The sequence below is a fragment of the Sphaerisporangium sp. NPDC005289 genome, from assembly GCF_040607455.1.
Lineage (GTDB): Bacteria > Actinomycetota > Actinomycetes > Streptosporangiales > Streptosporangiaceae > Sphaerisporangium > Sphaerisporangium rhizosphaerae.
This window is the reverse complement of the sequence record NZ_JBEXGS010000028.1, coordinates 5948-63618: the sequence shown is the minus strand read 5'-3', so window position 1 is coordinate 63618 and position 57671 is coordinate 5948. Positions and strand designations below refer to the sequence as shown.

Sequence of the window (57671 nt, the reverse complement as noted above, 5' to 3'; positions counted from 1 at the left end):
GCGTGCGGCTGTTCGACCGGCACTCCGGCGGGGTGACCGCGACCGACGCCGGGAGGGAGGTCGTGGCAGAGGCGCGGCGCACGGTCGCCCAGGCCGGGCGGGTGACGGCCGCCGCCGAGCGGCACCGGCGCGGCGAGACCGGCGTGCTGCGGGTCGGCTTCGAGGCCAGCGGCGCGGGGCGGCTCACCACCCGCGCCAGGGCCGAGTTCGCCCGCCGCAACCCCGGCGTCCGGGTGGAGCCCAAGCGGTTCGACTGGGGCCAGGAGGCCGCCGCCCTGCGCGAGGGCCGGGTGGACGTGGCCTTCGTCTGGCTGCCCGCCGACCTCGCCGGCCTGCGCGCCGAGGTCGTGCACACCGAGGAACGGGTCGTCGGGCTGCCGTCCGGGCACCGGCTCGCCGGGCGGGACGGCGTGTCGGTCCTGGAGGTGAACGACGAGCCGCTCATGTGGACCGAACGGGCGCCGCGCGCCTGGGTGGACTGGTGGGCGGTCAACCCCCGGCCGGATGGGTCGGCCCCGCGCTGGGGGCCGACCAACGACAACGTGGAGGAGATGCTGGAGCAGGTGGCCGAGGGCGCCGCCATCTGCTTCGCCCCGGCCAGCATGGCCATCTACTACGCCAGGCCCGACCTGTCATGGGTGCCGCTCACCGACGTCGAGCCGCTGCGGGTGGCCCTGGCCTGGGCGGACGGCGCGGACGCGCCCCTCGTGCGGGGGTTCGCGCATGTCGTGCGCGAACTGACCTCCGGCGGCACGGCCCTGGTGTCCTGACCGCTGGCCGCCGGTGCCCCACGGCCTTGCGGCTGCTCGTGACGGCGGCGCCGTCGGCTGGTGCCTCACCCCGATCGGGGGGCCGGGTCACCCCATTGAGTCCGCGGGAAGAAGAATGGTCCGGGTGGGCCCGACGGTCTCCTGGTAGGCCTCCATGGCGTCCGACCGGTACAGGGCGTCGCCGAACAGGCCGTTCCTGAACGCCCCCCTTAGAGGCGTGGGTCTTGGGCGGGGGTTCGGTGGCTGGCCTTGCGATTTGGCCAGGCGATGTCGTCGACTGCCAGCCATGGTTCGCAGGCCACGGTCGCTGGCGTAACTCCGGTGAACGCCACGACGTCGCGATACAGGTGGGACTGGTCGGCGTAGCCGCCGTCGCCGCGACTCGGGCTGCCTCTACACCCGCGGCCAGGCGGTGGGCGGCGCGGTCGAAGCGGACCAGCGTCGCAGCGCGTTTGGGCGGCAGGCCGATCTGGGAGTGGAACCGGGACCACAGGCGTTTGCGGCTCCATCCGACCTCGGCCGCCAGACTGTCGATCCGGCCGCGGCTCACGAGGATCCGGTTCCAGGCCCAGGAAACCTCCGCATCTACCGGCGACCCCGCCTGACGCCGACGGGCGAGCAACGCGTCGGTCAACGCGAACCGCTCCCCCCACGACGAGGCGTCGCTGAGTTGCTCACGGATACGTGACGCCTGCCGGCCCCAGAGGTCGTCGAGAGCCGCTACGGCGCCGTCCAGGTCGGCCGGGGAGACGCCCAGAACCGCCAGTGCGATTACCGGGGAAAGGCGCACCTGCACGGCCTCGAAGTTCTCGCCCCGTACCCGAACCGCGCCGAATCCGAGTCCAGCGACGAGACTTCCCCGCTGCTGCCTTCCTGCGGCATCGTCCACGATGAGCGGCCCGGCGCCGAACTCCACAACCAGGGTCACGGCCGGGTGCGGGATCGCCCGGTGGCCAACGGTCGTTATGCCACGGTCACGGAACCCAGCCATGCTGATGCCGGCCAATTGGCTGGGCCGCGCCGGGCGTGTGACGTCCCACACAGCCGCATCGTCACGCTCGCCCACGGCAGATTGCATTACCTCATGCTACGCAGGCCGGCTGACTCGGAACATTTGTTCAAGCCACCAGCACCCAGGTACGGCGACAGTGAGCCCATGACTACTTCGCCGGCGTTTGACAACCAGCCAGACGACCCAGATCCGCAGTCCCCTGACCGGGAGCCACAGGTGAGGCGCCTCCGCCGCCGAAGGCGCCGCATCATCGCCTCAACAATTCTTCTCGTAGTCGCCGGGGTGCTCGTGGGAAACACGGCGATGGTGACCTGGCAGGACGCTGACGCCACCGGGAACTCGACCCTGCCTCTGGACGGCGGGAGCATCTACGTGAGCCAGGACGGTCCCCGCGACGCCCCGGCACTCGTCCTGATCCACGGGCTCGGCGCCTCGACCCGCTGGTGGGATCCGGTCGTTCCAATGTTGACCAGGTCCTATCGCGTCATCCGGATCGACCTGCTCGGGCACGGCCGATCCGCCAAACCAGCCGGCGGCGGCTACGCCATCCCACAGCAGGCACACCGGGTCGGGCAAGCGTTGGACCGGCTGAACGTCAAGCACGCCATACTGGTCGGCCATTCCACCGGCGGCTACGTCGCCACCGCCCTCGCCGAACAACGAGGCGACCTGGTAACCGCACTGGCGTTCATCGACACTGGACCCCGCATGGACGCCTTTGTCTCCGACGGGCCCGTCGGCAAGCTCATCGACGTCCCCATGGTGGGACAACTACTGTGGCGACTTCGAACCGACGGCATCATTCGCCGGGGACTGAGCACCGCGTTCGCGCCAGGATTCACGGCCCCGCAGCAACTGGTCGACGATACGCGCGGCATGACCTACCACGCGCTCACCGCCACGTCACATGCGTCCGACGACTATCTAACCCAGCGTCCGCTCCCGGACCGGCTCACACCCCTCGGCAAACCACTGCTAGTGATCTTCGGCGAGCAAGACCAGAGATGGCGATCCTCATCCGCCGCCTCGTACCGCGCCGTAGCGGGCGCCAGAGTGGAGTTGATCCCCGGCCTTGGACACTCTCCCATGCTTGAAGATCCACCGCGCACCGCCACACTTCTCCTCACCTTCACCAACTCCGTGTTCGGCGATCAGTAGCGCCGTGGCGGGACGTCTGCTTTGCCGGGTCTGGTAGGCAAGCCACAACGCCGGGCGGTTCCGAGGCGAACAACGAGGCCGCTCGGCGATTCTACGAACGCGCTGGCTTCACCAACTCACAACACCTACCGCTGCCGTGCCGGCAGCGTGAGAGCGGAAGGTCGGCGATTCGACCCCGCCCTTGACCACAACACCTGAGCAGCACAAACGCCCCGAGCGACTATCGTTCGGGGCTTTTTGATCTTCAATGACAGCAACGTCTCCGCTGCTTCACCCCAGGTTTCCCCGTCCTGGACGATCCCGCCCAAACGCAGGATCATGAGAACGTGAGCAGGACGGACAACACAATGCCGCTTCGCTTGCAGGAGCAGGATGGTCGCCGCTACAGGCACGATATGGGCGGCTCCTATTCGGGCATCGGTCAAGATGCCAACCTGGCGGAGCGCAAGGCCCGGCAGCGGGTACGCCTCGCATTGCTGCGCGGTGAGGAACCAGAGCCGACCAGGCATCGCCATTGCGAAAAGTGGCTCTATTAAATGAAGCGTCCCGGAGGTGACCTCCGGGACGCTTCATCCACGTACGTGCGATGTGAGCCGAGGGCATCGCCGAGCTTGCCGAGAGCAGCGCACGGACTGAAACCATGCGGGTCGACAGCCCTGACTCGCAGCACTCGCTGTCCTTGAGCGCGCAGCAGACGGGAGTCTCACGAGAGGCTTCCCAGCCATGCTTGCAGCACTGACACTCGGTACGGGTTCGGGTGATGAACAGTCTGACCTCCTGTGCATTGAGTTTGTTCGGTCGCCCCTTGCTCAGGTCGGGAACCAGATGCAGCCGGACGACGCTCTCGTAGCCCTGGTAGGTCTTGGGACGCCGCTCCTCACGGACGATGTACTTAAGCCAGTAGTTCAGGTAGTCGCCGACCCTCCAGTTCTCCGAGGAGACGGGGATGCCCTCGTCGGAGTTCTTGAGAAGCACGGTCAGCTTCTTCCGCTCACACGATCACAGGGAAGCGGCCCTGACATCGCCGGTCGCGTAGCCGTTTTGGTGGGCGATCTCGTCTTGAACGGCGAGCTCCATCATAAGTCCGATCGCGTCGCGGCGGGCGATCGACGGGATCAGGCCGGCCGCGCGCTGGGCGGGTGTGAGCTCGGCGTACCGGGTGGCCCACCACCCGCCGGGGGTGCCGTCCGGCCATATAATCCGCCGGATCTGCCACGCCGGGTAGGTCTGCCCGAGCACGGAGAGCTGCTGTGCCACCAGCTCGGCCACGCGCTCCAGGACGGTGGGCTCCTGGTCGGTCATGAGGCGGACGCCAGATCGGCGATGCTCTCCTGCTCGGCGATCGCCCGGGCGAGCGAGAGCTCGTCGTCGGCGTCGACCGTGCGCCACGCCCCGGCCTTCTCCGCAACTTCGTCGTAGGGCTGTTCTCGGGTCGCCCACCATCGGCCGGCGTCGGACCTCCACACCCGCCAGCCCGGCGCCTCGGTGCGCAATCCGGCGCGGAGCTCGGCAATAGTCGCCGCAGTGCGCTCGATGTCGCCGCGTACGGCCGCCCAAGATTCGCCTGCGCGGCGGAACTGCCAGTGCGGGAATTCCCGCTGTGCCTCCTCCAGGAGGCGGTTCATAACGATGTCGTCGTTGTCCAGGGGGAGCTGTCATGCGGGTGACGGTATGCTCACGCTCCGCGATCGGGCCGAACAGTAGAGCCCGAACTATGAGTTCGCCTTTCTACTGCATGATGCGGTGGCGCTTCGCCAGATAGCGCACCTCAGGTGCCCACGACGGTCGGGCCCGCCGAGCCAGGGCGCGCACCATCTCTCGCAGCAGGCGCTTGTAGTCGAGCTCTTCGGGACACTCCCGCTCGATGCGCAGCAAGTACACCAGGCTGGCGGCGTCCTCCCCGAGGTCCTCGCAGGCTCGCGCGATCTGGCTCAGGTGCGTGGTACGTCGTTCCACCGAGGGGATGCGGGTCAGGTCGATGTCGTCGGCGACCTGAAGCGCCGCTGCCGGGCGCCGCTTCTCGCACTCGATGGTGGCCATGTGAATGGCCACGTTGGTAGGGCCGTACGCCAGGCCGAAGTGGTTACCCTGCTCGTCGATCCGCCGCGCGATGGACAGAGCAGGCCCGCGCAGTAGGTCCCGCGCCCGCTGGTCGTCTCCTCCTCGGGTTACCGAGATCGCCGCCAGCAAGTGCAGGGCCCCGTAGATCGACAGGTGGCGGTCGTCGCCGTCGGCCAGCGCGGGCTCGAAGACCTCCATGCCCTGCCGCGCGACGTCGTAGGCGACTTCATGCATGTCGTCCGACAGCATGGACTGGCCGAGGTTCCAGTGTGCCCACGCGACCATGAGCGGGTCCTCGGTTTCCTCGGCGTAGCGCATCGCCCGGTCGGCTGCCAGGTGCGCCAGATCGACGCGGCCCAAATGCTTCAGCACTCCGCGAGCGAGGATGTACGCGTCCGCGGCGACGCGGCAAGCAGCCCGGCGAGCGTCGGGCCGGCCGTCGTTGTCCAAGACCAGCCGTTCGGCGTCGCTGATGAGCAGCGGCGCCTCACGCATGAGAATCGAGTATCTGTTGTGCGAGCTCATCCAGGCGTCGCGGGCCGCGCTGATGCGTTCGGCCACCTGCTCGACGTCGGGCGGCTCGGCATCCGGGGTCAGGGTCTTGTAGGTGAAGACGGCCCGCTCGATAGCACCTACCTGGGGACGGCCGGGATCGTGGTCGTCACGAGGGCTCTCCCCCAGCAGAACCGCGGTCCGCACTCCAAGGACCTTGGCTATCTCTCGCAGCAGCGGCAGAGATGGCGTCCGCTTGCCCTGCTCAAGCAGCTCGATGTGCCGGGTGGTGCAGCCCGCCTGCGTCGCCAGCCCGGTGGTGCTCATCCCAAGCCGCTCACGCTGATGCCGAATCATGTGCCCCGTGCCGGCGTCATTCATCAGCCCTGACCTTCCTGGAGCCTCGACAACCTCAGGCTAAGGCGGGCAGCCATGTTCATGCGAGGTTCTAGGTTCATGTCCTCGTCCGGCACCGGCCACCCCTCGCGACCGGCTCGGCTGAAGTCCCGACAGCCGACACGGCAGGCGATCAGCGGATCAGGACCAGGCAACAGGACGGCTCACGCCCGTGAGTCGACCGCGAGCCGTACAGCAAGATCTCCGGAAGCCACTCCTCGGTCGGAACCAGGCCCGTCTGGCAGGCGGCCCACTCGGATGGGTCACCTAGCTTGACGCCGGTGCCCCACGGCCTTGCGTCTGCTCGCGATGGCGGGGCCGCCGGTCGCCTCACACCCCGATCGGGGGGCCGGGTGACCCCATTGAGTCTGCGGGAGGAAGATCTGTATGGGTAGCGTGTCGGGAGTCGGCAGACGAGCCCGCAGGACGGGCCGAGCTTTCCTGGAGTAGTGATGACGGCCACCCTCGACGCACCGCCGCCCGTGCCTTTCGACGCGGTCTGCCCGCTGATGGGGGTGGAGGAGGAGTACCTGGTCGTCGACCCGGCGACGCGCGAGGTCAGCCCGTGGGGCGCGCGCATCGTCGAGCGCGCCGCCGTCACGATGGGAGACCGGGTCTGCACCGAGATCACCAAGTTCCAGGTGGAGGCGAAGACCGCCCCCTGCGCGGGCGTGGCCGAGCTGGAGGGCCAGCTGCGCCGCATGCGGGCGGCGGTGGCCGCGGCGGCCCGCGACGAGGGCCTCGCGCTGGTCGCCTCCGGCACCGCGGTGCTGGGCCAGGTCGTGCCGCCGCCGATCAACGACGACCCGCGCTACGGGGTCGGCGTGGCGACCTACCGGGCGCTGCACGACGAGCTGAGCATCTGCGCGGGCCACGTCCACGTGCACCTGCCCGACCGCGAGCGGGCCGTGCTGGTGGGCAACCACGTGCGCCCCTGGCTGCCGGTGCTGATCGCGCTGATGGCCAACTCGCCGTTCTGGGCCGGCCGCGACACCGGGTACGCGAGCTGGCGGACGCTGTCGTGGGGCAAGTGGCCGGTGGCCGGGCCGCCGCCGTACTTCGGCTCCCTGCGCGAGTTCGACGAGACCATCGCCGCGCTCACCGAGATGGGCGCGCTGGTCGACCCGGGGACGATCTTCTGGGACGTCCGGCCGTCGGCCCGGCTGCCGACCCTGGAGGTCAGGGTCACCGACGTCCCGGCGACCGCGGAGGAGTCGGCGCTGCTCGCGGCGCTCGTGCGGGCCCTGGTCGTGGTCTCGCTGGAGCGGGTCGAGCGGGGCGACCCGGGGCCGCCGCTGCCCGCCGAGCGGCTGCGCGTGGCGTACTGGCGGGCGGCCCGCGACGGGCTGGACGGGCACGGCGTCGATCCGGTCACCGGGCGGCTGCGCCCGGCGGCGGAGCTGCCCGGCGTCCTTCTGGAGCACCTGCGCCGCGCCCTGGAGGCCACCGGCGACCTGGACCTGGTCACCCGGCGGCTCGGACGGCTGGCCGCCACCGGCACGGGCGCCGCGCGCCAGCGCGCCGCCCATGCCCGCCGCGGCCGCTTCACCGACGTCGTCGACCATCTCATCGACCACCTGGTCCCGGCCGAGGACTCCGGTGAGGAGGGTCACAGGTAGCCGGTGAGGAACTCCTTGAGAGGGGCGACGTGCCGGACGGGGTCGCGCCACTGGGCCAGGAGGTCTTCCAGCAGGTGGCGTTCGGCCACCTGCTCGCCGTGCCGCCAGACGCGGACGACGGGGTGCAGGAAGGCGCTCTCGTGGGCCCGCTCGGGGGTGGGGTGCCGCTTGATGGCGAACACGTCGTCGTGGCGGTCGCGGCCCCAGCGCAGGGTGACGGTGAAGCACAGCGGGTGCTCGGCGAACCGCTCGGCGGCGTAGTCCTCGGGCAGATCCTGGTAGTGCGTGACGGTCCCTGCGTCCTGGTCGACGACGTAGGCGTCGCACAGGTACTCGAACTGGGTCCACAGCGCCGAGCTCCAGTTGACCCGGTCGAGCATGGTGGCGGTCAGCCGGCCGGGGTCGGGCGGCAGCGCCCGCCGGTCGAGCGGGACCGACTCGTACCGCTCGGCGAGCAGGGCGGCCATGGTGCGCAGGTTGTAGCGGAACCCGTCGATGAACGCCGAGGAGGCGCGCTTGAAGTCACGGGCCTGCATGAGCGTGCCGGCGAAGTACAGGCCGTCCACGTTGGCCGACTGGAAGTCGGGGCGGATGGCGGGCATGCGCCCGCTGGGCGTGAGCTCGGGACGGCAGGACTCGCCGAACAGGGAGGTGTCCATGGTGAACCCGGTGCAGCGGATCACCGCGTCGTACTCCAGCAGCGCCTGCTCGCCCTCGGCGAGGGTGTAGGTGATGGCGGCCTTGTAGGTGTCGCCCTCGCGCCAGATGCGGTCGACCGTGCACTCGAGGACGCCGTGCAGGGTCTTGAACCAGTAGCTGTCGAGCAGGGCGCCGTACTGGCCGCGCACGTTGCCCGGGTGCTTGGTGTTCCACGCCAGGGTGACCGGGCTGGGGCTGGCGAGGTGGATGATGGCGGCGTCGCCGAGCATCGAATGGGCGGTCTCGAACGCCGAGTTGCCCTTGCCGATGATGAGGACGCGCTTGTCGGTGAACTGCTCTCCCGACGTCGGAACGTTCTCGTAGCCCATGGCCAGCTCGATGCCCGGGATGTCGGGGATGTTCGGTCCGCCCCAGCCGGTGGCGACGATCAGGCACTCGGCGCGGACCACCTCGCCGCCGGCCAGGTGCGCCAGGAAGACCGAGCCGGTCTTCTCGACGCGCTCGACCGGCGTCCCATAGCGGACGTTCAGCGCGTGCTCACGCTGGAAGTCGGCCAGGTAGCGCACCAGATCGTCGGCGCACGGCAGGTACTCCTGCGAGTAGCGGGGGAAGGTCAGCTCGGAGGAGTCGCTGAGCAGGGAGTTCCAGTCCCAGCGCAGCAGGATCTCGGGGTCCTTCTCGGTGGTGTGCACCTTGTTCAGCGAGATGAGCCTGCGGTGGCGCGGGAATCGCCGGAAGAACCCGCCGGGGGCCTGCTCGCGCTCCAGGGTGAGGTAGTCGGCGCCGGCGCTCTTGAGGTAGTAGCTGAGCTGCAGCCCCGCCGGGCCGGCCCCGATGATCAGATAGCGGACGCGCCCATCCTGTCCTGTGGTCGCCACGGGCTCAGGCCGGGACGGTGGCGCAGGAGCAGTTCATCCGCGCCCGCTCGTCGGGACGGGGACGGCGGTGCAGCCACATGGCCACCACCATGGGCACGAAGACGACGGCGTTGTAGAACAGGTGCAGCTCCACGCGGGGCACCAGCAGCTGGATGATGCTGGTCGGCACCGGCCGGCCGAGCAAGTGGACGCCGGTCAGCGCCTGCAGCAGCAGGAGCAGGTGCTCGAAGTGGTGCCACACCTGGATGCCGAGCGAGATGGTCCACCAGGTGAGCGCCCGCCCGGTGAAGCCCTTGCGCAGCACGATCAGGCCCACCAGCATCAGCAGCGCGTAGCCGTAGTGCATCCACTCGGAGGTCACCAGCCACGGGAACGGCAGGCCGAGCACGCCGCGCGCCTCGGGCACCGGCCAGCCCATGACGTAGATCTGAATGGCCTGCGCCACGTGCTCGGCCCAGTGGGCGAGCACGATGAACAGGAACACGTTCAGGCCGAGCCGGTGGTGGTCGGTGTTCAGCGAGGTGATCAGGTCGTGCCGGTGCGGTAAGGCGCTGGAGTGGCTGGCCATGGTTCCTCCGCGGTCGTCGGGTCGGTCGCCGCCGGGCGCGGCCGTCGCGCTCCGTGCCCCGCGCGGCGGGGGGGCATGCGTGGGCGCCGGCCCGCCGGCGGGCCGGCGCGGCCGTCAGGAGCGGCGCTGCGCCTCGGCGAGCAGGGCCAGGTAGCCGTCGGCGACGATGCGCTCGGCCCGGGCCGCATAGGAGGCCGGGTCGTCGGGGGCGATCGTCGCCAGGCCGTCGACGTAGCGGTTGTACATGCAGAACGCCGCGGCGATCAGCACGGTGTCGTGGATCTCAAGATCGGTCGCCCCCTCGGCGCGGGCGGCGGCCACGTGCTCCTCGGTGACCTCGCGCCCGCCGCGCTGGACGGCGGCGGCGATGCCGAGCAGGGCCCGCAGCTTGCCGGAGACGGGAGCGGAGGACAGGTCGTCGCGCACCTCCTCGACCAGCTCCATGCCCTCGGGGAGCTGAGCGGCGGCGTAGTGGGCGTGCGAGTTGTAGCAGTAGCGGCACTGGTTGAGCGAGGAGACGTACGCGGCGATCAGCTCGCGCTCGCCCGGGGTGAGAGTGCTCTCGGCCCGCAGCAGCACCTCGACCAGCGCGTTGAGCGGGCCGGCGGTCTCGGGCCGGAACCGGAACAGGCCACGGATTCCGGGTTCGTCGGTGGTAAGGGTGATGTGGGGCATGGCAGTTTCCTCGCCGTCGTGCAGTTGAGGCCTTTCACGCAGCCCCACGTGCGCATTTCATCCGACAAACGCTCATGCTCGCCATTCGACCACCCGGCTGTCAATGGCTGTTTTCGGACATCCCTTAATCACGTGACGGTGCCCCTTAAATCCTGTTGTCCACACCGGTATGGCTATATGGTAAGTATGTCCTCACTCCCTTGTTTGCGGGTAAAGGCCCGGCGTAGCGTCACCACGTCGCCCCCAAACGATCCGCACCATCATGAGGAGGCCGTCCATGTCCGAACACCCCAACGTCAACCCGGTCCGCGAGATCTACGACGCCATCGCCAAGGGCGAACTGGATTACATCCGCGACAGTCTGCTCGCCGATGAGGTGTCCTTCCACGTACCCGGCCGCGGCCCGCTCGCCGGAACGTACAAGGGCAAGGAAGAGGTACTCGGCTACCTGGCGAAACTCGCGAATCACACCGGGAACTCACTGCGCTACGACCCCGACACCTTCCTGGCCGACGACGGTCACGTCGCCGCCCTGCTGCGCATCAGGGGCGACCGCGACGGCAAGGAACTGGACGAGCGCGGCGTCCACGCCTTCCATGTCACGGACGGCAAGATCACCGAACGGTGGAGCTTCCCCTACGACACTCACGTCATCGACGAGTTCTTCGCGTAGGCGTCCGGGGCGTCCGGGGCGTCCGGGGCGTCCGGGGCGCCCGGGGCGCCCGGATCCCCGGCCCGGCGCGATGCGGGCCGCCACCTTCTTCGCGGTGGCCCGCGGCGCGATGACCGCCCGGTCCGCCCGGCTCGTGCCGGCGCGGGCCGGGCGGTCGTGGTGCCGCCGTCAAGCCTGCGCCTGCGCCTGCGACTCGGCGAACACGGCGAGATAGCCGTTGGCCATCTTCGCCCGCGCCGCGTAGACCTCCGGATCGTCCGGCGCGAACGTGGCCAGGCCGTCGACGTAGCGGTTGTACATGCAGAAGGCCGCCGCGATGAGCACCGTGTCGTGGATCTCGACGTCGGTCGCGCCCGCGGCGCGCGCGTCGGCCACCTGCCGCCGGGTGACCTTCTTCCCGCTCTCCTGCACCGACGCGGCGATGGCCAGCAGCGCTCTGAGCTTCTCGGAGACCGGGGCGGTCGACAGGTCGGCGCACACGTGCTCCACCAGCATCATGCCGTCGGGGGAGCGCACGGCGGCGAAGGCGGCATGGGTGTAGAAGCAGAACCGGCACTGGTTGAGCGCCGAGACATAGGCCGCGATCAGTTCGCGTTCCCCGCGGGTCAGCGTGCTGTCACCGCACAGCAGCACCTCCGACAGGGCGTTCAACGGAAGCGCCGCGTCCGGGCGGTACCGGAACAGGCCGCGGATCCCCGGTTCGTCGGAGTTCAGCGCGATGTGCGGCTCCTCGGGGCTCGGCGCGCCCAGTGGCACCAGGGGAGGCCGGGCGGGCCATTCCAGCCCACAGGACAATCCGGCCGTCTGGGGCAGGGACTCAAGGTCGACGGACACGTTCGAGCGGACAGGTAGGGCCAATGCGTTCGACATTGCGGATCCTTTCGGCAGCCAACTGAGCTCGCACGTTCCACTGTGCGCTCGGCCCCGTCCCCGCAGACAGAGGTACGGAGGTCAGCAAGCTGCCGGGGGACTTCCGTTTCCTGCAGGCCGCCCCCCCTTGACGTCCCCGGCGCGAGCAGGTCAGCACGGCGGGAGATGCGCCGGGCGGGGGTGGGAGTGAGGCTGGGAGAGCGGGTCATCCGAGCCGGGAGGGCGGCGACTGTGACGCAGGGCTTCTACCTGAAGGTGGTACGCGGCAACCCGACGGCCGAGGAGCTGGCCGCGCTGATCACGGTGCTCAGCGCGCGCGCCGCCTCGCGGACCGGCGGGGACTCCGGCGCACACCCGTCGCAGGGCGGCGCCGCCGACGCCGGCCACGCGCCGGAGACCGTCTCGGCGTGGCTGGACGGATCGCGCACGGCGCGCAAGCCGTCGGCTCCGAGCGCCAGTGCCGCGGCCTGGCGGGTCAGCGGCTGGGCCGGCTGACCGCTTTCGACATACTCGCTCGCGAGCCCCCGCATTCGCGGGGGCTCGCTGCTTTTCCGGTGCCTCGCACCGCCTACCGGGTCGCCGGGACGGCCTGCCGGAGGATCTTCGCCCGCGCCCGTAAGGCAGGCCATTACAGATCATGACTTAGCTTCGCAATACGGGAGATGTCGCGAAACTCCTTCGCATATCACCATTAAATGGTCCAGCTGAAGGTGAGGAACCGTCATCGGCTGACGGCGAAGACGAGGAGCATTATGCCTACCCTGTTCGGTTCATTGCGCAGGCTCGTGCTGACGCCGTCGCTGGCCGACGTGACATTCGGCGTGCGCGGCTTTCCAGCCGTCCCGTCGGAGGCGACGCGACGGCTGGAGGCCATCCCGCGGGCGGTGATCTGCGGGTTCGAATGGGGGATCGACGCGCGCGACCAGTGGGAGGTCGAGCGCCGCCTCGAACTGGTCGACCAGGAGCACCGGGGGTTCGCCTACGAGGGCGCGACGATGGCGTTCACCGTGCTGGACGCCATGGCCGGCGGGCGCGGCCACCGCACCCGCGACCTGCTGCTCGGCCCCGGGCAGCCGCACATCTTCCTCACCTACATCGGCATCGGCTTCGCCATGGCCCGCCTGCCCCGGCCGCTGTGGAAGAAGGTCATGCCCGACCTCAGCGGCTCGGCGTACTACCCCACGATGAGCTGGCTGGCCGTCGACGGCTACGGGTTCGACCGCGCCTACTTCGAGACCCCCCGCTGGGTGGACCAGCAGCGGGTGCCCGCGCCGTACGCCTGGGAGGGCGACCCCGAGTACTTCCTGCGGGCCGTCGACCAGGGCATCGGCCGCGCCCTGTGGTTCATCCACGGCGGCAACGTCCCCGGCATCGCGTCCCGCGTCGAGGGCTTCGCGGCCCACCGGCGGGCCGACCTGTGGAGCGGCGTCGGACTGGCCGCGACCTTCGCCGGCGGCTCGACGCCCGAGGGACTGGCCGCGCTGCGCCACGCCGCGGGAGAGTACCGGCCCGAGCTGGCCCAGGGCGTGGTCTTCGCCGCCAAGGCGCGTGACTTCTCCGGCTTCGTGCCCGAGCACACCGAGGCGGCCACCTCGGTGCTGGCCGAGCTGTCGATGGAGGCCGCCGTCGCGCTGGCCGACGCCACAGCGGTGGAGGCGGGCCCCGGCGCCGTGCCGGCCTACGAGCTGTGGCGGCGCGCGGTGCGCGCGCACTTCGTCACCGCCGGCGAGCGCATCCCAGGCTGACCGCCGCCGTCGTCTCCTTTTCCGCCGGCGCCGGCCGGCGGAAAAGGTCATTCCCGCATGCGCGGGATCAGACCCCATAAGGGTGCGGAGGTCATTTCCGCATGCCCGGGAAACGGAAATGGTGCCACGTCGAGTGAGCACGTTTGAAGTGGACCCGAAGTAGCCCGATATGGCTACATTTAACCACAGATTATCCCGCGGAGCAGGGAAACCCCCGGGGGAGGGAGAGGGAATTGGCCAGCCTTCTGAGATCATTGAGGCGACGAATTATCACGCCGAACATCTCCGAGACGAAACTCGCGACGCGTGGTTTCCATGTGAAGAACGCCGAAGCCCGCGATCTGCTCGAAACGGTCGGCGAGATGTTCCTCACCGGCTACGCCTACGCGGCAGAGGCCCGTACGCCGGCCGAGGCGGAGGAGCGGCTGGAGCAGATCCCCCGGCGGTTCCGCGGCTTCGCCTACGAGGGCGCCGGCATGGCCTACGCCATCCTCGACGCCACGCCGCTGGCGACCAGCGGCAAGGTCGCCGCCAGCCTGGCCGGCCGGGGCGACGCCCAGGTCTACCTGATCTACGTCGGCGTCGGCTGGGCCATGGCGCGACTGCCCCGCGTGCTGTGGTCGAAGATCCACGCGCCCGACCCGCTGCTGCGGTGGCTGGCGCTGGACGGATACGGCTTCCACCAGGCCTACTTCCGCACCCAGCAGTACGTGCACGAGCAGTACCAGGACCCGCGCTTCCCGTGGCCGAAGGACGGCACGTCCGCGTACGCGAACCGCGTCATCGACCAGGGCATCGGCCGGGCGCTGTGGTTCGTCGGCGGAACCGACGTCGAGGTCGTCAGCTCGCTGATCGCCAAGTTCCCCGAGCAGCGGCGCGGCGACCTGTACGCCGGCGCCGGCCTGGCCGCGACCTACGCCTGCGGCGCCGAGGAGGACGAGCTGCGCAGGTTCGCCGAGCTGGCCGGCCCGTACCGTCCCCAGCTCGCGCAGGGCTCGGCGTTCGCCGCCGAGGCGCGGGTGCGGCCCGGCCTGGTGGTCCCCGCCACCGAGATCGCCACGCGCGTGTTCTGCGGCGTCCCGCCCGAGCAGGCGGCGCGCATCAGCAACGAGTCACGTCCCGACCAGCCGATTCAGGGTGATGTGCCGGCCTATGAGGTGTGGCGGCAGCGCATCGCCGACCAATTTGTCTCTCTTGGAGGTGTTAGCCGGTGACCGCGACCCTTGGCTGGCTGCGCAGGCAGCTACCGGGAATCGTCGCTCTCGTGCTGATCGTGAGCGTTTTCTCGATAGCCCGCCTGCCGTCCTACTCCGCGGCCGAGACCGCGACCATCGCGAGCAAGTTCTCGTTCAAGCCGTTGTCCATCGCGCTGCCCAGCGGTTACGCGCAGCAGACGATCCGCAAGGTGAACAAGGACTACACGCACATCGACGCCTGGATCTCCTCGGTCGGCGCGGCCATCGCCATGAACGACCTCGACGGCGACGGGCTGTCCAACGACCTGTGCCTGGTGGACACGCGCATCGACCAGGCCGTGGTGACGCCCACGCCCGGCGCGCGCGGCAACCGGTACGCGCCGTTCGCCCTGAACCCGGCCGGCCTGCCGATGAACGACACGATGGCGCCGATGGGCTGCGTCCCCGGTGACTACAACGAGGACGGCCGCATCGACCTGCTGGTCTACATGTGGGGCCGCACCCCGATCGTGTACCTGGCCAAGCCGGGCGCGACCAAGCTGGACGCCGCCGCCTACCAGGCCGTCGAGCTGGTGCCCGGCGCCAACTCCACCAACGGCAAGTACACCGGCCCGAAGTGGAACACCAACGCCGCCACCGTCGCCGACTTCGACGGCGACGGCCACGACGACATCTTCATCGGCAACTATTTCGCCGACAGCCCCGTCCTGGACCCGAACGCCAACGGCGGCGTGCACATGAACCACTCGATGTCCGACGGCCACAACGGCGGCGAGGACTACTTCTTCCGCTGGACCGGCTCCAGCACCGGCGCCACCCCCTCGGTCACCTACGAGTGCGTCGACAACGTGCTGTCGAAGGAGGCCTCCAAGGGCTGGGAGCTCGGCGCCGCGGCCACCGACCTGAACGGCGACCAGCTCCCCGAGCTGTACCTGGCCAACGACTTCGGCCCCGACCGGATGTTCTACAACCGGTCCACCCCCGGGCACATCAAGCTCTCGCCGGTCACCGGCGTCCGTTCGCCGATCATCCCCAAGTCCAAGACGGTCGGCAACGACTCCTTCAAGGGCATGGGCGTCGACTTCGGCGACCTGAACCACGACGGCCTGTACGACATGTTCGTCAGCAACATCACCACCTCGTGGGGCATCGAGGAGAGCAACTTCCAGTACATGAACACCGCCAAGGACCAGGCGGACCTGACCGCGAAGCTGAGCGAGGGCGTGGCGCCGTTCAAGGACGTGAGCGCGCCGTCGGGCACCGCGTGGTCCGGCTGGGGCTGGGACATCAAGATGGCGGACTTCAACAACAGCGGCGACCTGCAGATCGCGCAGGCCACCGGGTTCGTCAAGGGACAGACCGACCGCTGGCCGCAGCTCCAGGAGCTCGCCACCGCCAACGACCAGCTCCTGCAGAACCCCTTCTGGTGGCCCAACGCCCGCGCCGGCGACGACATCGGCGGGCACCAGACGCTGCACTTCTTCGTCAAGGGCCCCTCGGGCCGCTACGTCGACATGGCCAAGGAACTCGGCCTGGCGATCCCCACGCCGACCCGCGGCATCGCCACCGGTGACGCCGACGGCGACGGCCGCCTGGACTTCGCCGTGGCCCGCCAGTGGGACGAGCCGGTGTTCTACTCCAACCAGAGCCCCGACACCGGTGCCTACCTCGGCCTGAAGCTGTTCCGCGACACCCCCGCCTCCCCGGGCGCGCTCCCCGCGGCCGGCTCGCCGGTCACCGGCGCGCAGGTCTGCGTCAAGACCGCCGACGGGCGCACCTACGTCGCCCGCGTCGACGGCAGCAGCGGCCACTCCGGCCGGCGTTCCACCGACGTGCACATCGGCCTCGGCCAGAACGTCACCGGACCGCTGACGGTGAACGTCAAGTGGCGCGACCGCACCGGCCAGGTACACGCCCAGGACCTCCAGCTCGCCACGGGCTGGCACACGCTCGAGCTCGGCCAGCAGGCCAAGGAGAAGTGATCGACATGGCTGAGTCAAAGCCCAGCGCGGCCGAGTCCAAGCCCGCCGCGCCGCCGCGCCACGACCCCAAGGTCGTCACCGCGCTGCGCAACTTCGCGATCTCGATTTCGGTCTTCAACATCTTCGGCTACACCGTGCTGGGCTTCGAGCAGCCCTGGCTGTGGCCGTTCATCGCCCTGGCCACCGGGTACGCCACCGAGATCGGCCTTGAGATCATCGGCGCCAAGGTCGAGGGACGCCAGCCGCGCTTCAAGGGCGGCGGCTTCAAGGGCCTGATGACGTTCCTGTACCCGGCGCACATCACCAGCCTCGCGATGAACATGCTTACGTATGTCAACGACCAGATCTGGGTGCTGTTGTTCGGCATCGTCGTCGCGGTCGGCGCCAAGTGGGTGCTCCGGGCGCCGGTCAAGGGCCGGCTGCGGCACTACATGAACCCGTCGAACTTCGGCATCGCGGTCATCCTGCTGCTGTTCCCCTGGGCCAGCATCGCCCCGCCGTACCACTTCACCGAGCACACCGACACGTGGTTCGACTGGATCATCCCCTGCATCATCATCCTCGGCGGCACGATGCTGAACGGCAAGCTGACCAACAGGATGCCGTTGATCATGGGGTGGGTCGGCGTCTTCGCGCTCCAGTCGATCGTGCGCGGGCTGATCTTCGGCACCTCCATCCCCGCCGCGCTCGGCATGATGACCGGCGTCGCGTTCGTGCTGTTCAGCAACTACATGATCACCGACCCTGGCACCAGCCCCTCCAGGCCCGCCATGCAGGTGCTCTTCGGCGGCAGCGTCGCCGCGCTGTACGGACTGCTGACCGCGATCCACATCTCCTACGCCCTGTTCTTCGCCACGGCCGGCGTCTGCGCCATCCGCGGCGGGTTCTTCTGGGCGGCCCACTTCGTACACAAGGCGCGCGACGAGCGCGAGGCCCAGGCGGCGCTCAAGGCGGTGGCGGAGTTCCCCGTCGACCAGGTGCCCGCCCCGGACAAGAAGGTCGCCACGGTATGACCAGGATCGCGATCGTCGGCATGGCGTGCCGATACCCGGACGCCGCGTCGCCCAGAGACCTCTGGGAGAACGCCATCGCCGGTCGCCGTGCCTTCCGCAGACTGCCCGACGTGCGGATGCGGCTGGAGGACTACTGGAACGCCGACCCGGCGCATCCGGACACCTTCTACGCCCGCACGGCGGCGGTCATCGAGGGGTACGAGTTCGACCGCGTCGGCTACAAGATCGGCGGCAGCACGTACCGCTCGACCGATCTGACGCACTGGCTCGCCCTTGACACGGCGGGCCGGGCGCTGGCGGACGCGGGCTTCCCCGCGGCGGAGGGACTGCCGCGGGAGCGCACCGGCGTGGTCGTCGGCAACACCCTGACCGGCGAGTTCACCCGCGCCAACGTGATGCGGCTGCGCTGGCCGTACGTGAAGCGCACCGTCGCCGCCCAGCTCAAGGAGCAGGGCTGGGACGACGACCGGCTCGCCACCTTCCTCGCCGACCTGGAGGTCACCTACAAGGCGCCCTTCCCCGGCATCGACGAGGACACCCTGGCCGGCGGTCTGGCCAACACCATCGCCGGCCGCATCTGCAACTACTTCGACCTCAACGGCGGCGGCTACATCGTCGACGGCGCCTGCTCCTCCTCGCTGCTGTCGGTCACGACGGCCTGCAAGGCGCTGCAGGACGGTGACATCGACGTGGCCATCGCGGGCGGCGTCGACCTTTCCATCGACCCGTTCGAGATCGTCGGCTTCGCCAAGACCGGCGCCCTGGCCAAGAGCGAGTTCCGCCTGTACGACCGGCACTCCAACGGCTTCTGGCCGGGTGAGGGCTGCGGCATGATCGTGCTGATGCGCGAGGAGGAGGCCGTCAAGGCCCGCCGCCGCGTCTACGCCACGATCGCCGGGTACGGCATCTCCTCCGACGGCAAGGGCGGCATGACCCGGCCCGAGGTCAGCGGCTACAAGCTCGCGCTGAGGCGTGCCTACGAGCGGGCCGGGTTCGGCATCGAGACCGTCGAGCTGTTCGAGGGCCACGGCACCGGCACCGCGGTCGGCGACGCCACCGAGCTGCGGGCGCTCACCGAGGCCAGGGCCGAGGCCGACCCCTCGGCCACCCGCGCGGCGGTCACCTCCATCAAGGGGATGATCGGCCACGCCAAGGCCGCCGCCGGCGTCGCCGGGCTCATCAAGGCCGCCATGGCCGTGCACGAGCAGGTGCTGCCCCCGGCCATCGGCTGCGTCGAGCCGCACGAGGTGCTGACCGACGAGGGGGCGACGCTGCGCGCGCTGCGCAAGGCCGAGCCCTGGCCGGCCGGCGCCCCCGTGCGCGCGGGCATCACCGCCATGGGCTTCGGCGGCATCAACACCCACGTCGTGCTGGAGAAGACCGGTCCGAGGAAGCGCGCGCCGCTCTCGACGCGCACCCGCACCCTGGCCGCCTCGCTCCAGGACGCCGAACTGCTGCTCATCGACGCCGCCTCGCCCGAGGCGCTGCGCGAGCGGGTCGCCGAGCTGGCCGGCTTCGTCATCACGGTGTCCTACGCCCAGCTCGCCGACCTGGCCGCCACCCTCCAGCGCGACCTGCGCGACCTGCCCTACCGCGCCGCCGTGATCGCCTCCTCTCCCGAGGACGCCGAGCGGCGGCTGGGCACCGTGCTGGAAGCCCTGGACGCGGGCGAGACCCGCCTGTTCAGCCCCGAGGGCAAGGCCTTCTTCGGCCACGCCGACGGGCCGGGCCGGGTGGGCTTCCTGTTCCCCGGGCAGGGGTCGGGACGGGGCACCAGCGGCGGCGCGCTGCGCCGGCGCTTCCCCGACGTCGAGGAGATCTACCTCCAGGCGGCGCTGCCGACCAGCGGCGACATGGTCGCCACGGCCGTGGCCCAGCCGCGCATCGTCACCGGGTCGATGGCCGGGCTGCGCGCCCTGTCCACGATCGGCGTGGAGGCCGACGTCGCCGTCGGGCACAGCCTCGGCGAGATCTCGGCGCTGCACTGGGCCGGGGCGCTGGACGAGGAGGGCCTGCTGCGCGTCGCCGGCGTCCGCGGCAAGGCCATGACCGAGCACAGCGCCTCGGGCACCATGGCCAGCGTCCGCGCGACGCCGGACACGGTGACCGAGCTGGCCGGCGAGCTGCCGGTCGTCATCGCCGGGTACAACGGCCCGGAGCAGACCGTGATCGCCGGTCCGCTCGACGCCATCGAGGCGTTCGGCCGCAAGGCCGCCGACGCCGGGCTGAAGTGGACCAAGCTCGCGGTGTCCCACGCCTTCCACTCGCCGCTGGTCGCGCCGGCCGCCGAGGCATTGGACGCCTACCTGGCCGAGGAGGAGTTCGGCCCGGTCGCCCGTCCGGTGGTCTCCACGGTGACCGGGGAGACGCTCCAGCCCGACACCGACGTCCGCGCCCTGCTGCGCGACCAGATCACCGCCCCCGTCCTGTTCACCCAGGCCGTCGAGGCGGCGGCCAAGGACCTGGACCTGCTGGTCGAGGTCGGCCCCGGCCGGGTGCTCAGCGGCCTGGCCGCGTCGGTGACCGAGGTGCCGGCGCTCGCGCTGGACACCGACGACGAGTCGCTGACCGGCCTGCTCAGGGTCGCCGGCGCCGCGTACGTCGCCGGCGTGCCGATCGTGCACGACGAACTGTTCCACGGCCGGCTCGTCCGGCCGCTGGAGGTCGGCGCCGAGTTCACCTACTTCCAGAACCCGACCGAGCAGGCGCCGAAGGTGCAGATCAACGGCACCGTCCAGCAGCGCGTCGCCCAGCCGGTGGCGCCGGTCGCCTCCGAGACCGCCGGGCCGGTGGGCGAGGGCGGCGAGTCGAGCATCGACCTGCTGCGGCGCCTGGCCGCCGAGCGGGCCGAGCTGCCGCTGGAGATGGTCGGCGAGGACAGCAGGCCGCTGGACGAGCTGCACCTCAGCTCGGTCACCGTCATGCACATCATCGACCAGGCCACCCAGCGGCTCGGCGTGCCCGCCTCCAAGGCCCCGACCAACCTCGCCACCGCGAGCCTGCGCGAGCTTTCGGAGGCGCTGGACGCGCTGGTCGCCGGCGCCGACGGCGAGCAGCCCGCCCCCGCCTCGGCGGTGGCCGGCGCGGCGCCCTGGGCGCGGCCGTTCAGCGTCGACCTGGACGTCCTTCCCCTCCCGGCGCGCACCTCCCCGCAGGAGAACGGCCCCTGGCAGCTCTACACGGCCGGGGACGCACCCCTCGCCGGGGCGCTGCGCGAGGCGCTCGAACGCGGGAAGGTCGGCTCCGGCATCCTGGTGGTGCTGCCGCCCGGCTGCCAGGAGGAACACCTGGAGCAGGCGCTGCTCGGCGCCAAGTCGGCGGTCGCCGCCGCCCCGGGCACCCGGTTCGTCCTGGTCGAGCACGACCGCGGCGCCGCCGGGCTGGCCAAGACGCTGCAACTGGAGGCCCCGCACCTGCGCACCACCATCGCGCACGTGCCGGCGACCCCCGAGGCGGTCGGCTGGGTCGTGCAGGAGGTGGCGGCCACCACGCGCTTCTCCGAGGCGTTCTACGACGCCGAGGGCGTGCGGCGGGTGCCGACCCTGCGGGCCATGCCGGTGAGCCCGGCCCGCACCGAGCACCCGCTGGGCGAGGGCGACGTCCTGCTGGTCACCGGCGGAGGCAAGGGCATCACCGCCGAGTGCGCCCTGGCCGTCGCCTCCGACAGCGGGGCCAAGCTCGCCATCCTCGGCCGCTCGGACCCGGCCGCCGACGCCGAGCTCGGCGACAACCTGCGCAGGATGGCCGACTCCGGGGTCGCCGTCCACTACGCCAGGGCCGACGTCACCGACGCCGCCGCGGTGCGCGCCGGGATCGCCGAGCTGGAGGCCGCCCTCGGGCCGGTCACCGCCGTGCTGCACGGCGCCGGCCGCAACGAGCCCAGCGGGCTGACCACGCTGGACATGGCCGCCTTCCGGCGCACCTTCGCCCCCAAGATCGACGGCCTGCGCAACGTGCTGGACGCCGTCGAGCCGGGCCGGCTGCGCCTGCTGGTGACCTTCGGCAGCATCATCGGCCGCGCCGGGCTGCACGGCGAGGCGCACTACTCCACAGCCAACGACTGGATGGCCGGCCTCACCCGCGAGGTGGGGGAGGCGAACGAGGGCTGCCGCGCCATCTGCATGGAGTGGTCGGTCTGGTCGGAGGTCGGCATGGGCGAGAAGCTCTCGGTCGTCGAGGGCCTGTCCCGCCAGGGCATCGTCCCGATCGCCCCCGACCAGGGCGTGCGGATCATGCGGCGGCTCGTCGCCGACCCCGACGTCCCGCCGGTCGTGGTGATCAGCGGGCGCACCGAGGGCATCGACACCGTCCGCCGCGACCTGCCCGAGCTGCCGCTGCTGCGCTTCGTCGACAAGGCGCTCATCCGCTACCACGGCGTCGAGCTCGTCACCGAGGCCGAGATGAGCGCGGGCACCGACCTCTACCTGGCCGATCACCTCCTGGACGGCAACCTGCTGTTCCCGGCGGTGTTCGGCATGGAGGCCATGGCGCAGGTCGCCTCCGCCGCCACCGGCGAGCAGAGGGCTCCGGTCATCGAGGAGGCCGAGTTCCTGCGGCCGATCATCGTGCCGCCGGAGGGCAGCACCACCGTCCGCGTCGCCGCGACCGTCGTCGAGGACGACACGGTGCAGGTGGCCATCCGCAGCGCGGAGACCGGGTACGAGGTCGACCACTTCCGCGCCCGGCTGCGCTACACCGATCAGGCCGCCCCGGACGGGCCGCCGGCCCAGATCGGCGAGGGCCTGCCGGCCGTCCCGCTCGACCCGGCGACCGAGATGTACGGCGACACGCTGTTCCAGGGCGGCCGGTTCCACCGGCTGCGCCGCTACCACCGGGCCGCCGCCCGCCACGTCGACGCCGACGTGGCCGCCGTGGACGCGCGCGACTGGTTCGCCGGGTACCTGTCCGGCGAGCTGCTGCTCGGCGACCCCGGCATGCGCGACGCGCTCATGCACGGCAACCAGGTCTGCGTCCCCGAGGCCACCCTGCTGCCGGTGGGCATCGAGCGCATCTGGCCCGGCGGCGCGGCCCTGGCCGACGCGGGGCAACTGCGCTACTGCGCGACCGAGCGGTTCCACGAGGGCGACACCTACATCTACGACATCGCCGTGCGCACCGCGTCCGGTGAGGTCGTCGAACGGTGGGAGGGCCTGCGCCTGCAGGCGGTCCGCAAGAAGGACGGCCGTGGCCCGTGGGTCGCCCCGCTGCTCGGGTCCTACCTGGAGCGCACGGTGGAGGACCTGACCGGGACCCGCGCCGCGGTCGCCGTCGAGCCGTGGTCCGGCGCCGACGACGATCTGACGGCCGTGGCCGCGGGACGCGCCCTCGGGCGCGCCGCCGAGGTCCGCCAGGGCGCCGACGGGCGGCCCGAGATCGACGGCGGGCGCACGCTCTCGGCCGCCCACGGCGCCGGGGTCACCCTGGCCGTGGTGTCCGAGGGCCTGACCGGCGCCGCCGTCGAGCCGGTCGCCGAGCGGACCCCGCAGGAGTGGGCCGAACTGCTGGGCGCGCACGCGCCCCTCGCCGAGCGGCTCGCCGCCGCGACCGGCGAAGGGTACGACACGGCCGCGACGCGGGTGCTCGCCGCCGCGGGAGCACTGCGCGCCGCCGGCGTCCTGCCGAGCGCGCCGGTCACCCTCACCCCCGAGGTGCGGGGCGCCTGGGCGGTGCTCGCCTGCGGAGGCGGTCACGTCTCGACGCTCGTCACGACCCTCAGGGACGCCCCCGGCCCGGTCGTGTTCGCCGTCCTCACCGAGGGACGGTCGTAGGGCATGGGGGTTTCGGCGCGGAAGGGCCGCCCTCACCGGGCGGCCCGGTCCCACACGGAAGGGCGGTCCTAGCCCGATGGGCAAGTACTACGAATACCTGCACACGGTCGGCTTCGAAGAGACCAACATCGTGGGGAACGTCTACTACGTCAACTACCTGCGCTGGCAGGGACGCTGCCGGGAGATGTTCCTCAAGGAGCGGGCGCCGGAGGTGCTCGCCGACCTCCAGGACGACCTGAAGCTGTTCACGCTGAAGGTCGACTGCGAGTTCTTCGCCGAGATCACGGCCTTCAGCGAGCTGTCCATCAGGATGCGGCTGCAGGAGCTCGCCCAGACGCAGGTCGAGTTCAGCTTCGACTACGTCCGGCTCGACCCCGACGGATCCGAGGTGCTGATCGCCCGGGGCCGCCAGCGGATCGCCTGCATGCGCGGGCCCAACACCCGCACGGTCCCGTCCAGGGTCCCCGACGCCTTGGCACGGGCGCTCGAACCGTATGCCTCATAGGCGCGGCCCCCGACAGTCAGCCAGGAGGACAGCGTGAACGTCGAACAATCCACGCGGACCCGCCCGGTGGCGGACGCGAAGTCGCTGCGGCGCGCGTTCGGGACGTTCGCCACCGGCGTCACCGTGGTGACGACGGGCGGCGCCGTCCCGCACGCCATGACCGCCAACTCCTTCACCTCGGTCTCGCTCGACCCGCCTCTGCTGCTGGTCTGCGTCGACCGGGGCGCGATGATGCACCAGTGCCTCACCGACACCGGCCACTTCGGGGTGTCGGTGCTGGCCGCGCACCAGGAGCCCGAGGCGATGCACTTCGCCAACCGCTGGCGTCCCCTGGGCGCGGCCCAGTTCGAGAAGGTCGACTGGGTTCCCGGCGAGGAGACCGGCGCGCCGCTGCTCACCGGCACCCTCGCCAGCTTCGAGTGCGAGGTGTGGCGCACCTACGACGGCGGCGACCACACCATCTTCATCGGCAGGGTCATCACCCTGCTGCAGCCGACCGACCGGGACGGCCTGCTCTTCTTCAAGGGCAAGGTGCGCCAGATGAGCCCCGACTGGAGCGAGGTGCCGCAGTGACCCTTACCGGACCCAAGGCCGGACCGGCGCGCGAGGGCGGCGAGGCGTCCGGGCGGGCGCCGTCCGCCCGCCGGGTGCCTCCGGGCCCCCCGCTGTGGGCGGGGCCGGGGCTGTTCAAGAAGCTCGCCGGCGACCGGCTCGCGCTGATGAACCTGGCCGCCACCTACGGGGACGCGGCCAGGCTGCGCATCGGGCCGAAGACTCTGTACTTCTTCAACCATCCCGACCACGCCAAGCATGTGCTGGCCGACAACAGCGGCAACTACCACAAGGGCGTGGGACTGGTCCAGGCACGGCGCGCCATCGGCGACGGCCTGCTGACCAGCGAGGGCGAGCTGTGGCGCAAACAGCGCCGCATGATCCAGCCGGTGTTCCAGAACAAGCGGATCTCCCGGATGGACCAGGTCATCGCCGCGGAGGCGGCCGGGCTGGTGGAGCGACTGCGCTCGCACACCGGCGGCGATCCGGTCGACGTCGTGCAGGAGATGACCTGGCTCAGTCTCGGTGTGCTCGGGCGCACCCTGCTCGACGCCGACCTCGGCGCGTTCAGCTCGATCGGCCACTCCTTCGAGGCCGTCCAGGACCAGGCGATGTTCGAGCTCATCACGCTGAGCAAGGTGCCGATGTGGGTGCCGCTGCCCAAGCAGCTGCGCTTCCGCCGCGCCCGCGCCGAGCTGCAGCGCATCGTCGACCACCTGGTCGCCGACCGGCTGGCCCGCCCCGAGGGCCTCGGCGACGACGTCGTCTCCCGCCTGATCGGCTCCACCCGGCAGGAGGCCGACCCGCGCGTCGGCAGGCAGCGCATGCGCGACGAGCTGGTCACCCTGCTGCTCGCCGGGCACGAGACCACGGCCAGCACGCTGGCCTGGACCTTCCACCTCATCGACCGGCACCCCGAGGTCCGCGAGCGGTTGCGCGCCGAGGCGGTCGAGGTGCTCGGCGACCGGCTGCCGGTCTTCGAGGACCTGACCAGGCTGCGGTACACCGCGATGGTGGTCGAGGAGGTCATGCGGCTCTACCCGCCGGTGTGGATGCTGCCCCGGGAGGCGCAGGGCGACGACGAGGTCGGCGGCTACCACGTGCCGGCCGGGTCCGACGTGCTGATCAGCCCGTACACGCTGCACCGGCATCCGGCGTTCTGGGACCGGCCGGACCGGTTCGACCCCGAGCGGTTCGACCCGGACCGGCCGGTGAACCGGCCGCGGTACGCCTACATCCCCTTCGGCGCCGGTCCGCGGTTCTGCGTCGGCAACCACCTGGGGATGATGGAGGCCACGTTCGTCATCGCCATGGTCGCCCGCGACCTGCGGCTCACCCAGCTCCCCGGGCACGAGGTGGTCGCCGAGCCCATGCTGTCCCTGCGGGTGCGGGGCGGCCTGCCGATGACCGTCCACCCCGCCTGACGGAGGACGCACGAAAGGCGGGCGACCCCTTGGAGGGGGCGCCCGCCTTTCTCTGGCTCTCGGTCACCGGATCTCGGTGGATCAGTGGATCAGCTGGGGGACCTGCACCGGCAGCAGGTCGCGCAGGGCGAGCAGCACGGGCGGGTCCAGGGTGCGCATCGGGCGCAGCGACAGGTCGGCGACCTTGGTGTGGGTTCCGGGGCGGACGGTGATCGGGCCGTGGCGGCCGATGCAGACGGCGGTGTCCCCGCCGGGGGCGTGGTCCAGGGCGTCCTCGCGGCCCGGCGCGATGGCCTGGGCCATCACGTGCCACTCGCCCTGCGGGACGTCCTCCAGCACGTACGGGCCCGGCCGGCGCAGGACCGTGAAGCGGACGGGCCGGCCTTCGAGGATGCGGTCGGGGAACAGCCCGGCGAAGATCGGCTGGTCCTCCAGCGGGGAGAAGATGTCCCCTCTGATCGTCGTGGTCACCTGCTCGGTCACCGGCGGCTCCTCCAGGCCGTCGAACGGCGTGTCGTGCGCGGCGATCTTGAGCTGGCGGTACTTGGTCGGGGAGACCCCGACGCTGCTGGTGAACCGGGAGCTGAAGGTCCCCACACTGGAGTACCCCACCCGGTGGCTGATGTCGGTGACGGTCAACGAGGTGGAGGCCAGCAGTCGCTTTGCCTCCTGCAGCCGCACCGCGGACAGGAAACGGCCGGGCGACAATCCGGTGACCCGCTGGAAAACGCGGGAGAAGTGGAACTTGCTGAACATCGCCGTACGCGCCATGTCATTGATGGTCAGCGGCTCGCCGAGGTTTTCGTGCATGCTCCTGACGACACGAAGGACGGCTTGTTCGATTGCGCTATCCATTGCTCCTCCCGTGCATTGGAGGTGTTGCCGGAATAGACCCCGAATCGCCACGGGAGAACTCGTCCTCGAGAGTCTCCGTCATCTGCTCACACCTCACTGCAGTGAATGGACCCCACCCGGTCACCGTGTGAATTTCCGGGAAAGACGACGCTCGACGACGATGCATCGACGGCACTCGGCCATGTCATCAGAATTGGCGTCCGTAACCTTCTGCGACAACCCCTAAGCCCCCCCTGCCTGCAGATATCCACTTTTCGGGGCCCCTGCGGGGAGGAAATGTGAAAGCAACTCAGAAGATGCGACGGGGGCGGGAGTGCCTGAACGTTGAACTGGTCAGCCGTCGCCCGGGACCGACGAAGGGAACCCGTATGCCGTCGCCAACCCCCGAGGGGAAAGACGCCAGGACGATGACGCTCGAAGCGTTCGCGGACACGATCGTCCCCGGCGAGAAGCGCTCGCCGGACGACCGGGCCATCGCCGGAGCCGCCGAGGGCGGCGGAGCGGTGCAGGCCGGCGCCATCGAGCTGCTGGAGTGGGACGCGACCGGTCTGTCCGAGAGCCTGGACGGCTTCTCCTCCGCCCTCGACGCCCACGCCGGCGCCTACGCCGCCGAGCACGGCCTCACCCTGGACGAGTCCGTCCCGCCGTTCGTCGCGCTGCCCTTCGAGCACCGCACCGCCCTGGTACAGCAGCTGACGACACCCGGCCACCCCGAGAAGGCCCTGTGGGTCAGCCTGGCCCTGTTCAGCAACATGGCCTTCGACTCGGCGGCGCACATGCACACCGCCGACGCGCTCGCCCAGGGGCACCCCGGCCTGATCGCGCTGGGCATCGAGAAGCCCGGCCCCGACGGCCTGTGGCGGTTCGACGAGTACACCTACGGCCGGCCGCTGGCCCGCCTGCACCCGGCCACGACCCCCTCAGGGAGCCCCGCATGAGCAGCACCGAACGCACCGACGTCCTCGTGGTCGGCAGCGGCTTCGGCGGCGCGATCGCGGCCTACCACCTCGCCGCGGGCGGCGCCAAGGTCGTCGTGCTCGAACGGGGGCCGTGGCTCACCGGCAAGGACTTCGACCAGGACTTCAAGCTCGGCTCGTCCTACACCCGGGCCTTCGACTTCGTCGTCGGCGACGGCATGAGCATCCTCGGCGGCAACTGCGTGGGCGGCGGCAGCGTCGTGTACTTCGCCGCGATGCCCCGCGCGCCGCGCTTCGTGTTCGAGCGCCACGGCAGCATCGGCCGGCGCATGTGGCCCGCCGCCATCAGCCGCGACACCCTTGAGCCGTGGTACGACCGGGTGGCGGAGTCCATCCCGATCTACCAGCAGGGGTGGAACGACGTCTCCTACGCGGGCGGCCTGTGGGCGGCGGCGTGCGACCACGCCGGCCGCACGGCCAACCCGGTGCCGGTCGCCGTCGACCCGACCCAGTGCGTGAACTGCAACTGGATGATGGCCGGGTGCCGCTTCGACGCCAAGAAGTCGCTGCTGTTCACCTACCTGCCCGCCGCGCTGTCGCACGGCGCCGAGATCCGCCCGCTGCACGAGGTGCAGCACATCTCCCGCACCGACGACGGCGGCTACCGCGTGCACTACCAGGTCGTCGACGACGAGGACTACCGGCTCACCACGGGCGAGGGCACGATCGACGCCAAGATCATCGTCCTGGCGGCCGGGGCCGGCGCCACCCCCGTCATCCTCCAGCGCAGCGAGCCCCACCTCGGCGCGATGCCGCACGGGGTCGGCCGGTACTTCTCCGGCAACGGCGAGCGGCTCAACACCGCGATACTCAACGAGGACAAGGTGCGCGACGTCCTCGGCCTCGAGCGCGGCAACGGCCTGGCCTACGAGGCCAACCAGATCGGCAGAGGGCCGGTCGTCGCCAACTGGGACCGCCTGGACGGCTCGCTGCCCGAATTCGAGCGCTTCTCGCTGGAGCAGCTCTACTTCCCGCCGGGCCTTGGCACCATCCTCGCCCAGGTCCCCGGCGCCGAGGGCGTGAGCTGGTTCGGCGTGGACAAGAAGGAAGTGCTCAAGCGCTGGCGCTCCTGGCTGATCATCTTCCAGATGATCGAGGACAACAACGAGGGCGTCTTCGGCCCGCCGCCGGCCCGCGGCAACGCCGACCGGCTGTCGCAGCAGATGCTCGGCGTCGGCCGCCTGCGCTACGACCCGACCCCGCAGACGCTGCGCGCCTGGGCTCTGGCCGACGCCGAGTGCAAGGACATCCTCGAGCGCGACGGGCTGGCCGAGGTCGCCGCGTGGACCAACGACGTGGTCGGCGCCTACACCGTCCACCCGCTGTCGTCCTGCCGCATCGGCGACGACCCGGCGACCTCCGCGCTGGACGACCGCCACGAGGTGCGCGGACACCCCGGCATCTTCGTCACCGACGGCTCGGCCGTTCCCGGAGCGCTCACCGTCAACCCGGCGATGACCATCTCCGCCCTGGCCGAGCGCGCCATCCCCGGCATCGTCGCCGCCGCCCGCGAGCGCGGCGTCGAGGTCACCTACGGCGCCCCGGCACCCAACGGCGGCGTCGCCGCCCGCAAGGCCGCCGCCCCGCTCATCCCCGAACTGATGCGCAGGTGAACGGGCGGGTCCCGGCGGGCGGAGAGAGGGAGCGATGGGCAAGCTGCTGACCCGGGTGACGCTGCCCGGGGTGCTGGCGCAGATCCGGCACGTCACGCCGGTGCACCCGGACGCGGCCGAGGGCCTGACCGCCCGCGTGTACGCGCAGGCCGGGCGGGACTTCGGCATGCTGGCTCCGCCGATCGTCCTGCACTCGCCCGCCCCCGAGCCGCTCGCCGCCGCCTGGGGGATCCTGCGCGAGTCGCTCCTGGCCGCCGGGACCGTGGAACGGTCGGTCAAGGAGGCGGTCGCCACCGCGGTGTCGGCCGCCAACGCCTGCCCCTACTGCGTCGACGTGCACCGCGCCACCATGGACGGCCTGGTGGCGGGCGGGCCGGCGCGCGAGATCGCCGACGCCCGCGCCGAGGCGATCGCCGACCCGGCTCTGCGCCGGGTGGCCGCGTGGGCGCTCGCCGGCGGCACCCGCGCCGGGGCCGCCGGGCACGCCCCGCCCGAGCCGCCGGAGCGGACCCGCGAGCTGGCCGCGGTCGCGGTGACCTTCCAGTACCTCAACCGCATGGTCAACGTCTTCCTCGGCGAGTCCCTGCTGCCGCCGCAGGTGCCCCGCAGGGCGCGCGGCCCGTTGATGCGGATGTTCGGCCTGGTCATGCGCCCGGCCGCCCGCAGGGCCGCCGCGCCGGGCGCGTCGCTGGTGCTGCTGCCTCCCGCGCCGCTGCCCGCCGACCTGGCGTGGGCGGAGGGCACCGCGTTCATCGCCGGCGCGTTCGCGCGGGCCGCCGCCGCGATGGACCGGGCCGGCCGCCACTCGGTGCCCGAGCCGGTCCGCGAGCTGGTGACCGCGGAGCTTTCGGCCTGGGACGGCGAGCCGCCCGGGCCGAGCCGCGCCTGGGCGGGCGCCGCCGTGTCCGCCCTGCCGGCCGGCCTGCGCCCGGCCGGCCGGCTCGCGCTGCTGACCGCCAAGGCGTCCTACCAGATCGACCCCTCGGTCGTCGCCGACTTCCGCGCCGAGACGCCCGGCGACCGCGCCCTGGTCGAGCTGACGTCCTGGGCGAGCTTCGCCGCGGCCCGCCGCGTCGGCGCCTGGCTCCGCACCACGACGCCGTCCCCTTCGCCGTGACCGGCGACCGGGCGGCGCCGGCCGTCCGCACGGCCGTCACCGGCCACCTCACCCGGACCGGCGCACGGTGATCCGGCATGACCGACGACCACCCACCAGTGACCAGTGAGAGGAGAGACACGTGTCCGAACTGGATGCCGTGCTCGCAGACCTGACCGCGGAAGGTGAGCAACTCGACGACCTGGTCGCCGGCCTCACCCCCGACCAGTGGCGGCTGCCCACCCCCGCCGAAGGATGGACGGTGGCCGACCAGATCGCCCACCTGGCGTTCATCTTCCGCATCGCCGGCACCGCGGCCGCCGACCCCGAGAAGTTCAAGGCCATCGCCGCGGGCGCCGAGCACGACTTCAACGGCGCGGTGAACGCCGCGCTGGCCGACTACGCAGGCGACACCCCCGAGGTGCTGCTGGCCCGCTGGCGCGCCGAGCGCGCGTTCGTCGTCGACGCGCTCGCGGGCGTCCCCGCCGGCCAGGTGGTGCCGTGGCTGGTCAACCCGCTGCCGCCGATCATCCTGACCTGCGCGGGCATCATGGAGCAGTTCGCCCACGGACAGGACATCGCCGACGCCGTCGGGGCGACCCTGGAGCGCACCGACCGCATCAAGCACCTGGTGATCTTCGCGATCCTGACCAAGGACTTCGGCTACCAGGCGCGCGGGCTCACCCCGCCGCCGGTGGAGTTCCGCTGGGAGCTCACCGCCCCGTCCGGCGAGCTGTGGGCCTTCGGCCCCGAGGACGCCGAGCAGCGCATCACCGGCCCGGCCGTGGACTTCTGCCTGCTGGCCACCCGGCGCCGCCACCGCGACGACCTCGCCGTCACCGCCGTCGGCCCCGACGCCGACCACTGGCTGGACATCGCCCAGTGCTACCGCGGCCCCGCGGGCACCGGCCGCACCGCCGGCCAATTCGCCCCCGCCGCCGTGTAGCGCTCGCGGGACCACAGAAGACCTCACCGGGACGACGCCGGTGAGGTCTTTCCCATGCCCGTTTCTCCGAGCACCTGGCATTCCCCTCGCCTTCCCTCTCTTCGTGACGCGCATTCGGACGTCATGGGGGTCGTTGTGCGGGTCTTCCTTTTCCGCCGGGCGCGGGTGGCATTTCGGTGCGGAGGGCCAGTGGGACGGTGACAGGAAATGGATCGCGGTCGGCAACTTGCTGCCTTCCTTCTCCGCCTTCTCCGGCGCCCTGATGGCGCACAGTTGGTGATGCGGGACGGTTCTCCGGAAATCCCGCCCGGCCGATCATCCGAAGCGGCGAGAAGACGAACAGGGAAAAGGGGAGCGACGTCATGGTGATCACCACGATCGCGGGCGCCACGCCATCGCACGTCAAGGCGGCCGGCACACCGGGCTCGCCCGCGGTCCGCCGCGTCACGGTCATCGGCACCGGTGTGATCGGCACCTCGGTCGCGCTCGCCCTGCGCGGCGCCGGCGTGCAGGTGGCGCTGTCGGACCGGGACGCCGCCTCGCTGGCCCAGGCGGTGCGCATGGGCGCGGGCGTGCCGCTTCGGCCGGGCACCCCGCCCGCCGACGTCGTGGTCATCGCCACTCCGCCGTCCACCGTGGTCCCCGTCCTGCGCGACGCGCAGGCCCGTGGCCTCGGCGCCGCCTACACCGACGTGGCCAGCGCCAAGGGCCGCATCGCCGCCGAGGCGGAGCCCGCCGGCTGCGACCTGGCGAGCTTCGTCCCGGGACACCCGATGGCGGGCCGCGAACTGTCGGGCCCCGCCGCCGCCCGCGCGGAGCTGTTCGCCGGCCGCCCCTGGGCCCTGTGCCCGCACGCCGGCACCTCGCCGGAGGCGGTCGCGCTGGTGGCCCGCCTGGTCGAGATCTGCGGCGCGGAGGCCCAGGTGGTCGCCCCCGGCGCCCACGACCAAGTGGTGGCCGCCGTCTCGCACGCGCCGCACGTGGTCTCGGCCGCGCTCGCCGCCCACTTCGCCGCCGCGGACGACACGACGTTGTCGCTGGCCGGGGCGGGGCTCGGGGACACCACCCGCATCGCCGGCGGCGCCCCGTCCCTGTGGTGCGACATCCTGCTGCAGAACGCCGAGCCGGTCGCGGCCGTGCTGGAGGCGGTGGCGCTGGAGCTGGCCGCGGCGGCGGGCGCCCTGCGCGCCGGCGGCGCCACCGCGTCCGGCGTGCTGGCCGATCTGCTCGTCCGGGGCAACCTCGGGCGCGAACGCATCGTCGAGGCGGCTTCGTCGAGCCGCGCGCGGGCCGCGGCCTCCGCTCACGAGCCCGCCGCCCAGGCCGCCCCCGCGGTGCCCCTGCGGGCCGCCCGGGCCGCCGCCCCCGCGCCGTTGCGGGCCGCGTGAACGGCGCGTTTCCGATGACGTTTCCGATGACAGAGCATTTTGGAAGAAGTGCCGCCCGGTGAGCGAGGAGACAATGCTGGGGGAGAGCATGGGCGGATGGCCGTGGCCCGGCCACCGCCGGCGGAAAGGAGCGTGCCGACCAGCATGACAAGACGGCTTGACTTGGAGTTACCGAGGAGGTTTCGCCCTATGGCGTCCACCGGTGGCCAAGTTTGGAGTGAATCGCGTCGGCTGGTGTCGGTGTGTCCTTTCCTGACGCGCTCTGACCGGTTTGTTAGGCCGGCAGGGCGGTCCGGTGATTTCCTCGCTTTCTCTCTTCTCAGGCGGGGTGTGCGGGAATGCCGCTCGGTGTCCCGCCGCGTCCTCTGGTGGCGTTCCCTGGGCGCTCCGTTCGTCCGGGTCCCTCCCACCCCGCAGGCGCCGCCCGCGTGATCACCCGATCTCGGATCCCTGGGGAAGGGGGCGCCGCTGCTGGAAGTCCATGGCCGGTACGCCTCGTCCTCCGGGACGGTCCCGTCCCCCGGGAGCAGGAAGACCGGTCCGATAGCGAGCACAGCCCTGTAAAGCGCAGCACCCGGCTCAAGCGGCCACGCCGCTGGTGTGCGGCCGACGAAGAGAGGACAAGATAGTGACCGACGAAGTGCGGCTGAAGGCCGGACGACGGGAGTGGGTGGGCCTGGCGGTGCTGGCCCTGCCCGCCATCCTCGTCGCCCTGGACATTTTCGTGGTGCTCCTGGCGCTACCCGAGGTGAGCGCGAAGCTCGGCGCCAACAGCACCCAGCAGCTCTGGATCGTGGACATCTACGGGTTCATGGTCGCGGGCTTCCTCATCACCGCGGGCAACCTCGGCGACCGCATCGGCCGCCGCAAGCTGCTCCTCATCGGCGCGGCGGCGTTCGGCCTGGCCTCCATCGTGGCCGCCTACTCCACCAGCGCCATCACGCTCATCATCGCGCGGGCCGTGCTCGGCATCGCCGGCGCCACCCTCGGCCCGTCCACGCTCTCGCTGATCAGCAACATGTTCCGCGACGACAAGCAGCGCGCGACCGCGATCGGCGTGTGGGCCGGGTCCTTCTCCATCGGCGCGATCATCGGCCCGGTCGTCGGCGGCGTGCTGCTGGAGCACTTCTGGTGGGGCTCGGTCTTCCTGCTGGGCGTGCCGCCGATGGTGCTGCTGCTCATCGCCGGCCCGATCCTGCTGCCCGAGTACCGCAACCCCGACGCAGGCAAGATCGACTTCACCAGCGTGGCGCTGTCCCTCGCGGCGGTCCTGCCGGTCATCTACGGCATCAAGGAGCTCGCCCGCACCGGCTGGAACACCATCCCGCTCGTCGCCCTGGTGTTCGGCCTGGTCATGGCGGTGGTGTTCCTGCGCCGTCAGCGCGCGCTCAGCGACCCGCTGCTCGACCTGCGGCTGTTCACCAACAAGATGTTCAACACCGAGCTGGGCAGCATGCTGCTCTACAGCGCGCTCACCGGCACCACGATGCTGTTCATCGCCCAGTACTTCCAGACCGTGGCGGGCATGACGCCCCTGCAGGCCGGCCTCGGCCTGCTCCCCGGCCTGCTGCTCGGCATCGTCAGCGTCACCGTGGGCCCGCAGCTCGGCGGCCGCTTCAAGCCCGCCCACCTCATCGCGGGCGGCCTGGTCATCGTGGTGGCCGGCCTGACGATCCTCAGCTTCTCCACCTCGGCGGCCGGCATGATCATCGGCTACGCCGTCTGGTGCCTCGGCGGCGGCCCGCTGCTCACCCTGGGCATGGGGCTGGTCGTCGGGTCCGTCCCGCCGGAGAAGGCCGGTTCGGCGTCGTCGCTGGCGCAGATCTCCAACGAGTTCGGCTACGCGCTCGGCATCGCCACGGTCGGCACCATCGGCACCCTGGTGTACCGCACGCAGGTCGCCGACGCCATCCCCGCCGGCGTCCCCGCCGCCGCGGCCGGAGCGGCGCGCGAGAGCGTCTCCGGGGCCGCGGCCGCGGCCGGCGGCCTGCCGGGGCAGGTCGCCGATACGTTGCTCGCCCCCGCCCATGCGGCCTTCACCAGCGGCCTGCACGTGGTGGCGGCCATCAGCGCCCTGGTCGTCCTCGGCGTCGCCATCCTCAACGCCGTCGTGCTGAAGGACCTGCCCGCCTTCGGGCAGCCTCCGGCCGGTCAGGACGGCGGCGAGGCCGGCGGCCCGTCACAGGCGGCCGGCGAGGCCCAGCCCGGCGGAGCGTCCGACGGCGAGGCGCACGCGAGTGCGCAGGCGTCGCGCGACCAGGTCGCCGTGGCCGGACACGAGTCCTAGCGCTCGCGCCGGGAGCCTGGCGGAGCATCGCGAGGCTCCCGGCGACACCGGGACGCGCCACGCGCCCCACGGGCGCGCCACGCCGTCTCGATCCCGTCCTGCGATCTGCCGAACCGGTCGATCGCCGGACGCCGAAAGACTCGGACCGTACCATCGACCAATAAGTGATCACCATGCGGTGGTAGCCGGTTCGTTGTAGATGAAACGACAACGAGAGGAAGCCTGAGATGCCTCAGTTCGCAGTTCTGCTTTACGCGCCCACCCCCGCCGACTGGTCGGAGGCCCCGCAGGAGGAGCTGGAGGCGCACGGCGCCTACGCCGGCAAGATCGAGGAGCTCGGCGCGAGCATCGTCGCCGGGTACGCCCTCCAGCCCAGCACCACCGCCAAGGCCGTCCGCAGCGACGGCGTCACCGACGGCGCCTTCATCGACGCCAAGGAGGTGCTCGGCGGTTTCACCGTGATCGAGGCCCGTGACATCGACCACGCGGTCGAGATCGCCAAGCTCAGCCCCGGCACCTGGCGCGGCGGCATCGAGATCCGGCCCCTGTTCGGCTGACTTCACCACCCCGCCGCGCGCCACGCGCGGACGGACCCAGAGAACGCGAATCGCCGCGGCGCCCCCAAGGACGCCGCGGCGATTCGTCGTCCAGGTGCTGCCACCCTTCAGCCGCCTTGCGGTCGGCGAAGCGCACCACCCAGGGTTTGGGGCGGAGCACCTCGTCTCCTCGGCCGGTCATGGGGAAGGAACGGCCGGGCGGGTGGCCTCACCGCCGTCGCCGGGGAAGGGGCCTTGCAGATGGTGGGCGACTTCCGGATCACTCCAGGCGATCGCGGTGGATCGCCAGGAGGTGAGTGCGCGGCTGAAAGGAACGAGCTCGCCCGTGTCAGCTCCGGCGACCAGGTGTCCGAGCAGTTCTGCCACGCAGACATGCCGCTCGGTGTCGGGCAGCCAGGTCGTCCACGGCAGTTCCTCGGTGAGCACCTCTTCGGCGAGGTCGTTGTCACGGCGGGCGAGGATCGCAAGGGCGCGGGCCGCTCCGTCGCGCGACTGGAACGTCGAGCTGGCGCTCCAGGAACCTGGCGGACGCGGGCCGCGTGCGGTGGGCACGCAAGACTTGACGACGCCCTCCTCGAGTGGCTCGGGAAGGTCGAGCCGGTGGAGGAGGGCGTCGTCGTCGTGGGGGCGCGGGTGGCGCCGGCCACGCGGTGACAGGGCGCCGGTGTCCGCGAGGGGCGGTCAGGCGTCGGGCGAGGAGGAGGCGCCCGCGCCGGTGAGGGCGGGGGGCTCTGGAGTGGCGGCCGGCGCGGTCGCGGGGGCGGCGGCCGTGACGTGGCGGGAGCGGGAGCGGGAGGTGGCGAAGCGGCGCATGATCGGCGTCTCCACGAGGTGGAACATCGCCGCCGCGATCGCCAGCGAGATCACGAACAGCAGCGCGACGATGCCGAGCCCCACCGGCGTGCTGTAGCTCTTGCCGCCGGTCAGCCACATCGTGCCGAAGATCACCACGAGCAGGTGGCACATGTAGAAGGCGAAGGACACCTCGCCGGCCCACACCATGACCCGGCTGCGCAGCCAGCTCGGCCGGCGGTTGACATCCGAGATGGCCCCGTTGGCGATGAGGAGCGCGAGCGGGATCACCGTGGCCGCCGCCTGCGGGTAGGTCAGCGGCAGGTGCGGGCCGACGAAGTAGGCGAAGACGGTCAGCGCGACCGAGCCGCCGACGCCGAGCGGCACCCGCCGGCCGGTGATGACGATGCGGGCCATGACGATGCCCAGGACGAACTCCAGCAGCCGCACCGGCGGGAACTTGGAGGTGAACCAGAACTCCAGGTGCGCCGACTGCGTCCACGGCTGGTACATCCCGCCGGCGCCCGGCAGCAGGGTGGCGACGAGGGGAACCAGGAAGATGACCGCGACGATGCCGGCCGCCCACGCCCACAGCCGCTCGGGCCTGATGCGGACGATGTAGCGGATCAAGAACGGGAACAGGAAGTAGAACAGCGCCTCATTGGACAGCGACCAGGACACCGAGTTGTAGGCGGTCCAGATGTCCAGCGGCGCGAACCACGACTGCAGCAGGGTGACGTTGAGCACGGTGGCCAAGGGGCTGAACGTCATCTTCATCACCGTGCCGAACAAGATGGCCGCGGCGACGAAGGTCAGCAGGTGGTTCGGCCAGATCTTGAAGACGCGCCGCCGCCAGAACTTCGCGGTCGTGTCGCCGGGGCGCATCGACCAGGTGAGGACGAAACCGCTCAGCAGGAAGAAGAAGCTGACGCTCGCCCAGTTCCCCTCCCAGAAATACGACGCGAGGTTGCCGGGAACGGGCATCATGTGCCAGTCCTTGGCGGCGAAGATGGTCGTGCAGAGGACGTGGAAGGCGAAGGGGAACAGACAGGCCACGAACCGCATTCCGGTGAGCGAGGGAAGCTGCGGTTGAATGACCGGGGTGCGGGCCTCGCCCTGCTTCAACGTTGAATCAACCATGTGACGTGCCTTTCGACGTTCGGGCTCACTGGGACTCGATCGACCGGTAGCGCCGAGCGGCCTCACCACGGTCAGGCGGCCACCATCCACGAGCCGGTAGCAATAGCGTGGCGTCCTGCGGTCCCGCCCACATATTCCGTATTGCGCAGTTGCCCGCCCGCGCGCGGCGGAAAAGGGAGGCCGCAATCCAGAAGATGCGCCGTGTGAAGCCCGCGGAGAACGATGTGGCGGTGTGGGCCGCGTGCCCATCCCGCGGTGTCCCGGTGCCCCGGTCCATTGGCGACCGCCGGCCCGCGCGCGACGAAAGAAGGAGATGGCTGTGTCTCACCCCGACAGATGGGATCTGGTCTACAAACGCGACGATCTGACGGTGAGCGAGATCCGGGACGCGTCCTCTCCTGGCCTCGAGCCGGGCCAGGTCCGGCTCGCGCTGGAGAACTTCGGCCTGACGGCCAACAACGCCACCTACGCGCGTTTCGGTGAATCCGACATCCCCTTCTTCGACGCCTTCCCCGGCCCGGAGGGATACGGCCGCGTGCCCGTCTGGGGACACGCCAGGGTCGAGGAGTCCCGCCACCCGGAGATCGCCGTCGGCACCCGCTACTACGGCTACCTGCCGATGTCCACCCACCACGTGGTGGCCCCGCAGGTCACCCCGCGCGGCTTCGCCGACCTGACGCCGCAGCGGCACTTCCTGCACCCCTGGTACTGGCACTTCGAGCTGGCCGCGGAGCCCGACGCGCTGGACGAGCGGCGCACGCTCATCCACCCGGTCTACCCGGCGGCCTACAACCTGGCCGACATGCTCCAGCGCCAGGCCGGGGCGGGCGTCGGCACCGTCGTGCTGACCAGCGCCTCCAGCAAGGTGGCCGTCGGCCTGGTCGAGGAGGCCGTCGCGCGCGGCCTCGGCCTGACGACGGTCGGCTTCACCTCGGCGCGCAACGCCGCGTTCGTCGGCGGCCTCGGCCTGTACGACACGGTCGCCTCCTACGAGGACCTGTCGTCGGTGTCCATCGACGGCCCGGCCGTGTTCGTCGACCTCACCGGCGAGGCCACCTGGCGGCTCGCGGTCGCCGACCGGTTCGCCGACAAACTGGTCAACACCACGCTCATCGGCTTCACCCACCCCGGCGCGCAGGTGCCCCCGCCGGCCGGCCTGCGCGGCCCCGCGGCCGAGGTGTTCTTCACCCCGGCGGTGGAGTGGGCGGTCGCCGAGGCCGAGGGCCCGGAGAACTACTACGCCCGCTACGCCGCCTCCGAGGAGCGCTTCCTCACCAGCACGGCGTCGTGGCTGACCATCGAGCACGCCCAGGGACCCGAGGCGATCGTCGAGGTCTTCGGCGACGTGCTCGCCGGCAAGCAGCCGCCGGACCTCGGCTACGTCCTTCGCCCCTAGGGCGCGCCCCGCGCCGGCGGGACCGCGGAGAAACTCACCGCGGCGCCGGCGCGGCCACATCGGGGGGAGAACCTCAGCGGCTCGATGCCGGGCCTCGTCAGCAGGAGGAATACAACCGTGACACTGGATACCGACAAGGCCGGCGTCCCCACGGGGCTGGCCGACCCGCCGCCCCGCCCGCAGGCCCCGGCCGCCGCTTCCCGCACGCCCACGTCGTGGTGGCGCCGGCCCTGGATCGCCCCTCTGCTGGCCGTCGTCGTGACCTACCTGGTCTACCAGATCTCGCCGTACGTGCCCGAGAGCAAGGCGCCGACGCCGCCGCACGACGGCTTCCCCGCCTACTACCCGCTGCTCGTGGTGCACATGATCTGCGGCACCGTGGCCATCCTGACCGCGTGCTTCCAGGTGTGGCCGTGGCTGCGCAAGAAGCACCCGGCGGTCCACCGCGCGAGCGGCCGCCTGTACCTGGCGGGCGCGGTCATCGGCGGCATCGTCGGCCTGATCCTGGTGCCCTTCGCGCCGCCGGTCGGGCAGATCGGCGTCGCCGCCGCGACCAGCCTGTGGATCATCTTCACCGTGACGGCGGTGATCTGGGCGCGCAAGGGCCGCATCGACCTGCACCGCCGGTTCATGCTCTACAGTTTCGCGATCATCATGAACAACATCTGGGGCGTGCTGATCGTCAACGTCCTGATGCGGCTTCCGTTCGAGGTCGGGTTCACCTACATGCTGGAGGCGGCGCGCTGGACCGGTTGGGTGTTCAACCTGATCCTGGTGCAGATGTGGCTGTACCACACCGAGGGCCGCAAGATCGGCGTCCCGGCCGGGCGCTCCTAGCCCTAGGCCTGACCCGCGATCGTCGACCGCCGAACGGCCGGCAGGGAACCCCCTGCCGGCCGTTCCGCACGTCCGGCACCCATGACGCGAAACGCCCGCGAATCGGACGCCCGCGAATCGGACGCCCGCGAACCCGGACGCCCCTGCATCGACCACCTGAGCCGGAACGCCTTCGTGCTCGAACGCCCCGGACGCCGAACGGCCGGCGGTCCTCGTCGGACCGCCGGCCGTCCCGCCGCGGGAGGGGCGGATGGAGCGAAAGGGGGGATCTCAGCTGTCGATGAGCGTGCAGTGCGCCGGCCGCGGTCCGTTCACCAGGCAGCGCCGGCCGTACTCCGCCAGCAGCTCCTCGGCCTCCTTGGCCGCCTGGGTGAAGCGCTCGACCGGGTCCGCGCCGAGCGCCATGATGTCCTCCAGGGCGTACATCATGGCGTGCTGGATCTGCGCGAAGTGCCCCACGATCGGCGTCTCCGCGCCCGGCACCCCCGTCGTCGAGTTCAGCTGCTCAGTGGTCACCCGGTGATAGGGGTGCTCGTCGTACCAGCCCTCGGCCTCCAGCAGCGCGGCGGCGGCGTTGGTGACCGGCGCCGAGCCGTACACCTTGTGCCATTCGGCGGCGTTGCGCGGGTTGTTGAGGTACTGCATGAAGGCCAGCGCGCCGTCCTGGGTCTCCTCGTCGAGGCCGTCGCGCAGCCAGATGCCGTCGCCGCCGATCCAGTTGCCGGCGAAGGGGTACTCGGCGTTGTACGGCGTCGGGGTGACCGCGACCTCGAAGCCGTGCTCCTGGCCGGCCTTGACCATGTACGGGGCCTCGAAGGAGGAGCTGAACCGGAAGACGACCCGCTGCTCCCTGAATGCCTGCGCGCACCCGGCCCAGTCCTCGAGCTTGCCGCTGTGCAGGAAGTGGCCGTCCCGGTGCAGGCGCGACCACCACAGCACGAAGGCCATCATCTGCGGCGACAGCAGGTCGACGGACGTGGCCCGCCCGTCGCGGCCGTTGTTTGCGTCGGTCAGCAGGCCGCCCTGGTGGGCGAGCATCTGCTGGAAGAACTTGCCGTCGTTGGCCCAGCTGATCCGGTGCGGAGGGGCGTCGTCCATCCGGGCGATCGCCGCGCAGGCCTCCTCGACCTCCTGGAAGGTGCGCGGCACCTCCTGGATCCCGGCGGCGCGCAGCAGAGTGAGGTTGGTGTACATGTGCATCGTCGACAGGGTCACCGGCATCGCCGCGAAGGTCCCGTCGATGGTGTAGAAGTTCCGGCCGGCGATGACCATGTCGTCCAGCACGACGGGCTGGCCGAGGATCTCCGTGCGCCCGGCGATCGCCTTCTCCACCGAGGTGAACAGCGGCCTGCCGTCCTTCGTCAGGGTGTCGCGGGCGAGCTGGGTGGCGCCGCTGTAGTAGGAGGCGATGGTCGGCGGGCGGCCCTCCTGCGCGGCCTGGGCGACGTCCGCGGCCAGGTTCTGGAAGTAGGAGCTGCCCACGTTGATCTGATAACGCGGGTAGAGCTCTTCGAACTCCCGTGCCCGCTGTTTGATCGGCTCCAGGAAGTTCGGGAAGGTGTATCCGGAGAACCAGGCGTCGATGACGATTTTCCCGGAGCGGTCCGCCTCACTCACGTGCTCGTCCTTTCGTCGGATTAACGGCGGTGAGAACCCGCGCAGCCTGAACGGCCCGGCCGCCTTCCGTGCGGCGGCAGGGTCGTGCGAGAGGTCGGGACGGCCTTTTCCGTCAAACGCGGCGCGTCGGCGTCCAAACCCCCATGCTGCCCCCACCCCAAAAACCCCGCATCTCGCCCCTTGCGCTTTCTGTGTTCATCGGCCTCGCTCCGCTCGGCGGGCTTGGGGCGCCTTTGAGGCGGCGCCGTTCGTCGTCGTTCACGAGCGCTCGTTCCTCGCACTCGCTCTCTCCTCCTCACAACACCGCCGCGCCCCAAGCCGGTTTTGGGGCCGATCCGTTCCGAAGCGCTCGGGGGTGATACTTCGGCCGAGCCGTTTTTCGGGCATTCGGGGAGTGGAGAGCCCGGATGACGACGAAGAGCGCCGCCTCAAGGGCGCCCCGAGCCGCCGAGTGGAGCGAGGCGAGAACAACACAGCACATCCAAAGATGCATGGGCATTCTCGCGGATAGCAGGCTGGGGGAAGCCGAGCCGACCATGACTCGGCCGGGCGATGGCGTCGACGCCGCCCGGCCGCCACTGGAGGAACGAACAATGACCGACCTGCAGAGTCACGGCCATCCCAACGGGGCCGTCACCGCCGTCTCCTCCGAGGCGTTCACGGCCGGCGGACAGCACCAGACCATTCTCGGCGCGTCCACCATCACCCGGGACGACCCCCGCTACGACAGCATGCTGCGCGGCACCAACCACCGGTTCGTCGGCAGCCCCGACTACGTGCGCGTGGTGACGACGACCGAGCAGGTGGTGCAGGCGGTGGACGAGGCGGTCGCCTCGGGCAGGCGCATCGCGGTCCGCAGCGGCGGGCACGGCCTGGAGAACTTCGTCGCCAACCCCGAGGTCAAGATCCTGCTGGACATCTCGGAGATGACGGCCGTCTACTACGACAGCGGCCGCCGCGCGTTCGCCATCGAGTCCGGCGCGACCCTGGGGCACGTCTTCCGCGTCCTGTTCAAGGGGTGGGGCGTCACGATCCCGGCCGGGATGTGCCCCGAGGTGGGCGTCGGCGGGCACTTCGCGGGCGGCGGCTTCGGCCCGTTGTCGCGCAGCCTCGGCGCGGTGGTCGACTACCTGTACGCCGTGGAGGTCGTGGTGGTGGGCGAGGACGGCCGGGCCCGGGCCGTCATCGCCACCCGCGAGCCCGGTGATCCCCACCGCGACCTGTGGTGGGCGCACACCGGCGGTGGCGGCGGCAACTTCGGCGTGGTGACCCGTTACTGGATGCGCAGCCCGGACGCCCTCTCCTCCGATCCGGCCGAGCTGCTGCCGAAGGCGCCGGCGGCGACCCGCAGCGGCGTGGCCATCTGGTCGTGGGAGGGGATGTCGGAGGAGGGCTTCACCACGCTGCTGCGCAACTTCGGCACCTGGATGGAGAACAACAGCGCCGCCGGCACGCCTGAGGCGAAGCTGTTCCCGTACTTCCACGGCACGCACAAGGACACCCCGCCCGGCCTGATGGTCGGCGCGCTCATCGACGAAGGCGTGCCCGACGCCGAGGCGCTGATGACGGCCTTCCTGGACGAGGTGGCGGCCGGGGTCGGCGTGGAGCCGGCGATGCGGTTCCAGGAGGTCCAGCCCTGGCTGTACGCGGCGTCCTATCCCGGTTACGGCGACCCGGGCAACCCGGGCGTGCGCCGGTTCAAGATCAAGGCGGCGTACCTGCGCAAGGGGTACAGCGATGCGCAGATCGCCGCCGTCTACAAGCACTTCACCGGCGAGGTGTACAACCCGGCGCAGGTGCTGCTGGTCGGTTACGGCGGCCAGGTGAACACCGTCGCCCCCGACGCCACGGCGACCGCGCAGCGCGACTCCATCCTCAAGGCGGCCTATCTCGGCGCCTGGGCGAGCGAGGCGGACGACGACACGAACGTGGGCCTGATCAGGGACCTGTTCCGCGACATCTACGCCCACAGCGGCGGCGTGCCGGGGCCGGACGAGCTGAGCGACGGCGCCTACATCAACTATCCCGACGCCGATCTGGCGGACCCGGAGCTGAACACCTCCGGCGTCCCCTGGCACACCTTGTACTACAAGGACAACTACCCCCGTCTCCAGCAGGTCAAGAAGCGCTACGACCCGCGGAACGTGTTCCGCCACGCGCTGTCCATCAGGCTCCCCGAATAGCCGTTCCCTCCCAGGCCGGGACCCCGCGGCTCCCGGAAGGGCGCGACGGGCCGGCCGTCCCGCGGCGGCCGGAAGCTCCCGCCCGTCCCGCCCACGGGTGCCCGCGCACCCTGATCAGCTCTTCCGAACCAGATCTTGGAGTCACTCATGGAGAGTCGCTGCCCCGTCGCCCTGGATATCACCGGCAAGGACATCCACGCCGAGGCCGAGCACCTGCGCTCGCTCGGCCCGGCGACGCTGATCGAGCTGCCGGGCGGTGTCACGGCGTGGGCGATCACCGACTACGAGACGCTGCGCAAGGTCCTGACCGACACGCGCGTCACCAAGAGCGCCCGCGCCCACTGGCCGGCCTTCACCAACGGCGAGATCCGGCCCGACTGGGAGCTGATCAGCTGGGTCGCGATGGACAACATCTCGACCTCGTGGGGCAGCGACCACAAGCGGCTGCGCCGCCTGGTCGGCAAGGCGTTCACCCCGCGCCGCATCGAGGCCGTCCGGCCGCTCATCGTGCAGCTGACCAACGAGATCCTCGACGCGCTGGCCGCCACGCCGCCGGGTGAGGTCGTCGACCTGCGCCAGCAGTTCGCCTACCCGCTGCCCGCCCGCCTGGTCGCCGACATCATCGGTATGGACGAGACCGCGCTGGCCAAGACCGCGCCGGTCATCAACATGATGGTGGACACCACGGTCAGCCCGGAGGTGGCGCACGGCATCCTCATGGGCTGGCGCGACGCGATGTCGGAGTTCATCGCCTCCAAGCGCGCCAACCCGGGCGAGGACATCACCAGCGACCTGATCGCCGCCCGGGACGACGAGGACGGCGGCAAGCTGACCGAGGGCGAGCTCACCGACACCATCTTCGCCATCCTGGGCGCCGGGTCGGAGACCACGATCAACTTCCTCAGCAACGCGGTCACCAACCTGCTCACCCACCCCGACCAGCTCGAACTGGTGAGGTCGGGGGAGAAGTCCTGGGACGACGTGATGGAGGAGGTGCTGCGGGCCGAGGCTCCGCTGGCCAGCCTGCCGCTGCGCTTCGCCGCCGACGACGTCGACCTGGACGGCGTGCTGATCCGCAAGGGCGACCCGATCCTGGTCAACTACCTCGCCGCCGGCCGTGACCCCAAGCTGCACGGGGAGAGCGCCTGCGAGTTCGACATCACCCGCGCCGACAAGGAGCACATCTCCTTCGGCTACGGCCCGCACTACTGCCTGGGCGCCGGCATCGCGCGCCTGGTCGGTGCCATCGGCCTGTCCACGCTGTTCGAGCGCTTCCCCGACATCAACCTCGCCGTCCCGGCCGAGGAGCTGCAGCCGCTGCCCACGTTCATCATGAACGGCCACCGCAGCCTGCCGGTCCGCCTGCACGCCCGGGTGCCGGCCGAGGCGCACTGACCCCTCTCACCGCACCGACCGTACTGACCGCACGCCCGTGGCCGGCCTCCCGGCCGCGGGCTTCGGCCCCGCCCCCGCACCCGGCGACAGGCCACCCTCCGCACAGCGACAGGAAGGAAAGCACGTGACCGAGACCACGACCACCCCCACGCCGACTCTGCAGGAGGTGTCGATCACCCGCGTCTTCGACGCGCCGCGCGAGCTGGTGTTCGACGCGTGGACGGTCGCCGAGCACTTCACGCACTGGTGGGGTCCGGAGGGCACCACGGCCCCGCTGTCGGAGATCGCCATCGACGCGCGGCCGGGCGGCCACTGGAAGGCCCTCATCGTCATGGAGGCGACCGAGGAGACCGAGCGCGCCGAGCAGCCCTTCTTCGGGGTGTACCGCGACCTGGTGCGCCCGGAGAAGCTGTCGTTCACCCTCGGCGACCCGCTGGACCCGGAGTTCCTGGAGCGCAGCGCGCAGGGCGAGGGCGAGGAGCTGGTCAGCGTCACCTTCGCCGAGCGCGACGGCGGCACCGAGATGCGCTTCCTCCAGGTCGGCTACCTGCCGGCCGAGACGGTGCCGCTGGCCGTCGAGGGCTGGGGCAGCTTCTTCAACTGCCTGGACGCCTACCTCAAGACCAAGGTCTGACGGGGCGGAGGACGCCGTGCGGGAAGTGATCCTGTCGATGTTCGTGAGCGTCGACGGCTACGTGGAGAACGCGACCGGCCAGCAGGACTGGAACATCGACGTCTTCGACGACGAGATGGAGCGCCACGTCGAGGAACAACTCGACGCGGCCGACACCCTGCTGCTCGGGCGCAGGACCTACGAGCTGTTCGCGCAGGCGTGGCCCGCGGAGGTCGGCCGGGTCGCGGACAAGATGAACGGCATCGCCAAGGTCGTCTTCTCGCGGACCCTCCAGAGCGCCGCCTGGCGCAACACGCGGATCGCCGCCGGCGACGTCGCCGAGGAGATCGCCGGGCTCAAGCGGCTCCCCGGCAAGAACCTGCTGATCTACGGCAGCGCCGCGCTCGCGCGCGACCTCATGCGGCGCGGCCTGATCGACGAGTTCCTGCTGTGGGTGCATCCCGTCGTCCTCGGTGAGGGCAGGCACCTGTTCGAGGACTTCAAGGACCGCGTGGACCTGAAGCTGGCCGGCACCCGGGTCTTCGACACCGGGGTCTGCATCCTGCGCTACCGGCCGGCGTGAGCCACCCCGGGCCGCCGGCCGGCCCGCACCACCCGCGAGAACACCCGCGAGAACGTTGTCACAGAACCTAGGGAGACCGGCGTGAAGGTTGGCTTGGAAATCGGGGACTTCTCCTGGAAGGGCGGCTCCGCCCGGGTGGCGGACACCCTGGTGGAGATCGCGCAGTCCGCCGACGACGCCGGGTTCTCGCTCCTCGGCGTGGGCGACCACGTGTGGCAGGGCCCGCACGCGGGCGGTCCCGAGGCGCCCATGCTCGAGTGCTTCACCACCCTCACTCTGCTCGCCGCGCACACCCGGCGCTGCCGGCTCGCCCCCATCGTGGCCGGGGTCCACTTCCGGCACCCGGGCGTGCTGGCCAAGACGGTGACGTCCCTGGACGTCCTGTCCGGCGGGCGGGCGATGCTCGGCCTCGGCGTCGGCTGGTACGAGGACGAGGCGCTCGGCCTCGGCATCCCCTACCCCTCCCTCGCCGACCGCTTCGCGATGCTGGAGGAGACGATCCAGATCTGCCACCGCATGTGGGACGGCGAGCGCGGCGACGAGCGGCCCTACGAGGGCGAGCACTACCGGCTCGCGCGGCCGCTGAACCTGCCGCAGAGCATCACCCGGCCGCACCCGCCGATCCTCATCGGCGGCGGCGGGGAGAAGAAGACCCTGCGACTGGTGGCCAAGTACGGCGACGCCTGCAACCTGTACCCCGGTCCCGACCTGCCGCACAAGCTGGACGTGCTGCGCGGGCACTGCGAGGCCGAGGGACGCGACTACGACGCCATCGAGAAGACGGTGATCTTCCCCTTCGACGTCGGCGACGACGGCGCCGGGGCCGGTGACCTGGCCGAGACTCTGCGCGGGCTCGCCGGGCTCGGCGTGGACACCGCGATCGGCATCATCGGCGGCCCCGAGCCGGTCCGCCAGGTCGAGATCATCGGCAAGAAGGTCGTCCCGGCCGTCGCCGACGCCTAGCCCGGTCCCTGCCGTTCTGTAGCTGCCTACGTGGAAGGAGCGCCCGAGACATGTGCGGAATCGCTGGGTCCATGGCCCTCCGTGACGGCCGTTCCATCGCCGAGCCGGAGCTCGCGCGGATGACCGGGACGCTGGCCCACCGGGGGCCCGACGCGGGCGGGACCTTCTTCGACCGGGGCGTCGCCCTGGGGTTCCGGCGCCTGAGCATCATCGACCTGCACGGCGGCGACCAGCCGATGTTCAGCGAGGACGGCCAGGTCGCGCTGGTGTGCAACGGCGAGATCTTCAACCACCGTGCGCTGCGCGCCGAGCTGCAGGCCAAGGGGCACCGCTTCCGCACCGACTGCGACGTCGAGGTCCTGGTCCACCTCTACGAGGAGGAGGGCCCGGACCTGCTGCGCAAGCTCAACGGCCAGTTCGCCTTCGCCATCTACGACCTGCGCCGGCGCCGGCTGTTCCTGGCCAGGGACCACGTCGGCATCCTCCCGCTGCACTACGCGCGCACCGCCGACCACTTCGTGTTCGGCTCGGAGGCCAAGACCGTCCTTGCGCACCCCGGCGTCGGGCGCGAGGTGGACCTCACCGGCCTGGACCAGGTGCTCACCTTCCCCGGTCTGGTCAGCCCGCGGACCATGTTCCGCGGCGTCAGCAGCGTGCGCGCCGGCCACTACCTGCTGGTCGAGGACGACGAGGTCCGCGAGGTGCGCTACTGGGACCTGGACTTCCCCCTCAAGGGCGACGCCCCGCCCGCCCGGCCGGACGAGCACTACGTCGAGACGCTGCGCGAGCTGCTGGGCGAGTCGGTGCGGCGCCGCCTGCAGGCCGACGTCCCCGTCGGGTTCTACCTCAGCGGCGGGCTGGACTCCTCGCTGATCGCGGCGCTGGTCGGGCGTACGACCCCGCCCTCGCACTCCTTCTCCATCACCTTCCCCGACGCCGCCATCGACGAGTCGGCCTACCAGCGGCTCATGGCCGAGAAGGTGGCCTCCCGCCACCACGAGGCCGAGTTCCACGCCGAGGACATCACCGGCGAGCTCCAGCGGATGGTCTGGCACGCCGAGTGCCCGGTGAAGGAGACCTACAACACCTGCTCGCTGGCCCTGTCGGCGCTCGCCCGGCGCAACGGCGTCAAGGTCATCCTGACCGGTGAGGGCTCCGACGAGCTGTTCGGCGGGTACGTCGGCTACCGGTTCGACCGGTTCGGCCGGGGCGGCGGCGGAGGCGGCGGCCTGGACGAGGCGCTCGAGGACGACGTGCGCAGGCAGCTGTGGGGCGACCCGGGCCTGTTCTACGAGCGCTCCTACAACGCCTGGCGCGAGTCGAAGATGGACATCTTCTCCGAGGGCGTGCGCGAGCGGTTCGACGACTTCGACTGCCTGCGCCACCCGCTGGTCGACACCGACATGCTCGCCGGCCGCGACCGCCTGAACCAGCGCTCCTACCTGGACTTCAAGCTGCGGCTGTCGGACCACCTGCTCTCCGACCACGGCGACCGGATGTCGCTGGCCAACTCGGTCGAGGCCAGGTACCCGTTCCTGGACATCGACGTCATGGAGTTCGCCACCACGGTGCCCGCGCACCTGAAGGTGAACGAGGCGGGCGAGAAGTACGTCGTCAAGCAGGCCGCCCAGGGGCTCGTGCCCCCGGAGATCATCGCCCGGGAGAAGTTCGGCTTCCGGGCCCCGGGGAGCCCCCACCTGCTGAGGCGCGACGTCGAGTGGATCAACGACACGCTCTCCCACGAGCGCGTCAAGCGGCAGGGCTTCTTCGACCCGGCCGTCGTGGACCACCTCAAGGCCCGTTACCTGCGCGAGGGATTCGACGTCCACCCCCACCTGGGGGACGACCTGCTCCTGGTCGTCCTGACGTTCGGCATCCTGCTGGACACCTACGGCCTGGCCGACCACGCATGAACCCCGGGGGGCGGATCGGACGAGCGTCCCTGGCAGAGAGGAAGGAAGCAGGATGGCCTTCGAAGCGATCCACTCGCTCGTAGGACGCGCGATCGAGCGGTTCCCCGACCAGGTGGCCGTCGAGTCCCCGCAGGGGCGACTGACGTACGCGGAGCTCTCGGCCCGGGCGGACGGCCTGGCCGGCGCCCTGCGGGCGGCGGGAGCAGGCCCCGGGTCGCTCGTCCCCGTCCTCGCCGAGGACCGCCGGGAGATCATCGCGGCGCTGCTCGGCATCCTCCGCATCGGAGGGGTGTTCGTCCCGCTGGACGCCGCCGCCCCGCGCGTGCGCCTCACCCAGATGGTCGAGGACACCGCGCCCGGCTTCGCCGTCGTCGGGACGGGCGCCGAGGCGCTGGCCGACGCCGTGCTCACCGACGCGGCGCCCGGCGCCGTGCGGGTCGCGGCGGCGCAGATCGGCGAGGCGGGAGCGGCGGTGACGCCGCACGAGCCCGGGCCCGACGACCCCTGCTACGTGTTCTTCACCTCCGGCTCCACCGGGCGTCCCAAGGGCATCGTCGGCCGGCTGTCCGGCGTGGACCACTTCGTCCGCTGGGAGACCGAACTGCTGGGCGTCGGGCCCGGATGGCGGGTCAGCCACCTGACCTCGCCCGCGTTCGACGCCATGCTCCGCGACGTGTTCGTTCCGCTCACCACCGGCGGCACCGTCTGCGTCCCGCCGCAGGACACGCTGCTCGACCCCGCCGCGCTGACCCGCTGGATCGACGAGCAGCGCGTCGACCTGGTGCACTGCGTGCCCTCGCTGCTGCGCGGGGTCATCCGCGAGGCCGCCGCCGGCGAGTACGAGCTGGCGTCGCTGCGCTGCGTCGCGATGTCGGGGGAGAAGCTCCCGCCCGCCGACGCCGCGCGGCTGTTCGGCCGTTTCGGCTCGCGGATCAAGCTGCTCAACCTGTACGGGCCGACCGAGACGACGATGACCAAGACCTACCACTTCGTCACCCCGGCCGACGCCGAGCGCCCCTCGATCCCGATCGGCCGGCCGATCCCGGGCGCCGAGGTGCTGCTGCTGAACGGCATGGGGCAGCCCGCCGCGCCGGGCAGCGTCGGCGAGATCTACCTGCGCACCGCCTACCGCTCGCTCGGCTACCACGGGCAGCCGGAGGCGACCGCCAAGGCGTTCGTCACCAACCCGCTCACCGGCGACCCCGACGACGTGGTGTACCGGACCGGCGACTACGGCCGGCTGCTGCCCGAGGGCTTCTACGAGTTCCTCGGCAGGAAGGACCACCAGGTCAAGATCGGCGGGGTCCGGGTCGAGCTGGGCGGCGTCGAGAGCGTCCTGCGCGAGCACCCGGCCGTGGCCGACGCCGCCGTGGTGGCCGCCGAGGAGGAGGGCGGCGTGCCCTACCTGTGCGCGTTCGTGGAGCTGACCGGCGCCGCCGAGCCGCAGGAACTGCGCGACCACGTGCGCGGCCGGCTGCCCGACAGCGCCGTCCCCGCCGTCCTGGTGCCGCTGGCCGAGCTGCCGCGCACGCTCAGTGGCAAGATCGACCGCAAGGCGCTGCCCACGCCGGTGCTGCGCCGCGAGCTTCCCGGCGAGGACCACCTCCCGCCGCGCACCCCCACCGAGCAGGCCGTCGCGCGGGTCTGGCAGAGCATCCTGCCCGTCGACGACCTCGACGTCCGCGAGAGCGTCTTCGAGGTCGGCGGCAGCTCCCTGGTGGTGTTCGAGCTGCTGTCCCGGCTCGGCACCGAGTTCGGCGTCGAGGTCCCGCTGCAGGAGTTCCTCGCCTCGCCGACCATCGAGTCGCTGGCCGCGCTCATCGAGAACGCCATCCTGGGCCGCGACGCGCCGCTCGACGACCTGTTCGTCTCACTGACCGACATCGGCGCGCAGGGCACCCACGAGGTGCTCGCGAGCGAGAGCGGGAGCTGACATGGCCGGATCGATCCGATGGACGGCGCCGCACCTCAGGCCCTCCGTCACCGAGACGCCGTCGGACCAGGACACCCCGGACCAGGACACGCCGCCCGCCGCGGCGGAGCTCGGCCCCGAACAGGCCCGGCTGCTGGAGCGGGAGGTCGAGACGGCGATCATGCGGCAGGACGGCGTCGCCGACTGCGCGGTGGTGTTCCAGGGCGTCGGGGACGACGCCGGCGAGCGCCTGTGCGTGCGCTGCGGCATCACCGGCCGCTACCCCGGCATCGTCTTCGACGGGGACGGCGTGTGCAACCTGTGCGCCATGTACGCCGGCAACCGCGAGCGCATACACGCCTACTTCGGCGAGCCCGGCGACATGGTGCGCCACATCAAGGAGCGCTCGCGGGCGCGCGGCTCGGACTACGACTGCCTGCTGCTGTTCAGCGGCGGCAAGGACAGCACCTACGTCCTGCACCAGCTCGTCGACCTCGGCCTGCGCGTCATGACCTTCACCTTCGACAACGGCTTCATCTCCAAGACGGCGCTGAACAACGTCGAGGAGATCACCGCCGAGCTGGGCATCGAGCACCTCACGATGACCCGCGCCGACCAGAACAAGATCTTCCTGCAGAGCCTGGAGCAGCACAAGAGCGTCTGCAACGGCTGCTTCCGCTCGCTGCTGGACCTCAGCACCGAGCTGGCCCACGAGCGCGGCATCCCCACCATCGTCACCGGCCTGTCGCGCGGGCAGATCATCGACGAGCGGCTGTCGTGGTTCTACCAGCAGGGCGTGTTCGACCCCGCCGAGATCGAGCCGAAGCTCGCGATCGGCCGCCGGATCTACCACCAGACCGGCAGCGCCATCGCCTCGGCGGCGGTCGACTCGGTCGAGGTCGTCGACTACTTCCGCTACTCCGACGTCACCAAGACCGGCATCCGCGAGTTCCTCCAGCGGCGCTCGTCCTTCTGGTCCCAGCCCCAGGACACCGGGTTCTGCAGCTCCAACTGCATGATCAACGACGTGGGCGTGTACGTGCACAACCAGGAGCGCGGCTACCACAACTACGAGGCCCCCACCCGGTGGGAGGTGCGCGTCGGCCACCTGGAGGTCGCCGAGGCCGACGAGGAGCTGCGCGCCCCGGTCAACACCGCCCGGGTCAAGCGCATGCTCGCCAAGATCGGGTACGCCGACCCGGCCGACCGCGACCGGCTGGGCAGCCGGCTGGTCGCCTACTACGTCCCCCGCGGCCCGATCGACGGCGACGAGCTGCGCGCCTCGGTGGCGGGCGCCCTGCCCGACATCCTGGTGCCCGAGCAGTGGGTGGCCGTGGAGGAGATCCCGCGCGCCGCCGGGGTCGTCCAGCGCGAGGCGCTCGCCGCGCCGCGGCCCACCCGGTTCGGCACCGACATCGGCGAGGAGCCCGAGCCCCCCAAGCCGGTGCTCGCCGGTGACCTGACCGTCCCGCTGACGCCGGTCCAGCGCGACTACCTCGAACGGCACTCCGCCGACGTCGAACGGCGGGGCCGCGCGCTGCTGCTGGAGCTGCCCGGCCGGCCGGACGCCGCCCGCGTCCGCAAGGTCGTGCTGCAACTGCTGCTGCAGCACGACGCGCTGCGCACTCGACTGCTCGACCGCGACGGCGAGCGCCGCCAGCGCGACGGCGGCGTCGGCGCGGCGCTGCCGGTGCTCGGACTGGACCTGTCCAGGCTGGACGAGGCCGCCGAGCCGGGGCTGCTGCGCGCCGCCGTCGACCGGATGCGCGCCCGGCTCAGCCTCACCGACGGCCCCGTGCTGCAGATCGCCCTCGCGGACCGCGGCTCCCGCCCCGCCTGGCTGCTGCTGGTCGTCCACGAACTGGTCGCCGACACCCCCTCGTGGCGGCTCATCCTGGACGACCTGTGCACCGCCTGGGCCCAGACGGAGGCCGGGACGCCGGTCGAGCTGCCCACGGCCGCGTCCTTCCTGGGCGCCGCCGCCGCCCAGCCCGAAGGCGCGCCCGCCGCGGTGCCCGCCGGGTGGACGGCCAGCGCCGGCGACTGCATCCTGCCCGGATGCTCGGCCGACGCCGCCGGCACCCCGACCCGCACCCGCGCCGTCGCCCCCGACCCGGCGGGCGACGGCGCCCCGCCCGCCGGCAAGGTGCTGTCGGCCATCGCCACCGTGCTCACCGAATGGATCGGCGGTGAGTTCATCACCATCGACGTGCAGGACCACACCGCCGGCGGCGACCGCGACCTCGGCGTGCGCCAGGTCGGCCCGCTGACGGCCGTGACCAAGGCGATCGTCTCCTTCGACGGGCCCTGCGGCATCGCGCCGCGCACCAGCCCCGCCGCCCGCATCAGGTACGACCACTTCGGCGACCTGTCCAGGCTGCTCCCCGCCGGCGCGCCCTTCCGGCTCGCCACGCGGGATGAGGCCGACTACACCGTCGCGCCCACCACCCGCCCGTACGTGCTGTCGGTGAACGCCGCCGTCGAGGACGGCCGGCTGCGCCTGGACTGGTGGTGCGGCCCGAAGCTGCACGGTCTGCTGCGCGAGGCCGACATCCCGCGGCGCGTGGCCGAGCTGCTGTCGCGCGCCGGCACCGAGGTCACATGAGGACCGGCGCGCGGGACGGCGAGGGCGTGGGCACCCGGGTGCCGCGCCCGCCGCGCCCGCTGCCCCCACTGCGGCCGACCCTCGGCATCCTCGGCGGGATGGGTCCGCTGGCGACCGCCGAGTTCCTGCGCCTGCTCGCCGCCCGGGTCCCCGGGACGACCGACCAGGAGCACCCGAGGATCGTGATGCTGTCCGACCCGTCCATCCCCGACCGGACGGCGGCGGTGCTCGCGGGCAGCGACGCGCCGCTGCCGCCCATCAGGGACGGTCTGGCCAGGCTGGCGGAATGGGGGGCCGACCTGCTGGCCGTCCCCTGCAACACCGCGCACGTCTACCTCGACCGGCTCGCCGGGACGCTCCCGGCGCCGGTCGTGCACATCGTGGACGCGACGCTGGAGGAGGCCGCGCGGCGCAGCCCCCAGGGCGGCTGGCTGGCCGCCACCACCGGAACCGTCGCCGGCGGCCTGTACCAGCGGCGCGCCGAGGCGCTCGGCTACCGCCTGCTGCTGCCGGGCAGCGGCACGCAGGAGGCCATCCACCACACCGCCACGCTGGTCAAGGCCGGGCGCTCCCACCAGGCAGGGGCGCTGCTCGGCACGGTGGCCCGCGGCCTGTGGCACCGGGAGAGACTCCCGGTGCTGGCCGCCTGCACCGAGCTGCCCCTGGCCTACGCGGCGGCCTCCCTGCCCCCGGACATGATGATCTCCAGCCTGGACGCGCTCGCCTCCGCCTGCGTGAGCCGCATGTACCACCCGGCGGGCGTGGCGAGGCGATGAGCGCGGGCACCCGACGGGAGGACGGCCGATGAGCGCGGGCTTTCGACGCGGGACGGCCGATGAGCGCCGGCATTCGATGCGACGAGGCCGATGAGCGCGGACGACCGATGCGACGACGGCCGATGAGCGCGGGCGTCCGACGCGCACGGCCGATGATTGCGGACCACCGATGGGAGGACGGCCGATGATCGTCCGGCAGCAGGCGCGGCGCGCCGAGGCGGGGACGTGGACCGCCGCCCTGCGGGCCGCCAGGGGCGAGCCCGAGGGCCGCGTCGTGGTGTTCCCGCACGCCGGGGCCGGGCCCAACGCCCTGATGCCCCTGCTCGCGGCCCTCCCCGACACCTACGACGTGCTCGGGGTCACCCTGCCCGGCAGGGAGCGGCGCTTCAGCGAGAGCTACGACAGGACGCCGGAGGACCCCGGAGCCGTGGTGGACGGCGTCCTGGCCGAACTGACCGGCCTGCCGTCCTGCCCGACCGTGTACTTCGGCCACAGCATGGGGGTCTCCGTCGCGGTCGCCGTGGCGCTGGCCGACCCGGGCGCGTGCGCCAGGCTCGTGCTGAGCGCCCACCCGCCGGCCGGGGTGAAGTTCGAGCGGGAGGCGGCGTGGAACGACGCCGTCCTGCTGGAGGTCGTCAGGCTGGGCGGCGGCACCCCGCAGGAGATCATGGACAGCCCCTTCTGGCGCACGTACGTGCTCGGCCTGCTGCGCTCCGACCTCACCCTCGCGGCCCGCCTCGTGCGGCGCAACCTCGACGGCCGGATCACCATGCCGCTCACCGTGCTCGGCGGCGACCGGGACGAACTGGTCAACGTGCGCGAGCTGGTGGCCTGGCAGGACCGCGCGGAGGCGGGAGCGCGCATGCGCGTCTTCCCCGGCGGCCACTTCTACCTGCTCGACGAGCCCAACCGGCGCGCCGTGGCCGCCGAGATCACCGGCGCCTTCCCGGCCTGACCCGCCGGCCCTCTCATCACCACGGCCGGCGGCCGGCCCTCGCGGCGCGAGCATGGGCATGAAAGGCGCGCGGAAATAGGGTGCGGCGAAATTGCGCAATTGGTGAGATGCGCCGGGGAACCGCCGGAACGAAGCTGGTGGCGTCGACCAATTCGTAAGGAGCACTCTATGGTCGTGTCAGAGAAGGCGGGAAACCCCGCTGGAGCGGCCCCCAGCGCGGCGCGCCGGTATTTCCCGCATCTTGAGGGAATGCGAGGGCTCGCGGCCCTGGGGGTGCTCGTTCTCCACGTCGCTTTCAGCGCGGGCCAGATGCGGTGGAACGAGGCCCCAGGCCTGGAGGAGACCGGGAACGGCGTCTTCAGCGTCCTGCTCAACCAGCTTCAGGTGAGCCTGCCGATTTTCTTCACATTGTCGGGCATGCTGCTTTATCGCCCCTTCGCTCTGGCCACCATCGCCGGCACCCCGACGCCCCGGGTGAAGCCCTATCTGTGGCGCCGCGCGCTGCGATGCCTTCCGGCCTACTGGGTGCTGATCGCGGTCGTCCTGGTGACGCTCAACCGGGACAACATCCATGGGGTCTGGGACGTCGTGCGGCCGTTCCTGCTGCTGCAGATCTACCAGGAGAACGCCTGGGTCCTCGGTGGTGAGCAGACCTGGAGCCTCGCGACCGAGATCGCGTTCTACTTCGCCCTGCCGGTGATCGCCTGGATCCTGCACAAGATCGCGCGCAGGGCCGCCACCCCGGCGGCGCGGGTGCGCCGCATCCTGATCTCGCTGTCGCTGATCATCCCGATCAGCATCGCCTGGACCGCCTGGACGCACCTGCCGTCCTTCGGCGCCTGGCCCATCGAGGGCAACTGGCCCCCCGGGTGGATCGACTTCATCGCCACCGGCATGATGCTCGCCACCCTGTCGGCCGCCGCCCAGGTGTCGATGGACCACGTGCCCGGCGCCTACCGCGCCGCCTACAGGTGGCCGCTGCTCTGCTGGGCCGGCGCGCTCGTCGCCTACCTGATCGCCTGCGTCTCGCCGTTCGGCGACCCGGCCAGCGCCAACTACCCCGGCCTCGGCCAGGGCGTCCTCGAGCACGTCATGTACCTGATCTTCGGCTTCCTCGCCGTGACCCCGCTGACCCTGCCGCACCTGCGGTCGCGGTTCATCGAGGCCGTGGTGACCAACAAGGTGATGCTGTTCCTCGGCCGCATCTCCTACGGCGTCTACCTGTGGCACATCGCGATCATCTACTTCTGGCACGGCAACCTGTTCCGCGCCGGGAACTTCGGGGTGCTGCTGCTGGTCACCCTGGTCGGCAGCGTCGCCTGTGCCACGGTCAGCTTCTACCTCATCGAGAAGCCGGCCATGAAGCTCCGCGAACGCCTCGGCAAGGCCCCCAAGGAGCCCAGCGTCGTCACCCTCGTCCCCGAGACGCCGGCGGCCGCCGCCCCGGAGGAGCAGGTTCCCGCCCCCGTCCGGTAAGGCGCCTCTGCCTCCCAGACCTGCGCCGGCTCCCGGCCGCGGCCCGCACAGCCGCGACCGGGAGCCATCGTCGTCCATCATGACCTTCGAGCGCGCGGTCGCCGGTGGGCGACCGCGCCGTTGCGGGAGTGGCGCAGGACGGGCCGCCGGCCGGTCGGCGCCGCTACCACTCTCCCGGCACGGGACTGATCGGGCGCTGGTTGATCCAGGCCCTGATCTGGCCCAGCTCCCCGAACACGAGGTAGTCGTCCTGGTGGTCGCCGTTGAGGTCGTGGAGACGCACCTGTGCACGGGTGGCGCCGACGCCCGGGATGACGGTCCCTTGCCAGATCCATCCCCGGCCGCCGAGGTCGTTGAGCCAGGCCCGGATCGTGCCGTTGTCCTGGACGACCAGGTAGTCGGCCCGGCGGTCGCCGTTGATGTCCTGCAGGCGCACCATGTCACGGGTCGCGCCGACGCCGGTGGCGATCTCGCCCTTCCACGTCCATCCCTTGCCGGCTGCGGCGCCGTTGTTGTACCAGGCGCGTACCTGGCCCTGGTCCTGGACGACCAGGTAGTCGTCCAGGCCGTCGCCGTTCATGTCGGCGAAGCGGATCTGGTCGCGGGGGTAGCCGACGCCGGTGGCGATCTCGCCCTTCCACGTCCACCCCTTGCCGGCGGCCGCTCCGTTGTTCAGCCACGCCCGTACCTGGCCCTGGTCCTGGACGACCAGGTAGTCGTCCAGGCCGTCGCCGTTCATGTCGGCGAAGCGGATCTGGTCGCGGGGGTAGCCGACGCCG

At 71.4% G+C, this 57671-nt stretch carries 46 protein-coding genes and 1 pseudogene (1 of these 47 cut by a window edge); 34 read left to right on the top strand and 13 right to left on the bottom strand.

Annotated features, from left to right (window positions below):
• From ABZT47_RS34540 to ABZT47_RS34530, 3 genes are all read left to right on the top strand, one after another.
• Window positions 1–770 carry the 3' portion of a LysR family transcriptional regulator gene (locus tag ABZT47_RS34540; protein WP_354851796.1) on the top strand. It extends 130 nt beyond the left edge of the window, so the window shows 770 of its 900 coding nt (coding positions 131–900); its start codon lies beyond the left edge, outside the window; the stop codon is at window positions 768–770.
• 1315 nt (window positions 771–2085) lie between these two features.
• A complete protein-coding gene (locus ABZT47_RS34535; protein WP_354851794.1) occupies window positions 2086–2940 on the top strand; it encodes an alpha/beta fold hydrolase in 855 nt (284 codons plus the stop codon).
• A gap of 326 nt (window positions 2941–3266) precedes the next feature.
• The gene (locus ABZT47_RS34530) at window positions 3267–3476 is read left to right on the top strand and encodes a hypothetical protein (protein ID WP_354851876.1); all 210 of its coding nucleotides are present in this window, start codon (window positions 3267–3269) and stop codon (window positions 3474–3476) included.
• A 235-nt stretch (window positions 3477–3711) separates the two neighbouring features.
• Here ABZT47_RS34530 and ABZT47_RS34525 read toward each other — a convergent pair.
• From ABZT47_RS34525 to ABZT47_RS34510, 4 genes and pseudogenes are all read right to left on the bottom strand, one after another.
• A pseudogene (locus tag ABZT47_RS34525) lies at window positions 3712–3915 on the bottom strand (site-specific integrase); the annotation flags it as partial.
• Between the two features lie 24 nt (window positions 3916–3939).
• A complete protein-coding gene (locus tag ABZT47_RS34520) occupies window positions 3940–4242 on the bottom strand; it encodes a hypothetical protein (protein WP_354851792.1) in 303 nt (100 codons plus the stop codon).
• Window positions 4239–4565 carry a hypothetical protein gene (locus ABZT47_RS34515; RefSeq protein ID WP_354851790.1) on the bottom strand — a complete coding sequence of 109 codons (327 nt, stop codon included), beginning with the start codon at window positions 4563–4565 and terminating at the stop codon, window positions 4239–4241. Before ABZT47_RS34515 ends, ABZT47_RS34520 begins: the two co-directional genes overlap by 4 nt.
• A 103-nt stretch (window positions 4566–4668) precedes the next feature.
• Window positions 4669–5850, bottom strand: coding sequence for a helix-turn-helix transcriptional regulator (locus ABZT47_RS34510; protein WP_354851875.1), 1182 nt, complete (start codon window positions 5848–5850; stop codon window positions 4669–4671).
• A gap of 491 nt (window positions 5851–6341) precedes the next feature.
• On the opposite strand from ABZT47_RS34510, the gene ABZT47_RS34505 reads away from it, so the two are divergent.
• The gene (locus ABZT47_RS34505) at window positions 6342–7508 is read left to right on the top strand and encodes a glutamate--cysteine ligase (RefSeq protein WP_354851789.1); all 1167 of its coding nucleotides are present in this window, start codon (window positions 6342–6344) and stop codon (window positions 7506–7508) included.
• Here the strand turns inward: ABZT47_RS34505 and ABZT47_RS34500 are convergent.
• From ABZT47_RS34500 to ABZT47_RS34490, 3 genes are all read right to left on the bottom strand, one after another.
• The gene (locus ABZT47_RS34500) at window positions 7499–9046 is read right to left on the bottom strand and encodes an NAD(P)-binding domain-containing protein (RefSeq protein WP_354851787.1); all 1548 of its coding nucleotides are present in this window, start codon (window positions 9044–9046) and stop codon (window positions 7499–7501) included. The two genes, ABZT47_RS34505 and ABZT47_RS34500, sit on opposite strands and share 10 nt — an antisense overlap.
• Before the next feature lie 4 nt (window positions 9047–9050).
• The gene (locus ABZT47_RS34495; protein WP_354851785.1) at window positions 9051–9614 is read right to left on the bottom strand and encodes a hypothetical protein; all 564 of its coding nucleotides are present in this window, start codon (window positions 9612–9614) and stop codon (window positions 9051–9053) included.
• 114 nt (window positions 9615–9728) lie between these two features.
• Entirely contained in the window at window positions 9729–10289 is a 561-nt protein-coding gene (locus tag ABZT47_RS34490; protein ID WP_354851783.1) for a carboxymuconolactone decarboxylase family protein, read from the bottom strand.
• A 277-nt stretch (window positions 10290–10566) separates the two neighbouring features.
• On the opposite strand from ABZT47_RS34490, the gene ABZT47_RS34485 reads away from it, so the two are divergent.
• Entirely contained in the window at window positions 10567–10962 is a 396-nt protein-coding gene (locus tag ABZT47_RS34485; RefSeq protein WP_354851782.1) for a nuclear transport factor 2 family protein, read from the top strand.
• Between the two features lie 168 nt (window positions 10963–11130).
• Here ABZT47_RS34485 and ABZT47_RS34480 read toward each other — a convergent pair whose 3' ends face one another.
• Window positions 11131–11832 carry a carboxymuconolactone decarboxylase family protein gene (locus tag ABZT47_RS34480; RefSeq protein ID WP_354851781.1) on the bottom strand — a complete coding sequence of 234 codons (702 nt, stop codon included), beginning with the start codon at window positions 11830–11832 and terminating at the stop codon, window positions 11131–11133.
• 231 nt (window positions 11833–12063) lie between these two features.
• Here ABZT47_RS34480 and ABZT47_RS34475 point away from each other — a divergent pair, with 231 nt between their 5' ends.
• The 9 genes from ABZT47_RS34475 (at window position 12064) to ABZT47_RS34435 (ending at window position 26017) form a co-directional block, all read left to right on the top strand.
• Complete coding sequence (locus ABZT47_RS34475) at window positions 12064–12327, top strand: acyl-CoA carboxylase subunit epsilon (protein ID WP_354851779.1); 264 nt, start codon at window positions 12064–12066, stop codon at window positions 12325–12327.
• A gap of 257 nt (window positions 12328–12584) precedes the next feature.
• Window positions 12585–13577, top strand: a complete 993-nt coding sequence (locus ABZT47_RS34470; protein WP_354851777.1) for a DUF1702 family protein — start codon at window positions 12585–12587, stop codon at window positions 13575–13577.
• Between the two features lie 233 nt (window positions 13578–13810).
• The gene (locus tag ABZT47_RS34465) at window positions 13811–14791 is read left to right on the top strand and encodes a DUF1702 family protein (RefSeq protein ID WP_354851775.1); all 981 of its coding nucleotides are present in this window, start codon (window positions 13811–13813) and stop codon (window positions 14789–14791) included.
• Window positions 14788–16755 carry a CRTAC1 family protein gene (locus ABZT47_RS34460; RefSeq protein WP_354851773.1) on the top strand — a complete coding sequence of 656 codons (1968 nt, stop codon included), beginning with the start codon at window positions 14788–14790 and terminating at the stop codon, window positions 16753–16755. The genes ABZT47_RS34465 and ABZT47_RS34460 overlap by 4 nt, the downstream gene beginning before the upstream one ends.
• Window positions 16756–16760: 5 nt before the next feature.
• A complete protein-coding gene (locus ABZT47_RS34455; RefSeq protein ID WP_354851771.1) occupies window positions 16761–17768 on the top strand; it encodes an enediyne biosynthesis protein in 1008 nt (335 codons plus the stop codon).
• Complete coding sequence (locus ABZT47_RS34450; protein WP_354851769.1) at window positions 17765–23536, top strand: type I polyketide synthase; 5772 nt, start codon at window positions 17765–17767, stop codon at window positions 23534–23536. The genes ABZT47_RS34455 and ABZT47_RS34450 overlap by 4 nt, the downstream gene beginning before the upstream one ends.
• Before the next feature lie 76 nt (window positions 23537–23612).
• On the top strand, window positions 23613–24041 hold the full coding sequence (locus tag ABZT47_RS34445) for an acyl-CoA thioesterase (RefSeq protein WP_354851767.1): 429 nt from the start codon (window positions 23613–23615) through the stop codon (window positions 24039–24041).
• A gap of 33 nt (window positions 24042–24074) precedes the next feature.
• Window positions 24075–24614 carry a flavin reductase family protein gene (locus tag ABZT47_RS34440; protein ID WP_354851765.1) on the top strand — a complete coding sequence of 180 codons (540 nt, stop codon included), beginning with the start codon at window positions 24075–24077 and terminating at the stop codon, window positions 24612–24614.
• A complete protein-coding gene (locus ABZT47_RS34435; protein ID WP_354851764.1) occupies window positions 24611–26017 on the top strand; it encodes a cytochrome P450 in 1407 nt (468 codons plus the stop codon). The genes ABZT47_RS34440 and ABZT47_RS34435 overlap by 4 nt, the downstream gene beginning before the upstream one ends.
• A gap of 81 nt (window positions 26018–26098) precedes the next feature.
• On the opposite strand, the gene ABZT47_RS34430 is transcribed toward ABZT47_RS34435, so the two are convergent.
• Window positions 26099–26827: a helix-turn-helix transcriptional regulator gene (locus ABZT47_RS34430; protein WP_354851762.1), complete on the bottom strand. Its 729-nt coding sequence runs from the start codon at window positions 26825–26827 to the stop codon at window positions 26099–26101.
• Window positions 26828–27279: 452 nt separating this feature from the next.
• Here ABZT47_RS34430 and ABZT47_RS34425 point away from each other — a divergent pair, with 452 nt between their 5' ends.
• The 7 genes from ABZT47_RS34425 (at window position 27280) to ABZT47_RS34395 (ending at window position 35736) form a co-directional block, all read left to right on the top strand.
• Complete coding sequence (locus ABZT47_RS34425; protein ID WP_354851760.1) at window positions 27280–27810, top strand: DUF5987 family protein; 531 nt, start codon at window positions 27280–27282, stop codon at window positions 27808–27810.
• Window positions 27807–29462: a GMC family oxidoreductase gene (locus tag ABZT47_RS34420; protein ID WP_354851758.1), complete on the top strand. Its 1656-nt coding sequence runs from the start codon at window positions 27807–27809 to the stop codon at window positions 29460–29462. The genes ABZT47_RS34425 and ABZT47_RS34420 overlap by 4 nt, the downstream gene beginning before the upstream one ends.
• Window positions 29463–29496: 34 nt before the next feature.
• Window positions 29497–30579: a carboxymuconolactone decarboxylase family protein gene (locus ABZT47_RS34415; protein ID WP_354851756.1), complete on the top strand. Its 1083-nt coding sequence runs from the start codon at window positions 29497–29499 to the stop codon at window positions 30577–30579.
• 121 nt (window positions 30580–30700) lie between these two features.
• On the top strand, window positions 30701–31504 hold the full coding sequence (locus tag ABZT47_RS34410; protein WP_354851754.1) for a TIGR03084 family metal-binding protein: 804 nt from the start codon (window positions 30701–30703) through the stop codon (window positions 31502–31504).
• A gap of 362 nt (window positions 31505–31866) precedes the next feature.
• Window positions 31867–32892, top strand: a complete 1026-nt coding sequence (locus ABZT47_RS34405) for a prephenate dehydrogenase (RefSeq protein WP_354851752.1) — start codon at window positions 31867–31869, stop codon at window positions 32890–32892.
• Between the two features lie 628 nt (window positions 32893–33520).
• Window positions 33521–35179, top strand: a complete 1659-nt coding sequence (locus tag ABZT47_RS34400) for an MFS transporter (protein WP_354851750.1) — start codon at window positions 33521–33523, stop codon at window positions 35177–35179.
• A 227-nt stretch (window positions 35180–35406) separates the two neighbouring features.
• The gene (locus ABZT47_RS34395; protein WP_354851748.1) at window positions 35407–35736 is read left to right on the top strand and encodes a YciI family protein; all 330 of its coding nucleotides are present in this window, start codon (window positions 35407–35409) and stop codon (window positions 35734–35736) included.
• Window positions 35737–35913: 177 nt separating this feature from the next.
• Here ABZT47_RS34395 and ABZT47_RS34390 read toward each other — a convergent pair whose 3' ends face one another.
• On the bottom strand, window positions 35914–36288 hold the full coding sequence (locus tag ABZT47_RS34390) for a hypothetical protein (RefSeq protein ID WP_354851746.1): 375 nt from the start codon (window positions 36286–36288) through the stop codon (window positions 35914–35916).
• 129 nt (window positions 36289–36417) lie between these two features.
• Window positions 36418–37668: an acyltransferase gene (locus ABZT47_RS34385; protein ID WP_354851744.1), complete on the bottom strand. Its 1251-nt coding sequence runs from the start codon at window positions 37666–37668 to the stop codon at window positions 36418–36420.
• A gap of 319 nt (window positions 37669–37987) precedes the next feature.
• On the opposite strand from ABZT47_RS34385, the gene ABZT47_RS34380 reads away from it, so the two are divergent.
• Window positions 37988–39064, top strand: a complete 1077-nt coding sequence (locus ABZT47_RS34380) for a DUF2855 family protein (RefSeq protein WP_354851742.1) — start codon at window positions 37988–37990, stop codon at window positions 39062–39064.
• Window positions 39065–39181: 117 nt separating this feature from the next.
• Window positions 39182–39901, top strand: coding sequence for a DUF2306 domain-containing protein (locus tag ABZT47_RS34375; RefSeq protein WP_354851740.1), 720 nt, complete (start codon window positions 39182–39184; stop codon window positions 39899–39901).
• Window positions 39902–40171: 270 nt separating this feature from the next.
• Here the strand turns inward: ABZT47_RS34375 and ABZT47_RS34370 are convergent, their stop codons facing one another.
• Window positions 40172–41518 (bottom strand): extracellular solute-binding protein, encoded by a 1347-nt coding sequence (locus ABZT47_RS34370; protein ID WP_354851739.1) that lies wholly within the window; start codon window positions 41516–41518, stop codon window positions 40172–40174.
• A gap of 593 nt (window positions 41519–42111) precedes the next feature.
• Here ABZT47_RS34370 and ABZT47_RS34365 point away from each other — a divergent pair.
• The 11 genes from ABZT47_RS34365 (at window position 42112) to ABZT47_RS34315 (ending at window position 56892) form a co-directional block, all read left to right on the top strand.
• Entirely contained in the window at window positions 42112–43701 is a 1590-nt protein-coding gene (locus ABZT47_RS34365; RefSeq protein WP_354851737.1) for a BBE domain-containing protein, read from the top strand.
• A 147-nt stretch (window positions 43702–43848) separates the two neighbouring features.
• Complete coding sequence (locus ABZT47_RS34360; RefSeq protein WP_354851735.1) at window positions 43849–45096, top strand: cytochrome P450; 1248 nt, start codon at window positions 43849–43851, stop codon at window positions 45094–45096.
• 124 nt (window positions 45097–45220) lie between these two features.
• On the top strand, window positions 45221–45730 hold the full coding sequence (locus ABZT47_RS34355) for an SRPBCC domain-containing protein (RefSeq protein ID WP_354851733.1): 510 nt from the start codon (window positions 45221–45223) through the stop codon (window positions 45728–45730).
• A 16-nt stretch (window positions 45731–45746) separates the two neighbouring features.
• Window positions 45747–46292 carry a dihydrofolate reductase family protein gene (locus tag ABZT47_RS34350; RefSeq protein WP_354851731.1) on the top strand — a complete coding sequence of 182 codons (546 nt, stop codon included), beginning with the start codon at window positions 45747–45749 and terminating at the stop codon, window positions 46290–46292.
• An 81-nt stretch (window positions 46293–46373) separates the two neighbouring features.
• Window positions 46374–47255 carry an LLM class F420-dependent oxidoreductase gene (locus ABZT47_RS34345; RefSeq protein ID WP_354851729.1) on the top strand — a complete coding sequence of 294 codons (882 nt, stop codon included), beginning with the start codon at window positions 46374–46376 and terminating at the stop codon, window positions 47253–47255.
• Between the two features lie 50 nt (window positions 47256–47305).
• A complete protein-coding gene (gene asnB / locus ABZT47_RS34340; protein ID WP_354851727.1) occupies window positions 47306–49168 on the top strand; it encodes an asparagine synthase (glutamine-hydrolyzing) in 1863 nt (620 codons plus the stop codon).
• Window positions 49169–49220: 52 nt separating this feature from the next.
• Window positions 49221–51101: a non-ribosomal peptide synthetase gene (locus tag ABZT47_RS34335; protein WP_354851725.1), complete on the top strand. Its 1881-nt coding sequence runs from the start codon at window positions 49221–49223 to the stop codon at window positions 51099–51101.
• Window position 51102: 1 nt separating this feature from the next.
• A complete protein-coding gene (locus ABZT47_RS34330) occupies window positions 51103–53685 on the top strand; it encodes a condensation domain-containing protein (protein WP_354851723.1) in 2583 nt (860 codons plus the stop codon).
• Complete coding sequence (locus ABZT47_RS34325) at window positions 53682–54461, top strand: amino acid racemase (RefSeq protein WP_354851721.1); 780 nt, start codon at window positions 53682–53684, stop codon at window positions 54459–54461. Before ABZT47_RS34330 ends, ABZT47_RS34325 begins: the two co-directional genes overlap by 4 nt.
• 184 nt (window positions 54462–54645) lie before the next feature.
• Window positions 54646–55416: a thioesterase domain-containing protein gene (locus ABZT47_RS34320; protein WP_354851719.1), complete on the top strand. Its 771-nt coding sequence runs from the start codon at window positions 54646–54648 to the stop codon at window positions 55414–55416.
• A 249-nt stretch (window positions 55417–55665) separates the two neighbouring features.
• Complete coding sequence (locus ABZT47_RS34315) at window positions 55666–56892, top strand: acyltransferase (protein WP_354851718.1); 1227 nt, start codon at window positions 55666–55668, stop codon at window positions 56890–56892.
• A gap of 163 nt (window positions 56893–57055) precedes the next feature.
• Here ABZT47_RS34315 and ABZT47_RS34310 read toward each other — a convergent pair.
• On the bottom strand, window positions 57056–57671 hold a 616-nt coding region (locus ABZT47_RS34310; RefSeq protein WP_354851716.1), incomplete at its 5' end, for a VCBS repeat-containing protein.

Bases quoted from the DNA above. Each gene is read 5' to 3' on its own strand.
- ABZT47_RS34535 (WP_354851794.1), top strand. From the start codon at position 2,086: ATGGTGACCTGGCAGGACGCTGACGCCACCGGGAACTCGACCCTGCCT.
- ABZT47_RS34520 (WP_354851792.1), bottom strand. From the start codon at position 4,242: ATGACCGACCAGGAGCCCACCGTCCTGGAGCGCGTGGCCGAGCTGGTG.
- ABZT47_RS34515 (WP_354851790.1), bottom strand. From the start codon at position 4,565: ATGAACCGCCTCCTGGAGGAGGCACAGCGGGAATTCCCGCACTGGCAG.
- ABZT47_RS34510 (WP_354851875.1), bottom strand. From the start codon at position 5,850: ATGATTCGGCATCAGCGTGAGCGGCTTGGGATGAGCACCACCGGGCTG.
- ABZT47_RS34505 (WP_354851789.1), top strand. From the start codon at position 6,342: ATGACGGCCACCCTCGACGCACCGCCGCCCGTGCCTTTCGACGCGGTC.
- ABZT47_RS34495 (WP_354851785.1), bottom strand. From the start codon at position 9,614: ATGGCCAGCCACTCCAGCGCCTTACCGCACCGGCACGACCTGATCACC.
- ABZT47_RS34490 (WP_354851783.1), bottom strand. From the start codon at position 10,289: ATGCCCCACATCACCCTTACCACCGACGAACCCGGAATCCGTGGCCTG.
- ABZT47_RS34485 (WP_354851782.1), top strand. From the start codon at position 10,567: ATGTCCGAACACCCCAACGTCAACCCGGTCCGCGAGATCTACGACGCC.
- ABZT47_RS34480 (WP_354851781.1), bottom strand. From the start codon at position 11,832: ATGTCGAACGCATTGGCCCTACCTGTCCGCTCGAACGTGTCCGTCGAC.
- ABZT47_RS34470 (WP_354851777.1), top strand. From the start codon at position 12,585: ATGCCTACCCTGTTCGGTTCATTGCGCAGGCTCGTGCTGACGCCGTCG.
- ABZT47_RS34455 (WP_354851771.1), top strand. From the start codon at position 16,761: ATGGCTGAGTCAAAGCCCAGCGCGGCCGAGTCCAAGCCCGCCGCGCCG.
- ABZT47_RS34450 (WP_354851769.1), top strand. From the start codon at position 17,765: ATGACCAGGATCGCGATCGTCGGCATGGCGTGCCGATACCCGGACGCC.
- ABZT47_RS34445 (WP_354851767.1), top strand. From the start codon at position 23,613: ATGGGCAAGTACTACGAATACCTGCACACGGTCGGCTTCGAAGAGACC.
- ABZT47_RS34430 (WP_354851762.1), bottom strand. From the start codon at position 26,827: ATGCACGAAAACCTCGGCGAGCCGCTGACCATCAATGACATGGCGCGT.
- ABZT47_RS34425 (WP_354851760.1), top strand. From the start codon at position 27,280: ATGACGCTCGAAGCGTTCGCGGACACGATCGTCCCCGGCGAGAAGCGC.
- ABZT47_RS34420 (WP_354851758.1), top strand. From the start codon at position 27,807: ATGAGCAGCACCGAACGCACCGACGTCCTCGTGGTCGGCAGCGGCTTC.
- ABZT47_RS34415 (WP_354851756.1), top strand. From the start codon at position 29,497: ATGGGCAAGCTGCTGACCCGGGTGACGCTGCCCGGGGTGCTGGCGCAG.
- ABZT47_RS34405 (WP_354851752.1), top strand. From the start codon at position 31,867: ATGGTGATCACCACGATCGCGGGCGCCACGCCATCGCACGTCAAGGCG.
- ABZT47_RS34395 (WP_354851748.1), top strand. From the start codon at position 35,407: ATGCCTCAGTTCGCAGTTCTGCTTTACGCGCCCACCCCCGCCGACTGG.
- ABZT47_RS34385 (WP_354851744.1), bottom strand. From the start codon at position 37,668: ATGGTTGATTCAACGTTGAAGCAGGGCGAGGCCCGCACCCCGGTCATT.
- ABZT47_RS34365 (WP_354851737.1), top strand. From the start codon at position 42,112: ATGACCGACCTGCAGAGTCACGGCCATCCCAACGGGGCCGTCACCGCC.
- ABZT47_RS34360 (WP_354851735.1), top strand. From the start codon at position 43,849: ATGGAGAGTCGCTGCCCCGTCGCCCTGGATATCACCGGCAAGGACATC.
- asnB (WP_354851727.1), top strand. From the start codon at position 47,306: ATGTGCGGAATCGCTGGGTCCATGGCCCTCCGTGACGGCCGTTCCATC.
- ABZT47_RS34335 (WP_354851725.1), top strand. From the start codon at position 49,221: ATGGCCTTCGAAGCGATCCACTCGCTCGTAGGACGCGCGATCGAGCGG.
- ABZT47_RS34330 (WP_354851723.1), top strand. From the start codon at position 51,103: ATGGCCGGATCGATCCGATGGACGGCGCCGCACCTCAGGCCCTCCGTC.
- ABZT47_RS34325 (WP_354851721.1), top strand. From the start codon at position 53,682: ATGAGGACCGGCGCGCGGGACGGCGAGGGCGTGGGCACCCGGGTGCCG.
- ABZT47_RS34320 (WP_354851719.1), top strand. From the start codon at position 54,646: ATGATCGTCCGGCAGCAGGCGCGGCGCGCCGAGGCGGGGACGTGGACC.
- ABZT47_RS34315 (WP_354851718.1), top strand. From the start codon at position 55,666: ATGCGAGGGCTCGCGGCCCTGGGGGTGCTCGTTCTCCACGTCGCTTTC.